This is a genomic window from Marinomonas fungiae (assembly GCF_001418205.1).
GTDB classification, from domain to species: domain Bacteria; phylum Pseudomonadota; class Gammaproteobacteria; order Pseudomonadales; family Marinomonadaceae; genus Marinomonas; species Marinomonas fungiae.
On sequence record NZ_LIQF01000008.1, the window covers coordinates 114,947 to 172,617 of the forward strand.

Annotated in this window: 55 protein-coding genes (2 of these 55 running past the window's edge); 33 read left to right on the forward strand and 22 right to left on the reverse strand. The window is 45.8% G+C overall.

Annotation, left to right across the window (positions count from 1 at the left end; genetic code table 11):
• The 3 genes in view from ASC49_RS13080 to ASC49_RS13090 are tightly spaced (at most 9 nt apart) and all read right to left on the reverse strand, a layout consistent with a single transcriptional unit that may run on beyond the window.
• Positions 1-50: the 5' portion of a cryptochrome/photolyase family protein gene (locus ASC49_RS13080; RefSeq protein WP_055463692.1), read on the reverse strand. 1,354 nt of this gene lie to the left of the window's left edge; 50 of the gene's 1,404 nt are visible here — the first part of the coding sequence; the start codon lies at positions 48-50; its stop codon lies beyond the left edge, outside the window.
• Between the two features lie 2 nt (positions 51-52).
• The gene (locus ASC49_RS13085; RefSeq protein ID WP_055463693.1) at positions 53-1,033 is read right to left on the reverse strand and encodes a YbgA family protein; all 981 of its coding nucleotides are present in this window, start codon (positions 1,031-1,033) and stop codon (positions 53-55) included.
• A 9-nt stretch (positions 1,034-1,042) separates the two neighbouring features.
• Positions 1,043-2,011 (reverse strand): NAD(P)/FAD-dependent oxidoreductase, encoded by a 969-nt coding sequence (locus tag ASC49_RS13090; protein ID WP_055463694.1) that lies wholly within the window; start codon positions 2,009-2,011, stop codon positions 1,043-1,045.
• 109 nt (positions 2,012-2,120) lie between these two features.
• On the opposite strand from ASC49_RS13090, the gene ASC49_RS13095 reads away from it, so the two are divergent.
• Positions 2,121-2,984 carry a MerR family transcriptional regulator gene (locus tag ASC49_RS13095; RefSeq protein ID WP_055463695.1) on the forward strand — a complete coding sequence of 288 codons (864 nt, stop codon included), beginning with the start codon at positions 2,121-2,123 and terminating at the stop codon, positions 2,982-2,984.
• Positions 2,985-3,086: 102 nt separating this feature from the next.
• Complete coding sequence (locus ASC49_RS13100; RefSeq protein WP_055463696.1) at positions 3,087-3,320, forward strand: DUF2061 domain-containing protein; 234 nt, start codon at positions 3,087-3,089, stop codon at positions 3,318-3,320.
• Between the two features lie 64 nt (positions 3,321-3,384).
• Here the strand turns inward: ASC49_RS13100 and ASC49_RS13105 are convergent, their stop codons facing one another.
• The gene (locus ASC49_RS13105) at positions 3,385-4,734 is read right to left on the reverse strand and encodes a sodium-dependent transporter (RefSeq protein WP_055463697.1); all 1,350 of its coding nucleotides are present in this window, start codon (positions 4,732-4,734) and stop codon (positions 3,385-3,387) included.
• 461 nt (positions 4,735-5,195) lie between these two features.
• Between ASC49_RS13105 and ectA the strand changes: the two genes are divergently transcribed.
• The 4 genes from ectA to ASC49_RS13125 all read left to right on the forward strand — a co-directional run bounded on the left by ectA (position 5,196) and on the right by ASC49_RS13125 (position 9,175).
• The gene (gene ectA, locus ASC49_RS13110; RefSeq protein ID WP_055463698.1) at positions 5,196-5,699 is read left to right on the forward strand and encodes a diaminobutyrate acetyltransferase; all 504 of its coding nucleotides are present in this window, start codon (positions 5,196-5,198) and stop codon (positions 5,697-5,699) included.
• A 63-nt stretch (positions 5,700-5,762) separates the two neighbouring features.
• A complete protein-coding gene (gene ectB / locus ASC49_RS13115) occupies positions 5,763-7,073 on the forward strand; it encodes a diaminobutyrate--2-oxoglutarate transaminase (RefSeq protein WP_055463699.1) in 1,311 nt (436 codons plus the stop codon).
• Between the two features lie 79 nt (positions 7,074-7,152).
• A complete protein-coding gene (locus ASC49_RS13120) occupies positions 7,153-7,542 on the forward strand; it encodes an ectoine synthase (protein ID WP_055463700.1) in 390 nt (129 codons plus the stop codon).
• A gap of 190 nt (positions 7,543-7,732) precedes the next feature.
• Complete coding sequence (locus tag ASC49_RS13125) at positions 7,733-9,175, forward strand: aspartate kinase (RefSeq protein ID WP_055463701.1); 1,443 nt, start codon at positions 7,733-7,735, stop codon at positions 9,173-9,175.
• Positions 9,176-9,232: 57 nt separating this feature from the next.
• Here ASC49_RS13125 and ASC49_RS13130 read toward each other — a convergent pair whose 3' ends face one another.
• Both ASC49_RS13130 and ASC49_RS13135 read right to left on the reverse strand, forming a co-directional pair.
• Positions 9,233-11,455: a bifunctional diguanylate cyclase/phosphodiesterase gene (locus tag ASC49_RS13130; RefSeq protein WP_055463702.1), complete on the reverse strand. Its 2,223-nt coding sequence runs from the start codon at positions 11,453-11,455 to the stop codon at positions 9,233-9,235.
• 192 nt (positions 11,456-11,647) lie between these two features.
• A complete protein-coding gene (locus ASC49_RS13135; protein ID WP_055463703.1) occupies positions 11,648-12,229 on the reverse strand; it encodes a HupE/UreJ family protein in 582 nt (193 codons plus the stop codon).
• Between the two features lie 535 nt (positions 12,230-12,764).
• Between ASC49_RS13135 and ASC49_RS13140 the strand changes: the two genes are divergently transcribed.
• Entirely contained in the window at positions 12,765-15,896 is a 3,132-nt protein-coding gene (locus ASC49_RS13140; RefSeq protein WP_055463704.1) for an EAL domain-containing protein, read from the forward strand.
• Positions 15,884-16,522 carry an HD domain-containing protein gene (locus ASC49_RS13145; protein ID WP_055463705.1) on the forward strand — a complete coding sequence of 213 codons (639 nt, stop codon included), beginning with the start codon at positions 15,884-15,886 and terminating at the stop codon, positions 16,520-16,522. The genes ASC49_RS13140 and ASC49_RS13145 overlap by 13 nt, the downstream gene beginning before the upstream one ends.
• Here ASC49_RS13145 and ASC49_RS13150 read toward each other — a convergent pair.
• Positions 16,515-16,961 carry a MarR family winged helix-turn-helix transcriptional regulator gene (locus tag ASC49_RS13150; protein ID WP_055463706.1) on the reverse strand — a complete coding sequence of 149 codons (447 nt, stop codon included), beginning with the start codon at positions 16,959-16,961 and terminating at the stop codon, positions 16,515-16,517. The two genes, ASC49_RS13145 and ASC49_RS13150, sit on opposite strands and share 8 nt — an antisense overlap.
• A gap of 77 nt (positions 16,962-17,038) precedes the next feature.
• The gene (locus tag ASC49_RS13155) at positions 17,039-17,374 is read right to left on the reverse strand and encodes a Rieske (2Fe-2S) protein (protein ID WP_055463707.1); all 336 of its coding nucleotides are present in this window, start codon (positions 17,372-17,374) and stop codon (positions 17,039-17,041) included.
• 202 nt (positions 17,375-17,576) lie between these two features.
• Here ASC49_RS13155 and mrcB point away from each other — a divergent pair, with 202 nt between their 5' ends.
• Together mrcB and ASC49_RS13165 are read left to right on the forward strand one after the other, a co-directional pair.
• Positions 17,577-19,793, forward strand: coding sequence for a penicillin-binding protein 1B (gene mrcB / locus ASC49_RS13160; protein WP_245624716.1), 2,217 nt, complete (start codon positions 17,577-17,579; stop codon positions 19,791-19,793).
• 179 nt (positions 19,794-19,972) lie between these two features.
• On the forward strand, positions 19,973-20,773 hold the full coding sequence (locus ASC49_RS13165) for a substrate-binding periplasmic protein (protein WP_055463709.1): 801 nt from the start codon (positions 19,973-19,975) through the stop codon (positions 20,771-20,773).
• Between the two features lie 57 nt (positions 20,774-20,830).
• Here the strand turns inward: ASC49_RS13165 and glgA are convergent, their stop codons facing one another.
• Positions 20,831-22,264, reverse strand: coding sequence for a glycogen synthase GlgA (gene glgA, locus ASC49_RS13170; RefSeq protein WP_055463710.1), 1,434 nt, complete (start codon positions 22,262-22,264; stop codon positions 20,831-20,833).
• Between the two features lie 96 nt (positions 22,265-22,360).
• On the opposite strand from glgA, the gene glgC reads away from it, so the two are divergent.
• A complete protein-coding gene (gene glgC, locus ASC49_RS13175; RefSeq protein WP_055463711.1) occupies positions 22,361-23,623 on the forward strand; it encodes a glucose-1-phosphate adenylyltransferase in 1,263 nt (420 codons plus the stop codon).
• A gap of 34 nt (positions 23,624-23,657) precedes the next feature.
• Here glgC and ASC49_RS13180 read toward each other — a convergent pair whose 3' ends face one another.
• Positions 23,658-24,596 (reverse strand): TraB/GumN family protein, encoded by a 939-nt coding sequence (locus ASC49_RS13180; protein WP_055463712.1) that lies wholly within the window; start codon positions 24,594-24,596, stop codon positions 23,658-23,660.
• 206 nt (positions 24,597-24,802) lie between these two features.
• Here ASC49_RS13180 and ASC49_RS13185 point away from each other — a divergent pair, with 206 nt between their 5' ends.
• The 7 genes from ASC49_RS13185 to acpS all read left to right on the forward strand — a co-directional run bounded on the left by ASC49_RS13185 (position 24,803) and on the right by acpS (position 31,085).
• On the forward strand, positions 24,803-25,438 hold the full coding sequence (locus ASC49_RS13185) for a riboflavin synthase (protein ID WP_055463713.1): 636 nt from the start codon (positions 24,803-24,805) through the stop codon (positions 25,436-25,438).
• A 213-nt stretch (positions 25,439-25,651) separates the two neighbouring features.
• Entirely contained in the window at positions 25,652-27,454 is a 1,803-nt protein-coding gene (gene lepA, locus ASC49_RS13190) for a translation elongation factor 4 (RefSeq protein ID WP_055463714.1), read from the forward strand.
• A gap of 53 nt (positions 27,455-27,507) precedes the next feature.
• Positions 27,508-28,332 (forward strand): signal peptidase I, encoded by an 825-nt coding sequence (gene lepB / locus ASC49_RS13195; protein ID WP_055463715.1) that lies wholly within the window; start codon positions 27,508-27,510, stop codon positions 28,330-28,332.
• Positions 28,333-28,349: 17 nt separating this feature from the next.
• Positions 28,350-29,027: a ribonuclease III gene (rnc, locus tag ASC49_RS13200; protein ID WP_055463716.1), complete on the forward strand. Its 678-nt coding sequence runs from the start codon at positions 28,350-28,352 to the stop codon at positions 29,025-29,027.
• Positions 29,028-29,942 (forward strand): GTPase Era, encoded by a 915-nt coding sequence (gene era, locus ASC49_RS13205; RefSeq protein WP_055463717.1) that lies wholly within the window; start codon positions 29,028-29,030, stop codon positions 29,940-29,942. It abuts the gene before it with no gap.
• Between the two features lie 3 nt (positions 29,943-29,945).
• Entirely contained in the window at positions 29,946-30,692 is a 747-nt protein-coding gene (recO, locus tag ASC49_RS13210) for a DNA repair protein RecO (RefSeq protein WP_055463718.1), read from the forward strand.
• Between the two features lie 9 nt (positions 30,693-30,701).
• Positions 30,702-31,085, forward strand: a complete 384-nt coding sequence (gene acpS, locus ASC49_RS13215; protein WP_055463719.1) for a holo-ACP synthase — start codon at positions 30,702-30,704, stop codon at positions 31,083-31,085.
• Here the strand turns inward: acpS and ASC49_RS13220 are convergent.
• Both ASC49_RS13220 and ASC49_RS13225 read right to left on the reverse strand, forming a co-directional pair.
• Entirely contained in the window at positions 31,024-33,879 is a 2,856-nt protein-coding gene (locus tag ASC49_RS13220) for an ATP-binding protein (protein ID WP_055463720.1), read from the reverse strand. The two genes, acpS and ASC49_RS13220, sit on opposite strands and share 62 nt — an antisense overlap.
• Before the next feature lie 29 nt (positions 33,880-33,908).
• Positions 33,909-34,133 carry a hypothetical protein gene (locus ASC49_RS13225; protein WP_055463721.1) on the reverse strand — a complete coding sequence of 75 codons (225 nt, stop codon included), beginning with the start codon at positions 34,131-34,133 and terminating at the stop codon, positions 33,909-33,911.
• A 142-nt stretch (positions 34,134-34,275) separates the two neighbouring features.
• Between ASC49_RS13225 and cysM the strand changes: the two genes are divergently transcribed.
• From cysM to ASC49_RS13275, 10 genes are all read left to right on the forward strand, one after another.
• Entirely contained in the window at positions 34,276-35,172 is an 897-nt protein-coding gene (gene cysM, locus ASC49_RS13230) for a cysteine synthase CysM (RefSeq protein ID WP_055463722.1), read from the forward strand.
• Positions 35,173-35,248: 76 nt separating this feature from the next.
• A complete protein-coding gene (rlmD, locus tag ASC49_RS13235) occupies positions 35,249-36,559 on the forward strand; it encodes a 23S rRNA (uracil(1939)-C(5))-methyltransferase RlmD (RefSeq protein WP_055463723.1) in 1,311 nt (436 codons plus the stop codon).
• A 23-nt stretch (positions 36,560-36,582) separates the two neighbouring features.
• The gene (gene relA, locus ASC49_RS13240) at positions 36,583-38,829 is read left to right on the forward strand and encodes a GTP diphosphokinase (RefSeq protein WP_055463724.1); all 2,247 of its coding nucleotides are present in this window, start codon (positions 36,583-36,585) and stop codon (positions 38,827-38,829) included.
• The gene (mazG, locus tag ASC49_RS13245; RefSeq protein ID WP_055463725.1) at positions 38,826-39,638 is read left to right on the forward strand and encodes a nucleoside triphosphate pyrophosphohydrolase; all 813 of its coding nucleotides are present in this window, start codon (positions 38,826-38,828) and stop codon (positions 39,636-39,638) included. The genes relA and mazG overlap by 4 nt, the downstream gene beginning before the upstream one ends.
• A 48-nt stretch (positions 39,639-39,686) precedes the next feature.
• Positions 39,687-42,317, forward strand: a complete 2,631-nt coding sequence (gene ppc / locus ASC49_RS13250) for a phosphoenolpyruvate carboxylase (RefSeq protein WP_055463726.1) — start codon at positions 39,687-39,689, stop codon at positions 42,315-42,317.
• Between the two features lie 226 nt (positions 42,318-42,543).
• Positions 42,544-43,200, forward strand: a complete 657-nt coding sequence (adk, locus tag ASC49_RS13255) for an adenylate kinase (protein WP_055463727.1) — start codon at positions 42,544-42,546, stop codon at positions 43,198-43,200.
• A gap of 7 nt (positions 43,201-43,207) precedes the next feature.
• Positions 43,208-43,915 (forward strand): tRNA (adenosine(37)-N6)-threonylcarbamoyltransferase complex dimerization subunit type 1 TsaB, encoded by a 708-nt coding sequence (gene tsaB / locus ASC49_RS13260; protein WP_055463728.1) that lies wholly within the window; start codon positions 43,208-43,210, stop codon positions 43,913-43,915.
• Between the two features lie 3 nt (positions 43,916-43,918).
• On the forward strand, positions 43,919-44,728 hold the full coding sequence (locus ASC49_RS13265; RefSeq protein ID WP_055463729.1) for an undecaprenyl-diphosphate phosphatase: 810 nt from the start codon (positions 43,919-43,921) through the stop codon (positions 44,726-44,728).
• Positions 44,729-44,731: 3 nt separating this feature from the next.
• Entirely contained in the window at positions 44,732-45,022 is a 291-nt protein-coding gene (locus tag ASC49_RS13270) for a hypothetical protein (RefSeq protein ID WP_055463730.1), read from the forward strand.
• Positions 45,009-45,812, forward strand: a complete 804-nt coding sequence (locus tag ASC49_RS13275) for a class I SAM-dependent methyltransferase (RefSeq protein ID WP_055463731.1) — start codon at positions 45,009-45,011, stop codon at positions 45,810-45,812. Before ASC49_RS13270 ends, ASC49_RS13275 begins: the two co-directional genes overlap by 14 nt.
• Here ASC49_RS13275 and ASC49_RS13280 read toward each other — a convergent pair.
• Complete coding sequence (locus tag ASC49_RS13280; protein ID WP_055463732.1) at positions 45,809-46,030, reverse strand: SlyX family protein; 222 nt, start codon at positions 46,028-46,030, stop codon at positions 45,809-45,811. The genes ASC49_RS13275 and ASC49_RS13280 overlap by 4 nt on opposite strands.
• Positions 46,031-46,323: 293 nt before the next feature.
• Here ASC49_RS13280 and ASC49_RS20200 point away from each other — a divergent pair, with 293 nt between their 5' ends.
• Together ASC49_RS20200 and tpx are read left to right on the forward strand one after the other, a co-directional pair.
• Complete coding sequence (locus ASC49_RS20200; protein WP_055463733.1) at positions 46,324-46,761, forward strand: cold-shock protein; 438 nt, start codon at positions 46,324-46,326, stop codon at positions 46,759-46,761.
• Between the two features lie 52 nt (positions 46,762-46,813).
• The gene (gene tpx / locus ASC49_RS13290) at positions 46,814-47,311 is read left to right on the forward strand and encodes a thiol peroxidase (RefSeq protein ID WP_055463734.1); all 498 of its coding nucleotides are present in this window, start codon (positions 46,814-46,816) and stop codon (positions 47,309-47,311) included.
• Positions 47,312-47,399: 88 nt separating this feature from the next.
• On the opposite strand, the gene panD is transcribed toward tpx, so the two are convergent.
• Genes panD through dapE form a run of 4 tightly spaced genes read right to left on the reverse strand, consistent with a single transcriptional unit; the run spans position 47,400 to position 49,629 of the window.
• Positions 47,400-47,780, reverse strand: a complete 381-nt coding sequence (gene panD / locus ASC49_RS13295; RefSeq protein ID WP_055463735.1) for an aspartate 1-decarboxylase — start codon at positions 47,778-47,780, stop codon at positions 47,400-47,402.
• A gap of 47 nt (positions 47,781-47,827) precedes the next feature.
• Positions 47,828-48,202, reverse strand: a complete 375-nt coding sequence (locus ASC49_RS13300; RefSeq protein ID WP_055463736.1) for a hypothetical protein — start codon at positions 48,200-48,202, stop codon at positions 47,828-47,830.
• Between the two features lie 4 nt (positions 48,203-48,206).
• Entirely contained in the window at positions 48,207-48,482 is a 276-nt protein-coding gene (locus tag ASC49_RS13305) for a hypothetical protein (RefSeq protein WP_055463737.1), read from the reverse strand.
• Positions 48,483-48,489: 7 nt separating this feature from the next.
• Positions 48,490-49,629, reverse strand: a complete 1,140-nt coding sequence (gene dapE, locus ASC49_RS13310) for a succinyl-diaminopimelate desuccinylase (protein WP_055463738.1) — start codon at positions 49,627-49,629, stop codon at positions 48,490-48,492.
• Between the two features lie 70 nt (positions 49,630-49,699).
• Here dapE and ASC49_RS13315 point away from each other — a divergent pair, with 70 nt between their 5' ends.
• Positions 49,700-49,912: a hypothetical protein gene (locus ASC49_RS13315; RefSeq protein ID WP_055463739.1), complete on the forward strand. Its 213-nt coding sequence runs from the start codon at positions 49,700-49,702 to the stop codon at positions 49,910-49,912.
• An 8-nt stretch (positions 49,913-49,920) separates the two neighbouring features.
• Here ASC49_RS13315 and ASC49_RS13320 read toward each other — a convergent pair whose 3' ends face one another.
• The 5 genes from ASC49_RS13320 to map all read right to left on the reverse strand — a co-directional run bounded on the left by ASC49_RS13320 (position 49,921) and on the right by map (position 56,214).
• A complete protein-coding gene (locus tag ASC49_RS13320) occupies positions 49,921-50,268 on the reverse strand; it encodes an ArsC family reductase (protein ID WP_055463740.1) in 348 nt (115 codons plus the stop codon).
• A gap of 88 nt (positions 50,269-50,356) precedes the next feature.
• Positions 50,357-51,394 (reverse strand): 2,3,4,5-tetrahydropyridine-2,6-dicarboxylate N-succinyltransferase, encoded by a 1,038-nt coding sequence (gene dapD, locus ASC49_RS13325; RefSeq protein WP_055463741.1) that lies wholly within the window; start codon positions 51,392-51,394, stop codon positions 50,357-50,359.
• Between the two features lie 28 nt (positions 51,395-51,422).
• A complete protein-coding gene (gene dapC / locus ASC49_RS13330; protein ID WP_055463742.1) occupies positions 51,423-52,616 on the reverse strand; it encodes a succinyldiaminopimelate transaminase in 1,194 nt (397 codons plus the stop codon).
• Between the two features lie 8 nt (positions 52,617-52,624).
• Positions 52,625-55,321, reverse strand: a complete 2,697-nt coding sequence (glnD, locus tag ASC49_RS13335; protein ID WP_055463743.1) for a [protein-PII] uridylyltransferase — start codon at positions 55,319-55,321, stop codon at positions 52,625-52,627.
• A gap of 35 nt (positions 55,322-55,356) precedes the next feature.
• Positions 55,357-56,214, reverse strand: coding sequence for a type I methionyl aminopeptidase (gene map, locus ASC49_RS13340; protein ID WP_082443840.1), 858 nt, complete (start codon positions 56,212-56,214; stop codon positions 55,357-55,359).
• 324 nt (positions 56,215-56,538) lie between these two features.
• Between map and rpsB the strand changes: the two genes are divergently transcribed.
• Positions 56,539-57,273, forward strand: coding sequence for a 30S ribosomal protein S2 (gene rpsB / locus ASC49_RS13345; protein ID WP_055463744.1), 735 nt, complete (start codon positions 56,539-56,541; stop codon positions 57,271-57,273).
• Positions 57,274-57,360: 87 nt separating this feature from the next.
• On the forward strand, positions 57,361-57,671 hold the beginning of the coding sequence (tsf, locus tag ASC49_RS13350) for a translation elongation factor Ts (RefSeq protein WP_055463745.1). It continues 550 nt past the right edge of the window; only the first 311 of its 861 coding nucleotides appear in the window; it begins with the start codon at positions 57,361-57,363; the stop codon falls past the right edge of the window.

Consider the following 57,671-nt stretch of genomic DNA (forward strand, 5'->3'; position numbering starts at 1 on the left):
TCTGTTAACCTTAGATCGTTGCGCAACCAAACTAATTGAGTAATGGCCATGATTAAACTGTGTTCCTAATGCCTAATGCTTGCGGATAAGGTGCGAAGTAACGCTGCTCTTTGACGTATTCACTGCCGTAGAGTTTCAAGTAGTGGTACAGCAAGGTGGTTGGTGTGGTGAGGTTCACTTCACCACGACGATATTGCTCTACAACATTCAAAATATCCTGACGAACATTGGAATCAACTTCGCGTTTTAAGTAACCAACAAGGTGCATTAACACATTACAATGATTTTTTCGCTTGGCAGGTTTGGCGAGTGCTTGCATAAACTGGCGGAAATATTCTTCCGCAAGCTCTGAGATTGGTAATTTCTCTTGACCCGATAACAAGCGCCCAAGTGATTTATAAGCAGGTTGAGAATGTGCCATGACGACGTACTTGTAGCGGCTGTGGTAGTCAATAAGATTCTTCATCGACAGCTCGTTGAGTACTGTGTTGCGAAACTCATGATGGGCGAACACTCGCAAAAGAAAATTCTCGCGTAGCAAAGGATCGTTTAGACGGCCATCTTCTTCAATAGGGAGTAATGGATAGCGTTCCTCCAAGGCTTGGGTAAACAGTCCTTTCACACGTCGCATATGTGGATGGCCGTTCTCTTGATAGACCTTAATTCGTTCAAAACCACAGGACGGTGAGTTCTTCATCACTATGTAACCATCAAGTTCTGGCAAATTATCCAGATAACGCTCATTAGAGGTGACCAGCTGCTCTGTAATGTCTACTTCTCGGTTATTGGAAAACACCATTTTAGGCTGGTCTGGATCGCCTTCTAAGCGCATGGTGGGGCGTGGTGTGCCAAAACCTGCTGCCATTTCAGGGCAAAATTTGCGGTATTCGAAGTATTCAGCAAGTGGGCCTAAGCAATATAGGGAGCGACTGTGGCCGCCATTAAAGCGTACGTTTTCTCCTAATAAGCAAGCACTGATACCTACCGGGATTTTATGAGTAATCTGGTTTGGGTAAGATTCATTTAGTGTCATGACAATCTCCTAAAGGTTGTTCATGTCAAAAGTAGGCCCTATTGCATCAAAGGCAAACTTGGCGCTTAACATCGCGCCTTCTGCGTCACCTTGACACAGCCAATCGCCAATCAGGCCAACGTTTAAAGTGCTGTCCCACATAAAAGGTTGCGGTGCCAATGCCATGACTTGGCGTCCCAGTAGCCAACGATGAGGTTCCCCAGCGTTAAGTACTTCAACCCCCGTGACGTCACTGAAGGCTTGGATCATTTCTGCGAGTACTTCGCTTTTGGGGGTGTCTAGGTGTTTTTTGCTCCATTGCGGCGAAGCTTGAATTACCCAAGTTTCTGTGGTGCTAGCAGGGCGTTGCGGTTTATCTGAGTCCTTAATAATGGATTCTAGAACTTCGTGCTGACAAGGCACTAACGGAGCATGCTCGGTGGCATGAGTGGTTACCCACATTGCCCATTGCGGCAGCGTTTGACTGCCCGCTTGATTAGCAAACTGCAGCAGGGCGCCGGAATTAGGTATGCTGGCCAATAGCATAGCGGATTGCAGTGCAGGAGTGGCCAGTATGACATTTTCAGCGTAACAAATTGGTTGATAGCTCTCATCTCGAATTAGCCAGCTTTTACCTTGACGCTCAATGTGATGAGCTTTATTCCCTGTTAATAGAGGGGTGTCTTGAAGTAAATAACGAGAGATAGCAGACATCTTTGGCACACCAACATAAGCACTTTGCCAGCGCTCGATGACATTTGCTTTGAGCAGCGTTTCTCTTAAATGCGCTAATTCCTCATCTCCAAAACTAATGATGCTGGCACCTAAGTCAACACTTCCTTGCTCTAGGCGTTTGCTACCTGCTCGACCCCCTGTTCCACGAGACTTTTCAATGACAAGGCATGGAATGTGCTGCTGTTGTGCGAAATAACTAAACGTAGCACCAGCTAAACCGGCGCCAATGATGGCTATTTGTGTATGGGGGATGTCGGTTTTCATGGTTTCATTCTCTGTGCAGGTGTTTGCTATAAAGTTATACAATAATTAATTTTGTAAAAGTTTATTTTTGTACATATTATGTATTTGTACAAGTTTTGGACCTGAATTGATGACTATTACGCCTGTAACCCCCGAGCTGGATTACTTTCCTATCCGTATTTTGTCTGAATTAACTGGAGTGAATTCGGTGACGCTACGCGCTTGGGAGAGGCGCTATGGTTTGCTTAAGCCCTTTCGGACTGAAAAAGGGCACCGGTTGTATTGTCGGGAAGATATTGGGCGGGTTAACAAGATTCTGTACTGGGTGAATCAAGGCGTATCAGTTGGCAAGGTTAAAGTCTTGTTAGATTCCAATCAGGAGCCAAGCCAGATGGTCATAAATGATGCTCAATGGCCGGATTGGCAAGCTATGTTTATTCACGCTGTTACGACATTAGATCAGGCGAAATGGGAACAGTTATTTCAAGATGCCAGTAGGCAATATCCTATACAGGTATTGTTGCAGAAAGGCTTGTTACCCGCGCTGGTGACGTTGGGAAATCAGCCAGATGCTGTAGTGTCGCGGCTGTGTCTGCAAAGCTCATTGACTGAGCTTATCTTATCTATCAAGTCTAGCTATCGTCATACTCGCTTTGCTCAAGATCAGAGTCTTATTTTTAGTGCCGACCATAGCTCCTTGATGGCTCGCTTATTGGCTTGGACGTTAAGTGAGGCAGAACATAGTTTTAAGGTGTTAGAAGGTGTGCGCACGGCTCAGGATGTTATTCAAGTGGCACAGCATTTTGCCCCGCAACAAGTCATACTGGTTGCAGAAAGTATTACCCAAGGGGAGGCAGAGAGGTGGTTGAATGTATTTGAGCAGTCTGGCTTGCCTCTGATGGTGATTGGCTCTGGCTTTTGGTTGGCGGGGAAGAGTATGACCCTAGGCAAACATATCGAACTCTATTCTGATTTGATGGATTATTTTTCTTAGTTGATAAAACTAATTGAATCTATTTTTTTAATTAATTTTTAGTATTTTTGTTTTTGGCTTAGTCTTAGTTTTATCGAATATGAATGGAACGAGGTGAAGCCAATGACTAAAACAATGACCTTTGCTGTGATGCATTTTTGTGTGGCGTTTGGTGTTGCTTACGTCATTACTGGTAGTTTTTTGGTAGGCGGCTTGGTGGCAATGATTGAGCCTGCTATTAATACCGTTGCTTATTACTTCCATGAAAAAGTGTGGCAACGTATTCAATCCAATAAAGAGTTAGCTTTGCCAAAGAGTGTTCAGCAATCTTTAGAAAGCTTTGCTTTACGCTCTTAATGTAAAAGAAAAAGCCCTGCGTAATGCAGGGCTTTTGTGACTTGAGAGTGGGCTGCTGCTTGTCTTAAAGGTTTAGGACAAATACAACGCCAACCGCTACTGGTGCGATGAATTTCACCACAAATAGCCAAAGCTTAAACAGCGCTTCAGATTTTAAGTTAATCTCATCGGTTGAGAATTTCTGTTTTACGACCCAACCAGCAAACACAGCAACCAAGATACCGCCAAGTGGTAGCATGATGTTGGCAGTAATGTAGTCAAGGAAGTCAAACACGTTCTTACCGAATAGGCTCACATCAGACATGAAGTTGAATGAACCTAGGCATAGGATACCCATCGCCCAAACCACGACACCTAAAGCGATAGTGGCAGAGGAACGCTTCATGCCAACACGCTCAACTAAGTAAGCAACGGTTGGCTCTAGTAGCGAAATCGCGGATGTCCAAGCCGCTACACCGATCAGAATGAAGAACAATGTACCGAAGAATTGGCCGCCTGCCATCTGACCAAAGGCTACTGGCAAGGAGATGAACATCAAGCCAGGGCCTGCTGCTGGATCCATACCGTTAGAAAAGATGATTGGGAAGATCGCAAGACCAGCAACCAGCGCCACTAAGGTGTCTAGGAAGCCGATCGCCAATACTGTTGAGCCAATTGAGGCACGTTTTGGCATGTACGAACCGTAGGCCATGATACTACCCATACCCAAAGAAAGGGTGAAGAAAGAGTGACCTACTGCAACCAGAACGGCATCCCAAGTTAGCTTGCCGAAGTCGAAGTCGAACATAAAGCTCCAACCCGCCGCAAAGCCATCTGTGCTCATACCATAGCCAAATAGAACAAATAGCAAGATGAACAGCGCTGGCATCATGATGCGTGTTGCACGTTCAAGACCTGCGTTCACACCGCCGATGACGACGACGACTACCATAATGGTAAAGATGGTGTGCCACATTAGTAGCGTAGTTGGATCGGCTAACAGTTCATTGAATAGGTTGCCTGCTTGTTCAGAGCTGACACCATTAAGTGCGCCTGTTGCCGTTGAATAGATGTACTGCAGCACCCAACCGGCAACCACAGAATAGAATGAGAAGATTAGTACACCAGACAACATTCCCATAAAGCCGATAGCGCCCCAGCGTTTGCTGCTGCCAGACTCCTCAGCTAGATCCATCAATGCATTAATGGGGCTTTGACGTGCTCGACGGCCGATAAATACTTCAGCAATCATGATTGGAATGCCAACCAGAGCGATACAGATGAGGTAGACCAGAACAAAAGCACCACCGCCATTTTCACCGGTAATGTATGGAAACTTCCAAATGTTACCAAGGCCAACAGCAGATCCTGTTGCGGCTAAGATAAAGATCCAGCGACTCGCCCAAGAGCCGTGGATGGATTTTTTCTCTTGCATAAGATTCTCTTTTTTTTAAACAACGAGCGTGCGCCTTTGTAAGGTCACGCTTGAGAGATCACTGATAAGTGATAGTCCGTACTGCTTAATCGGCTCTCTTGCTTACTGTTAATGGAAGAACTGCTTGTTAGGGCAATATGGCACACGAACCTTCCCACTGATGATCCGATGCCTGCTAACGCCATATAGGCATTGGCAAATTGCTCTAATTTGGCGGGCGATTTTGCAAACTTTGTTCACACTTTTCAAGTTAAATCTGTCGAACTGGTCAAAAAAACAACATAAATCATTGAATTTTATAAAGAAGTCATCGCATCGATAAATGCATGGATTAGGTAAAAAGTGATATTGGGGTTGATATAAAAGATTAGACATGTAACTATTTTTATCGTCTTTATTCGGTATTTAGCTAATATTTAAGCCGATTTAATATTGTTTTTTATTAGAGGTGTAATTTCTAGATGGATGATAATTTGATTGAGTTGCGTAAGCCTGTCCCGAAAGACGGAATGGATCTATTTGAGTTAGTGAAGCGATGTCCGCCTCTTGATACGAATTCATCCTACTGCAACTTGCTGCAGTGTGATCACTTTTCCGACACTGGGGTAGCGGCTACGCAGGGCGATCAATTAGTCGGCTTTGTTTCAGGGTATTTAAAACCAAGTGACTGCCAAGTGTGGTTTGTCTGGCAAGTGGCTGTTGGCGAAGAAGCGCGTGGTTGTGGCTTGGCAAAGCGTATGCTGCGATCTGTGCTAAAACGAGCCGAGTTTAATCAGGTGCGATACTTAGAAACCTCCATTACGCCGGATAATGAAGCGTCATGGGGACTGTTTACGAGCATGGCGCGAGAGTTACAGGCCCCCATCGAAAAAACGGTTCTATTCGATGAGCAGCAACATTTCAAAGGGCGTCATAAAACCGAATATCTAGTACGAATTGGCCCATTTAATTCAGTCTCAGAGTAACCCATTGCTCTGAGGCCATCGATAACGAGTTATAAATAATTTCAAATCTATAGAGGATAAAGCATGAAAATTTTTGAGGAAATTGAATCGGAAGTACAATCTTACGCACGCTCGTTTCCACGTATATTCAACAAAGCGCAAGGCTGCTACTTATTTGATGAAGAAGGTAATAAGTACCTCGATTTTCTGGCAGGAGCCGGTACGCTCAACTACGGCCATAACCATCCTGTGTTAAAGAAAGCTTTAGTCGAATACATTATGGATGACGGTATTACCCATGGTCTGGATCTGCATACTAAAGCAAAAGGTGAGTTTCTTGAGTCTTTTAAACACAACATCTTAGAGCCTCGTGACTTAGAGTATGTGATGCAGTTCACTGGTCCGACCGGCACCAATGCCATAGAAGCCGCTATGAAACTGGCGCGTAATGTTACCGGGCGAGAAAATATCATCACATTTACCAATGGTTTTCACGGCTGTAGCTTAGGAGCGTTGGCTGCAACGGGTAATGCTCATCATCGAGGTGTAGCAGGAACGTCTCTGGGGGGAATCAGTCGTGTGCCATTTGATGGCTACTTAGGCGATGGCATCGAAACAACAGAGTATCTGGATAAGGTGTTGTCCGACTCGTCTAGCGGCATTGACCACCCTGCTGCCGTGTTGGTGGAGACCGTTCAAGGAGAGGGGGGGATTAACGCAGCATCGCTAGATTGGTTGAAAAATCTTGAAGCAGTATGTCGCAAACACGATGTGCTGTTAATCGTCGATGATATTCAAGCAGGCTGTGGCCGAACCGGAACCTTCTTTAGCTTTGAGCCAGCGGGTATTAAACCAGATATAGTCACCTTGTCTAAGTCCATCAGCGGCTATGGTCTGCCATTTGCGATTGTGCTGTTCAAGCCTGAGTTGGATCAATGGAAGCCAGGCGAACATAACGGCACTTTTCGTGGTAACAACCTTGCCTTTGTTACAGCGAAGCACGCTTTAGACACCTTTTGGAAAGACGACAGCTTCGCTAAAGAAGTTCGTCGTAAAGGCCAATACATAGAAGATCGTCTCAATACAATTGTTGCGGAAGTGGGAGAGGGCAACTTCACCGTTCGTGGTCGCGGTATGATGCGCGGCATCAATTGTGTTAGCGGGGAGCTGGCGAGCAAAATCACCAAAGCTTGTTTCAAACAGAATTTGATTATAGAGACATCCGGAGCTGACGATCAGGTGGTGAAGTTTTTATGTCCACTGATCATTAGCGATGAAGAGCTTAAACAAGGTATTGATATTGTGGAACGAGCTATTCGCGAGGTCTGCGCAAAAACCGATGAAATGCCTGAAGAAAGAAGCTACTTCGATGAAAACTACGACATTGCTGTCTAGACATTTCTAATTCGAGGAGCACTTCGGTGCTCCGCCTTCAATTTATTTTTAGTCAAGTTTAAGCAAAAGGAGTCTCGTTATGATCGTGCGTGATTTAAATGAATGTGAGCAAACAGAGCGCAAGGTAGTTTCCCCTGATGGTAAATGGCAAAGCGTACGTATGTTGCTAAAAGGCGACAATATGGGGTACTCGTTCCATATCACAACGATTTTTGCTGGTCAGGAATGCCAATTTCATTACCAAAACCATTTTGAATCGGTTTTCTGTATGGAGGGGGAAGGCGAAATTGAGAGCCGTGAAGATGGCAAAGTTTACCCGATCAAACCTGGTACTTTGTACAACCTCAACGAGCATGATCGTCATACGTTACGTGCCTTCAGTGAGCTGAAGTTAGCGTGTGTGTTTAATCCTCCTGTCACGGGTCAAGAAGTTCATAACGCTGAGGGGGCTTATGAGTTACTGGACTAAACAATATCTCTACTAATCTAAGAGAACCTCGATGCCTGTTTGAGTGCTCTAAAAGCGACCAAAAGAGGCATTATTCATTAAGATTTGTGTAATTCATGCTTAATATTTAAGCGCCCTTATGACACACTACGCACCGGCGCTCACAATATAGGTTGAGGTTCCCTTAGCCCTACAGAAATTCGGAAATAAAATGGGACAACATACAGTTGATAAGATCGGCGGAACGTCCATGAGCGACTACCGCTCGGTCCGCGATAACATTATTTTTAAACCAGCAGGCACAGAAGACCTGTATCAACGTATTTTCGTGGTATCGGCATATGGCGGTATTACCGACAAGCTGCTGGAACATAAGAAAACGGGTGATGCTGGTATTTATGCGCACTTCGCAAAAGACCGCAATCAAAGTGGCTGGCGTGATGCCTTTGCCGACGTTCGTGAAACCATGTTGGGTATCAACCGTGATTTGTTTGGTGAGAGTGAGCTTCTAACCGAAGCTGATGACTTTTTGGTGGCTCGCTTAGACCAGGCTCAAGAAGCATTAGAAGATTTAAGCCGCCTTTGTTCTCATGGCCATTTTTCTATCGATGAGCATCTGTCTACAGTTCGCGAAATGTTGGCAAGTCTTGGTGAAGCCCACAGTGCATTCAACATGGCGCACTTGCTGAAGCGCGATGGTGTTAATGCTGTATTTGTCGACCTTACCGGTTGGAACGCAAGCGTACATATGTCTTTGGACGAACGCATCGTTGAGTCATTTAAAGATGTAGATCTAGCCACTCAGTTGCCGATTGCAACGGGCTATGCCCACAGTGAAACGGGTCTGATGACCACGTTTGACCGTGGTTACTCGGAAATGACCTTCAGCCGTATTGCGGTATTGACGCAAGCGCGTGAAGCCATCATTCACAAAGAGTTCCACCTAAGCAGTGCGGACCCTCGTCTAGTGGGCGAAGACAAAGCCGTGCCAATCGGTCGTACCAACTATGACGTAGCGGATCAGTTAGCCAACTTGGGTATGGAAGCGATCCACCCGAAAGCAGCAAAAGGCTTGCGTCAAAGCAAGATTGCTTTGCGTGTGAAGAATACTTTCGAGCCAGATCACAGTGGTACGTTAATTACAGGTGACTACGTTTCTGATGCTCCTTGTGTAGAGATCATTGCAGGTAGCCGCGGTGTCTATGCGGTTGAGCTATTCGACCAAGAAATGGCAGGTGAAATTGATAGCTTCGATATGGGCATTTTGAATGTGTTGAACCAGCTGGGGGCACACATCATCGCCAAAGATATCAATGCCAACAGTATTACGCACTATTTAGCCGCTAACCTAAAAACACTAAAGCGTGTGATTCGTATGCTAGGTGAAGAGTTCCCTGAAGCAGAAATCACTCAGCGTAAAGTGGCAATCGTATCGGCCATCGGTTCGGATATGAAAACAACTGGTATGCTGGCGAGCGCGGTGAAGGCAATCTCTGAGCAAAACATCAATGTCATTGCAATGCACCAATCTATGCGCCAAGTTGATATGCAGTTCGTAGTGGATGAAGAAGACTACGAAGTGGCTATCCGTAGCCTGCACAAAGAGCTCGTTGAATCTCACAACCACGGTCGTGCGATCTGTCTAGCATCTTAAGAATCGTGTTTGCTCAATAGCAAGTAAAAACCCAGCCAAGGCTGGGTTTTTTTATAGCTAGACGGAACTCGCTGTGAAAGACTCGACGATAATGGTCTCTGGAAAATCATCAAACTTATCTTCTGCAATGGGGCGACTAATGTAGTAGCCTTGGCCAAGGTCACAATTGAAGGATCGCAGCATATTAAGCTGCTCTATGGTTTCTACGCCTTCGGCGATGACCATGATGTCGAGCTTATGCGCCATGGCTATGATCGCTTCAACCATCATGCGATCATCTTTATCGGTCTCCAAGTCTCGAACAAAGCTTCGATCAATCTTTAGTAGATCCACTGGTAGGTTTTTCAGTTGGCCTAAAGAAGAAAAGCCTGTGCCGAAGTCATCGATGGCAACGCAAATCCCCAGCATTTTTAATTGCTCCAGAGTTTTCTTGGCATGAGCGATGTCTGTTAATAGGGTGGTTTCAGTGATCTCAAAACCGATGTAATGACCGGGTATTTTGAACTGCTGAATCATCTGTTTGACATACGGCACTAGGTTTGGATCGTTCAACTGCAATGATGACAGGTTGATGTGTAACAGAATCGGGTAAAGCCCCAGTTGTTCACGATGTGCAAGATACTCAAAGCTTTTACGAATTACGTAATTGCCAAGTTCTAAAATTTGCCCTGATTGCTCAGCTAGTGGAATAAAGTTGTCTGGATAGACTAGGCCTTTTTCAGGATGTTCCCAACGAACCAAGGCCTCTGCTCCAATGATTTTATTTAATTCTAAATCGAATTGCGGTTGAAAATGTAGGATAAGCTGCTCTTCTTCGATGGCTTTTGCTAAAGCCAGCTCCTCATTATGCATATTGATGGTGTTTTGACGCATACTCTCATCGAAGATGACAAACTGATTTTTACCACGGCGTTTGGCTTCATATAAGGCCACATCGGCACACTGCATTAGTGTTAAGAGTTGGGAGCCATGATTTGGGATAAGAGTAATGCCTAACGAAGTACTTTGCTTAAATTCACGATAATCAATGCTAATGATTTTCTGCGTGCAATTTAAGATGTTTTGAGCTTTAGAACGAACCTCTTCAACACTACCGGCTTCGGTTAATACGATAACAAATTCATCTCCGCCTAAACGCACCACGACATCATTGTCAGAGGTCTGCATTGATAAGCGTTCTGCTATTTTTATTAGGACCTTATCGCCGACGTCATGTCCAATGGTGTCGTTGATGGATTTAAAATTATCAAGGTCGAAATAAATGAAGGCGCCAAATGAATGGTGCTTGGTAATATGCTGGATGATGTCAGTCATCCGATCGTTTAAAAAACGACGATTTGGTAGGCCTGTTAATGGATCTTTGAAGGCTAGCTCTTTCAGTTCTAGAGTTTTCTTATCGACCTCTTTCTGCAATTCAAGAGGTCGTATCAAAATGTTGTAAAGGCTCCAGGCGCAGATAGAGGCGAGCAGCAAAGAAATCGCCATCATGTTGATGGTGCGAGTCTCGAGGTTATTGCTTATGTCATGGGAAAGGGAAAGTGTCCAAGAACCTGATGGTAGCGTAATTTCTGCCTGAACCAGTGCGCTGGAATCTAGTGCGCGTTCAGAGCGATAGAATTCAAAGACTTCATTGGAATCATTGTGCCGGCGCTCTAATGAAATGGCATACCCTTCCGATTCCAATTTATGAATGCCGCTGCTTTCTAATAGAGGTGTGAGATAGATTAATGCAGAGGCAAAGCCCCAAAATTCGTTGGCACCAGGGCCAGACGTTTCTTTAAAAATGGGGGTTCGGCTAATGACTGCTATACCCCCTTGTACCAATTTAACTGGCCCCACAGCGATCATGCGTTTTTCTTTGATGGCTAGCTGAGCAGCTTCTCGATAGGAGGGATGGTTTAGTACATCTAATCCTAAAGCAGCTTCGTTGCCTGCAAGCGGGTAGATGTATTCAATAATGCCATTGGGCGCCAGCTGTATGCTATCGATGCCTGGTATGGACTGCATGATATTACTCGCATAGCTATTAAAATAAGCAACCTTATCTTGGTCCAAAGCAATTTGATGCGCCAATATCTGTGTCGAGGTAAAGGAGAGGGATAAGCTGCGTTCTATTTCAGCGGCTTGGGAGCGGGCAATGCCGCTTAGTAAAAGGCGCTGGTTTTGACTGAAGTTGGTATTAGATAGATGTATAAAATACAGACAGATGGAAAAGATGGCGACAAAAATACTCGTAGCAATGAGTAACGCTCGACGGTCTTTAATCCTATTTCTGAGCATTCTAAGCAAACTCCTAGTCTTAGAGGCTGATCGCGAGGCCGCCAATTATCTATGGTTGTCCGAAAAAATATAAAGCATAAAAAAATGCTGAGTTATCCATCATCATAAACACTAAATAGATCAAGTTGTGCAGGAATTCCTGCACAATTTGATCTATGTCTTAAAAGATAAGATTAGCTTATAGTTGCTTAGTTACGCTAGCGTTAAAACGAGGCCGGCAAGGCCGATAGCTGCGCCACTGATACGACCAATGATCGTTAGCTGTAAGGAACGCAGAAGCTGGCCCGCACCTACGCCCACTAGATGAAGAGCGATGGTGGCTAGACTGAAACCAAGACCGTATTCAAGTCCACTGCCTGACAGTGGCATTTCCATACCATGTGCCACGCCGTGAAAGAGGGCAAAGGCACCAGCGAGACTGGCAGCGAGAGCGGTTGGGAGATGTTTGCCAATCAGAAGTAAGACGCCTAGAAGCATCACTGATAATAGAATCCCCGATTCAACAAAAGGCACTGAAATGCCATACGTGGCAGCCACGGCTCCTAAAATCATAGTCACTACAAACATTGCTGGCACAACGAACAGTGCGCGGCCACCAAGGCTTGCGGCCCAAAGGCCAATGGCAAACATTGCGAGAAGGTGGTCAAGGCCAGTAAGAGGGTGTGTTAAACCGGATAAAAAGCTTGAGGTATGTTCGTGGCCTGGATGAGCTAGTGCCAAACTAGGGGTTAATAAAAGTGCTAAAAATCCTATTTTTATAGTGCTCAATCGCATCACTATTTTCCTATAAATAAAGTTAATAAAGGTGACGTTAACAAGGCTGATGATAATAACAGGTTATGACTACTATGTCGGTGAATCCTATACATACTATCTTGGAAGGCTTTCAACTTTCCTTTACAAATCAATATCGTTTAGGCGGTGTGTGACCTGAGGCAGCGGCTCAGGTTTGGTGATGAATTGGATGCCTTTAAATATATTGATGCATATCAAGGGTGGGCGTATTGCACTAGAAGGAAATGCAGTGAGTAATATTGTACTGTATAAGGTTTTGATTGAGACTGGAGTGTCCGCGCATAACGCCATATCCCAATGTGTTGGGATCTAACGTATGAGAAAGCTGTGTGGGGACTTAACGTATGCTATTTTTGGTATCTACTTTAAGAAACGTGAATTGAGTGGCCTACGTACGCAGTTTTTGATGCAATCAAACAGGATCGTAATATGCATGGAATTACCTTAACAGAAGCTGAGTTTTATTCGATGATTCAGCCTGCCTATTTATGCCGGATTCACTAGGTTGTTTGACATGATTAAGTGGATTGCATGGTTACTGCTCAGCTGTATTGCGCTGGCTGCGTCTGCTCAAGAACAACGTTCGTTGAACTTTTTGGTCTTGTCTTATAGCCCTGATGTGACAACTGTATTGCGTTATCACAATCTAGTGAATGAGCTGGCAGAAAAGCTTCCGAATTATCAGTTGAATCTAAAGGTTGTGGGATCGGACTCCCTTGAAGAGCAAGTGGATCATGATCAATACGACTTAATGCTCCTCGATCCTGTTCATTATCTAAGGTTGCGCAGCTCTGGCAGCCTTAGTGGCGCGCTGTTGTCCTTACGCCGCAGTAACGATGGGCAAACCACAAGCCTGATGGGTGGAGTGATCTTCACCCGTAAACAAAACCAACATATTCGACTTGATAATCTCTATCAGTATCCAGTGGCCGCATCAGCGCCAGAATTTCTTGAAAACTACCTCGCACAAATCTATGAGTTGAAGAGCCTAGGACTTCATATTCCATCAGAAGCGGCACTTGTGCAGTACGATGATGCTGAACAAGTGGTGCGCTCTGTCTTGGAGGGGGAGCAAGAGACAGGGTTTGTGCGCACCGGTGTGCTTGAGCGTATGGCTCGAGAGGGGAAAATAAGCCTTGAAAATGTGCGTATCCTTAACCAACAGTATTTAGCAGGGTACCCATTTCTGATCTCAACACGTATTTATCCAGAATGGGCACTTGTTGCTCAAGCGCAAGTGGATTCGGAGATTGCTAGGGAAATTGCCGCTACTCTATTGGGGGTATCGTTGACAGGCGAGGAGGCTCTAAATTACGGCATCTACGGTTTTATGCCTGCTTTGGACTATTTGCCCGTAGAAAATACCCTCAAAGAGTTATCAATAGCGCCCTATGAGGCTCGCACACTTGGCTGGATTGATTTTCTAAAAAGCTATGCGGTGTATTTCATCTTGGCAAATATTATTGCCGTGTCGTTGATTTTCTTGTCATGGAATACCTATCGACAAAACCAACATCTGGCGCGTTTAGTGAGAAAAGAAAAGCAAGCGCAGGTAATGCTGGCTCGCAGCAATCAACAGCTAGATGCTTTGCTCAGCAGCAGTCCAACGGTGATTTACTCGCTCGATTCAGAGCATTTTAATCTCAAATTTATCAGTAGCAACTGTTTTAACTTGTATCATAAAGCGGCAGATGAAATTAAAAAGACTCGTAATTGGTGGCAGAAATCGATTCATGACGACGATATAACCCGAGTGCTAGCAAACTTTAGGCAGTGGCGCGTTGATGGTTTTGTCGGTACCTTGATTATGACCTATCGACTGTTGCGGGATAATGATTGGATTTGGATTGAAGATCGTTTACAGGCATTACGTAATGATGAAGGTGAAGTGACCTTACTGGTTGGCGCTCATTCTGATGTTAGTGATCGGCACTTGAATGAAGAGCAGTTGGAATTATGGGCCAGCGTTTTTGCTAATGCTCGTGAAGGTATTGCTATTACCAACCCCGCAGGAGACATTCTGGATGTGAACTCAGCCTTTTCACGTATAACGGGTTACAGTCGCTATGAAATCATTGGGCAAAATCCGCGCATTTTGAACTCAGGTCGTCAGAGTAAAGAGTTTTACCGAGAAATGTGGCGTCAAATTGTGGGGGCAGGATTCTGGGAAGGTGAGATCTGGAATAAGCGTAAGGACGAAAGTATTTATGCTCTAAATCTTACAGTTGTTGCAGTCAAAGATACGGAAGGCAGAGTCAGTCATTATATTTCTTTGTTTTCAGATATCACTCGCCAGAAACGTAACGAAGAGCAATTGGAGCACATCGCCTATTTTGATGCTTTGACCGGGTTACCCAACCGTACCAACCTAACTAATTCACTGGCCATTCAAATCAGCTACTCGGCTCAATACGGTAGTAAGTTTGCATTGGCGTTCCTTGATTTAGATGGTTTTAAAGAAGTGAACGATACTTTTGGGCATGATACAGGTGATTTGTTGTTGGTCGATGTGGCACAGCGTATGCGTGATACTTTAGGACAAGGAAGTACCGTTGCGCGTTTTGGAGGCGATGAGTTTGTGCTGTTGCTGCCGATTATTGAAAACATGATTGAGGTAGAACAGAAATTAGAGCGTTTGTTGGTAGCGCTGGCGGAGCCATTCCGTGTGTCAGGGGCGACCTTGCATATTAGTGCTAGCATAGGTGTGACTTACTATCCTCAAAACCGAGTCATTGAGGCTGACCAGCTGATTCGCCAAGCAGATCAGGCCATGTATCAAGCCAAGATTAGTGGTCGTAACCGTCTCAAATCCTTTGACCTTAGCCAAGAAGACAGCCTGATAGAGCAGCATCGCTTCTATGAGGAGTTGCAGCATGCTTATGCTAGCCAGCAGTTCAGTTTGTATTATCAACCTAAAGTTAATATGCGTACGCGCGAGGTAATTGGCTACGAAGCATTGATTCGCTGGCTTCATCCAACACGTGGGGTATTGGCGCCTGCGGCGTTTCTACCTGCGATGACGAACCAGCCGCTGGAATTAGAGGTCGGTCATTGGGTAATAAAAACCGCGCTAGAGCAAATTGAAGCATGGCAAAAACAAGGAAGCTTGCAAGCCATTAGTGTGAATCTGGCGGGATATCAGCTGCAACAGCCGAACTTTATGTCTGAGCTACAAGAGATTATCCTCGGCTTTTCTCCAGAGGTGGTACATTCTCTAGAGTTAGAGATTTTAGAAACCAGTGCGATAGAGGATTTAGCCATCGTCTCAGGAGTGATTGATGCCTGTAAGGATATGGGCATTAAGGTTTCTTTAGATGATTTTGGTACGGGTTATTCCACGTTAAGTCATCTTAAAGAGTTGTCTGTCGATATGCTCAAAATTGATCATGGTTTTGTTCGCGATATGCTGGATGACCAAAACAACTTGGCTATCATTAAAGGTGTGGTGGGATTTGCGGATGCGTTTTCCTTAGAGGTCATTGCTGAGGGTGTGGAAACTCACGAGCACGCTAAACGACTACTAGAGCTTGGTTGTGAATTAGGGCAGGGTTACTTTATATCTCGTCCAATGCCTGCACATCGAGTATTGGAGTGGTACGATGAATGGACCCAAGACTCAGATGAGAGAAAAGAATGCGCGAATTAAAACAATTAGAGCAACGCTGTAAAGAATTTGTGCTGGAATCCATGACAGCGGATAGTGCTCATGATTTGGCCCATATTGAGCGGGTTGTAGCATTAGCGAAAGGGCTAGCAGCAACGGAACAAGCCAATCAAGTGATCGTCGTGGCGGCGGCGTGGTTGCACGATCTGGTGAATTATCCGAAAGATGATCCGAAACGAGCTCAGGCTTCGTTTGATTCGGCAACCAAGGCTGAAGCGTTCTTAAAAAGCCTTGGTTTAAATGGGACAGAAATTAGTGCTATTCAGCATGCCATTGTAACCCACAGCTTTAGTGCTCAAGTCACACCTCGTACTTTAGAAGCAAAGGTGGTTCAGGATGCCGACCGTCTTGACGCTCTTGGTGCCATTGGAATTGCGCGTTGCATGATGGTGGGTGGTCGATTAGATCGTGCTCTGTATGATTCTTTTGATCCCTTCTGTGAAGAACGCGAGCCGAATGATTTGCTCTATACGCTAGACCATTTTTTTCAAAAATTATTGTGCTTGGAAAACACCTTTCAAACAGATAGTGGGCAACTTGAGGCTGCTCGTCGTACAGCATTTATGCGAGAGTACCTAGCGCAGCTTAAGGCTGAGATTTTTAATTAGCGCGTTCGAAACGTTCTAGGTTTTGGCTCATTTGGGTGGCTGTTGCTAAAAAGTCTTCTAACTGTTGCTCTGATAAGCCATGTGTCATGGCTTCTAGAGCCTGCATATCCAGCTCTTCTAGTAATTCAAAGCAGTGTAAACCTTTGTCTGAGAGTTCAATGAAAAAGCTGCGTTTATCTGCGGGGTTTTGTTGTCGAATGAGTAGCTCATGCTGATCTAATTCTTTAAGTAAGCGAGTGATTTGCCCTTTATCTCGGCCTGATCGATCGGCGATCAGCATGGGCGTGCAATGCGGAGTCTCATGAATAAGCTTCATGATTAAAAAATACAGGGGTGAAAGAGGTATTTTGTGTTCCTGCATTGCAAGTCGCATGGCATGCTTTAAACCAGAAATGATGCCGATTAAGGCGTGCTGAATGTCTCGCTCAAGTTTAGCCATAAATGCTCATATGAAAGGAGTTAAGATCTTACGTTAGACTAACAGATCAAGCTTGTGGTGAAAGTCTTTACTCGTACTTATGTCGCAAGCAGATAAAATTGCCCCTCCTGCTCAGTCAATTGGTATCGTTTTAACGATTGTCCTAGACATGGCCCAGACACACAGGCTCCAGAGGTTGGGTGAAATTGAGCACTGTGAAATTGACATTCGATCAGTGTGAATGTCTCATCAAAGCAATGGATACTGTCATTCGCCAGCCGTTTATTCAGATGAGGGCAATGATTCTCATAGATATGATACTGACCATTGAATTTTAACGCTAAAATATGAGTTCCATTGAGTGTTAAAGTAAGGTTTTGTTCGTTAGATAATGTCTGAATTTTCTCGACTTCATCGCGGGTTAACTGCAGCACAGAAATTTCATCCTTTGCGTATTTGTGAGCGTAAAGTGTATCGACTTAGCAAAGATACGCCTATTGTTTTATCCCTTGATTGCCGTCCTTAAGTTGGGCCTTTATACTGCGCCCCATGACTAAAAAAACCACCTCCGCCAAGAAAAAAACTTCCACCAATCGTCGCTCTGGATCTCAGAAGCGATCGCCTAAGCGTTCTTCTTTGTTTCGTAAGCTATTAAAATGGCTCATTTTACTGGCCCTGTTAGCGAGTATTCCATTTTCTGTTTGGATTTGGTGGTTGGATAAGCAGGTTGTCGCTCGCTTTGAAGGGAAAAAGTGGCAAGTTCCGTCTGAAGTATTCAGTGCTCCATTGGTGTTGCAGGATGGTGCTCCTTGGCGTAAACAAGATTTGGAAGCTGTGCTGTCTGATTATGGCTACCGCTTTGGTAAAAACAGTCAGAAAGAGGGGTGGGCTGCGCGCAGTCAAACTAAAGTCAGCGCACACCTTCGTGATTATACCGATCATACTGGCTACCATCCGGCGTCTCGACGGGTGTTCTCATTTGATAATGGATTACTACAAATTCAGGATGTGTCTGGTAAGCGCTACCGTACTGCGGTGCTAGAGCCGCAAAAAATAGGTTATTTGTATGGCGGTAATACGGAGAACCGTGACATCTTAGTCTATGAACAAATCCCGAAAAGCTTGATTAATATTCTAACGGCAACCGAAGACCGTGACTTCTTCGAGCATTTTGGCATTTCATTAACCGGTATTGCTCGTGCGGCATTCGTTAATTTAAGTTCTGGGAGTCGCCGTCAAGGAGGCTCCACGCTGACGCAACAGTTGGTTAAGAATATGTTCTTAACCTCTGAGCGAACTTATAGCCGAAAAGTGACAGAAGTTTTTATGGCGCTTTTGTTGGAGTATCGCTACAGCAAAGAGCAAATCATTACGGCATATGTTAATGAAGTCTATCTTGCTCAAGAAGGCGACAGCGCATTGCATGGCTTTGCTGCCGCAAGTGAGTATTTTTACGGCCGACCATTGAATGAGTTAAACCTAGATGAGCAGGCTTTGCTGGTGGGCATGGTCAAAGGGCCATCTTTATACAATCCAAGACGCAATCCTGAGCGTGCTAAACAGCGTCGAAATGTCGTGTTGGATTTGTTATTTGAGCAAGGTCGATTGACTCAACCTCAAGTCGCTGCATTGAAAAAACAGCCGTTGCGCATTGCTACCGAGGGTAAGCGCCGCTCTGCTTTTGGGGATTATTTAGATCTTGTGTCTATGCAACTTGAGCGTGACTTCGATCAGGCTGCTTTGGCAACAAAAAACCTTAAAATCTATACCGCGTTGGACATCCGAGCGCAAAAAGCTGCCCTGGATGCTATGCACGACCGCGTAGCCCTTTTAGTCAAGCAGCGCAGCGGACTAAAAGGACTTCAAGGGGCGATGGTTGTGACGGATCGGCACTCAGGTCAGGTGCGAGCAGTGGTTGGATCTTCAGATAAATTATACAGTGGTTTTAATCGAGCATTAGGAGCGGTTCGCCCGATAGGATCACTGGCTAAACCGCCTATTTATTTGACCGCGATTGCATCAGGACGATACACCTGGTGGGATAAACTTAAAGATGAACCAAGGCGCTTTAAAGTAGGCAACTCGGTTTGGGAACCGCAAAATTACAGTCGGACGGCCCATGGCGAGGTTCATATGTATGAAGCTCTTGCTAAGTCCTACAATTTAGCGACCATTGATTTAGCCAGCTCTCTTGGTTTTGATCGTGTGGCGCAGACTTTGCGCGATTTGGGGGTGAAGCGTTCATTTACTATGTATCCGTCCGTTGCGCTTGGATCATTAGAGTTATCGCCATTTGAAGTGGCTCGTTTGTATCAGCCTTTGGCTTCGACCGGTGATAGTGCGGAATTAGGGGTAGTGCTTTCGGTTATGGATCAAAATGGTAAAGTGCTTAAACGGTTCGATCAAAGCACCGATGTACCTTTTACGAAGCAGGCCTTGTCTGTCACCTTAGCTGGTATGACTAAGTCACCGGAAATCGGGACTGCTCAAGCGGCCCAAGCGCAGCTACCTTGGTTACGTTTTGCTGCGAAGACAGGCACAACGAATGATCAACGGGACAGTTGGTTTGTCGGAATCACGGATGATTTTTTAAGTACGATTTGGCTCGGACAGGACGATAATTCGCCAATGAATATCACTGGCAGCTCTGGAGCACAATGGGTGTGGATTGATTTTGCGAAAGCGTTACCGCAACGCTCTTTACCTAAAACGCTGCCTGAGGGAGCGGGCTATTATCAAGTGACGCTAGATGATTTTGAAATAGCTGCAGATCGTTGCCGAGATAAAATCGAATTACCTTTTATTGAAGGCACGCAGCCTAGGTCATCGACCTCTTGTATCTGGCCATTTTAGTGAGATTGAATCCGTGAGTTAAGCACAGATTTGTATTCTTATAACAGATATAATTTCCTTTGAAAAATGTGTAAGTTGTTGTATTTTTTGTAAAGTTTTTGCTTCTTATGGTCTTGCGAAGTGGTCAGGTGCTGATGATAAAAAAAATAAATTCTAGAATGATAGGCGCAATTAAGGCAATGACGACTCCGTTGGTGCTGGTAAGTGTACTTTCTAGCCCCTTAACCAATGCCTACGCAGATCAAGAACAGCGTACCTGTTCCTCCATTGTTGCAACGGGCAACCCAGAATATCCGCCATTTCTGTGGCACGCTGAGCAAGGTAACGAGCTGCATGGTGCGTTAGCTAATTTAATGGGTGAGATTAGTGAAAGAATTAATATCCCGATTGAGACGGTTTATGTAGGTCCTTGGTCTCGCTCGCAGCAAGAAGTGCGCAGTGGCCGAGTTGATCTGATGGCGGGAGCGTTTTATACCTCAGAGCGTGCTGACTATATGGAATACTTTTCGCCCGCGATGATGTTTACGAAGAGTGTTGTTTGGCAATCAAATGCTGCTCCCTTTGAGTATCAAGGCTGGAATGATTTGGTTGGGCGTTGGGGCGTTACGGTCATCAATAACAGTTTTGGACAAGAGTTTGATACCTTTGCAAAGCAGCATTTAAATGTTTTGACCGTTGCTAGCTTGGAGCAGGCACTATCTATGCTTGGGGCTGGGCGTGCTGACTATGTGCTGTATGAGCGTAATCCTGGTGTCGCTTATGTCCAAAAATTAGGACTTGAAGGGGTGCGTTACGTTGAGCCTGCTATTAGTGGTGAAGGTCTCTTTCTAACTATTTCAAAAATGTCGCCTTGTAACTCACCTGAAATTAAAGGCAAGATTGCAGACGCATTACGAGACTTAGTCGCTGAAGGAGAGCCGCAAGTGGTTTTAATTAACGCATTAGAAGAGTGGCGCAGTAACACCTTTCCATCCCCTTAAAGCGTCTTTGAACAAAAATGCCGAAGTAAACGGCTTCGGCATTTTTGTTCATGCAACTTAATGATTAAGCAGCGAATGGTACAGTTGAAGCCACTGCTCAGTGGCACGCTCCCAGCTATGATCTTGGGTCATGGCTTGAATTTGTAGAGTTCGCCAAGTGGTAGCATTACTGAAAGCCTCCATAGAGCGCTCCAACGCCGCTTGTAAATCCTCAACGCTAGCATGATAAAAGACAAAACCATTAGCCTGATGCCCCTCCTCGAAAACAGTGTCCGCCAAGCCACCAGTATGACGAACAATTGGTAAGGTGCCGTATTTCAGCGCGTAGAGCTGCGTTAATCCGCAAGGCTCGAAACGTGACGGAATGAGTAGGGCATCGACACCAGCTTGTAAGCGGTGGGAGTAGGCTTCATCGTAACCGATGCGAATTGCCACCTGCTCTGGATAGCGCTCTTGTAGTGCAAGGTACTGATTTTCTAAAGACTTATCCCCTGAGCCAAGCAGTATTAACATGGCGCCGCGTTGCAGTGCGGGCTCAATGGCCGCTGGAATCAAATCCAGTCCTTTTTGTTCTGTTAAACGGCTGACGACGCCAAACACGAGGGCTTGAGCGTTCTCTGGTAAATTGTTTTCTCGTTGTAGAGCGAGCTTGTTTTGTAGCTTCAAATCAATGCTGTGCAGGTCATATTGACTATGAATATAGGGGTCAATACTAGGCGACCATTCATTGTAATCCACTCCATTTAGAATGCCTGACAGCTTATAGCTTGCTGAGCGCAGTGTGCCATCCAAGCCATCACCATATTCTGCTGTTAAGATTTCCCTAGCATAAGTAGGGCTCACGGTAGTGATGGCGTCGGCATAGACCAAGCCTGCCTTTAAAGCAGAATAACGACCATAAAACTCCACCCCATGAATGGACAGCAGATCATGGGGTAGACGGACTTCATCAAATCGCTCTAACGGGAAGCTACCGTTGTAGCGCAGGTTGTGAACCGTTGTGACAACAGGTGGGTGATTTAAACGCCATGCCGCGAGGTATGCCGCGGCAAGCCCTGTCTGCCAATCATTTAAATGTAAAATATCTGGTTGCCAGCCAATTAATCTGCCATGTTGGGTAATCATGGCGCATACCCAAGAGAAAGCCGCAAAGCGCACATCGTTGTCACTAAAATCATGGCCTTGCTGATCGAGATAAGGGCCTGCTTCTCGTTCAAATAGACTTTGGCATTGCACTAAATAAATAGGCGTCTGAGATTCTGGGAAGTGTGTTTCTAGCAGAATCAAATCGCCGCAACCAAAAGGGTTGCCTAAATTTATTGAACTTTTGACCGGGGCCAACTTTTCGAGGATACCTCGGTAGGCGGGCATGATAAGTTTAACGTCAACGTCTTTTTTACGTAGTGCAATAGGTAGCGCGCCTGCAACATCTGCAAGACCGCCGGTTTTAATTAGAGGATGAATTTCAGATGCTGCAAACAGGACTTTCATAATTTTGTTTTCGTATTGATTTAGTAATATGACCAGAGTATACCTAATAAAAGCCTAATGTAGTCTGGGACTTAGATAAAAAATTAAGGGTGATATATGGATTTAAATGCTGCACGTATGAAGACTCTCTCGCTTATTTTGGCGGGGGGAAGAGGGTCTAGACTGAAACACCTGACAGATCATCGATCCAAACCAGCTGTGCCTATTGCTGGTAAGTACAAGATTATCGACTTTCCTTTGTCAAACTGTATCAATTCAGGGATGAGAAAAATTGCAGTACTCACCCAATACCGCTCTCACACCCTAAATCAACATGTACAACGTGGCTGGAACTTTTTGCGTTCCGATTTCAACGAGTTTATTGAGCTGTGGCCTGCACAGCAACAAACCGGTGAAGATTGGTATCGTGGCACTGCAGATGCGGTCTACCAAAACTTCAAAATGATTGACGAGCTGAATAGTGAATACATCTTAATTTTGGCGGGTGACCATGTTTATCGTCAAGATTACAGCGTTATGTTGCAAGAGCACATTGAGAATAATGCCGATGTCACGGTTGCCTGTATTGAGGTGCCAGTAAAAGAAGCAGATCAATTTGGCATTATGCACGTCGATGAGAACGACAATATTATTGCCTTTGAAGAGAAACCTTCTAACCCACCTACGATGCCAGGCAATCCAAATGTCTCGTTGGCAAGTATGGGGATCTATATTTTTAGCACGCAATTCTTACGTGATAACTTGATGAACGATGCAAAAGATTGCGAGTCCAGTCACGATTTCGGTAAAGATTTGATCCCATTGTTTGTTGGGCGTTCTAAGATCAAAGCGCATCATTTTGCAAACAGCTGTATTCCTAATGAAAGCTATCCAGATAAGCCATATTGGCGTGATGTGGGGACGCTAACAGCCTATTGGGAATCCAATATGGATTTGACCAAGTTAGTGCCCGAGTTGGATTTGTATGATGAATCTTGGCCAATTCGTACGACGCATTACCAGCGCCCGGCTGCTAAGTTTAATTACAATTATGAAGAGCGTATTGGTACGGCTTTGAATTCTGTTGTCTCAGCTGGCTGCATCGTCTCGGGATCGACAGTGGAACAGTCGATTCTGTTTAATAACGTGCGAGTAAACTCTTACTCTTATGTGAAAAAGTCTGTTATTTTGCCACGCTGCGATATCGGTCGTTACTGCCAATTAACCAATGTTGTGGTGGATTCTGATACGAATATCCCACCAAATACCATCATTGGTGAGGACCCGGTTGCGGATGCTGAACGCTTCTATCGTAATGAGGATGGTATTGTTTTGGTGACGCAAGAGATGATTGATGCATTACCAAAAGTTGACGCCTAGTTGCTCGCAGAGTTAAGAACTTTTGTTGAAAGCCCTACTTGTTAGGGCTTTTTTCGTTATTTAGGGAAGTGAAAAGTGGCTGTACACGGTAGCCTTTTTGTTCCAGTTCATACACGACACTTTTAGGACCGCTTAAGTGTAACGCGCCAATCACCACGAATGTGGTGCTTGAGGAGTTTGGTGACTGTCCCAAATAAATGCTGATGACATCGGCCATGCGTTGGTTGCGATGGTCTAGCAAAGCTTCCATCATCGGCTTTAGTTGTGGTGTGTCGAGCACATCTTGATAGACAAATTGATAAAGCCCATCAGGGTCCGCTTGACGCCAGTACTCCGTCATTTGGGCCATATAATCTTTGTCTTCCATCTGCTCTAGGCTGGTTGTTAGCATGGCGAGCTGAGCCCGAAATGGAGCATCGGCGATGGCGCTGATTTGTTGTGTTAAGCTTTCAATCTCCAAAATGGGTAAGCCTTTTTCTTTGGCTTGTTTGAGAAAGTGAAGATCAATGCCGTAATCTGCTTGATACTCGGAGTCTTTCAATTGGGCTTGCGTGAGCTGCTCGACGAGCATCCAGGGGCGAATATGAAGCAGGCGTTGGTAATCGGAGCCATTTTCCTCAGCAAAGTCTTTAAGCTTTTGCTGTTGGGGTTGAGTTAAATATTGATCGAGAGTGATCCCCTTTGGTAACCACATTTTTGATTGTACTAAGCGCGAGGACTGATAGGGGTCGAGGTTTTCAGGGTCTAATTCCACTGCTAAACGATCTGCGCTGGCAAAGGCTTCTTGGTACGCTTCGGGTAACGGATAGAAGTCGGGAGTCAGGGCATGGATCGAGCCCACTAGATAGACAGTTGCGCCTTGGTTTTGCACTTTCCACATGAAAGGTTGGTAAGAAGATGCGATAGCCGACGCATGGGCTATGACAAGCAACGCGATAAAGATAAACTTTGAGAATAAGGTGTGAAGGCGCATAGGATCTATCTACCTAATGTCACAAAAGAGTGCAGGCTTATCCCCGAAGCTTGTGGATAACCCATGTAGAGACTATGTGATAACTCTCTCAAAGCCTTGTTTTATCTGCTTTGAGTCGGTTTAGTATATTAATTCTTCAGTCACATAAAAATCCATGCTCCAAAATGAGTTGATGGAGTCAAAATGATCAAACAGAGGATCGAGTTATGTTTACTGGTATTGTCCAAGGTATGGCGGAAGTGGTTTCCTGTCAAGAGAATGGCCGCAACCTTATCCTTGAAGTGAAGTTTCCTCAGGGCATAATGTTGCAGCAACAACTGGGAGCCAGCGTGGCAATCAATGGTGTTTGTTTAACCGTTGCTAAGATTGAAGGTGATGTGCTGACCTTTGATGTGATCGATACCACCTTGAACTTAACCAATATTGGCACGTTGCAGCCAGGAACGCAGGTGAACTTCGAGCGTGCTGCGCGCATGGGTGATGAAGTGGGGGGACACGTAATGTCAGGACACATCATGACCACTGTCACGGTTGCTAAAGTTGAGCGTATCGATGAAAGCTTCCACATCCGCTTTGCGGTAGATCTAAATAATCCTGAAGTAGATGCTCGCCGTTACTTATTTGATAAAGGGTATGTTGGATTGAACGGCGCCAGCTTAACGATTAGTGCCATTGGCGATGATTGGATTGAGGTGTCATTGATTCCTGAAACATTACGTTTAACCACGTTTGGTCTATTACAGACAGGCGATTGGGTGAATCTGGAGATTGATGCACATACGCAAGCCACGGTTGATACGGTAGAGCGCGTACTAAAACAACGCGGCATTGTTCTACCCTAATGTAAATAACAGGGATATGGCGTGAAAACACTGAAATAAATGGAGTCTATGACTGAATTTCGTTAGAATGCGCGCCATATTTTACCTTGAGAACCTGTTTATAAGTCATTTATTACAAATTTGGCGCCCCCGCCAAATTCTTTGGCTGTGTCTAGCATGTAGTGGACTTATCAACAGTTGCTCTTATAAATCGCTTTTTAGTGTGAGTTTAAAGTGTCGAACAATCTAAAGCACATCCGAAATTTCAGTATCATCGCGCACATCGACCATGGTAAGTCTACTTTGGCTGACCGTTTTATTCAGAAATGTGAAGGTCTATCCGAGCGTGAAATGGCCAACCAAGTGTTGGATTCAATGGACATTGAGCGTGAGCGTGGTATTACCATCAAAGCACAAAGTGTAACGCTTGATTACCATGCTCAAGACGGCAACACTTACCAACTTAACTTTATCGATACCCCTGGACACGTTGATTTCTCATACGAAGTATCACGTTCACTAGCTGCCTGTGAAGGGGCTTTGTTAGTGGTTGATGCTGCACAAGGTGTGGAAGCGCAATCCGTTGCCAACTGTTACACCGCGATTGAGCAAGGTCTAGAAGTAATGCCGGTTTTGAATAAAATCGACTTGCCTCAAGCTGAGCCTATTCGAGTATCGGCTGAAATCGAAGAAATCATCGGTATTGATGCGACCGATGCAGTCACCTGTTCTGCCAAGACTGGTTTGGGTGTAGATGACGTGCTTGAGCGCTTAGTAGCTACTATTCCGCCGCCAGAGGGAGACACTGAGGCACCGCTGCAAGCTCTGATTATTGACTCTTGGTTCGATAACTATTTGGGCGTGGTGTCTTTGGTACGTATCAAGCAGGGTACGCTGCGTAAGAAAGACAAGATTTACATCAAATCTAACAAGCAAACTCATCCAGTCGACAGTGTCGGTATCTTTACCCCAAAACGTAAAGAAACGGGTGTTCTGAAAGCCGGTGAAGTGGGTTACGTGGTCGCGGGCATTAAAGACATTCACGGTGCGCCAGTGGGGGATACCATCACTCATGTTGCTACACCTGATGTGCCACAACTTGCGGGTTTCCAGAAGGTTAAGCCGCAAGTTTACGCAGGTTTGTTCCCAGTAAGTTCGGATGACTACGAAGACTTCCGTGAAGCGTTAGACAAGCTAACGCTAAACGATGCGTCGTTATTCTTCGAGCCTGAGACTTCTGATGCGTTGGGTTTTGGTTTCCGTTGTGGCTTCCTAGGTATGCTGCATATGGAGATTATCCAAGAGCGTCTAGAGCGCGAATACGATCTTGATCTGATCACCACAGCACCGACGGTAGTGTATGAAGTGGAACTAAACAATGGTGAAGTGATCAATGTAGACAGCCCGTCGAAGATGCCAGATCCAGGTTCGATTCGTAATATGCGCGAACCGATTGTGGAAGCTAACATCCTTGTACCGCAGGACTATCTTGGTAACGTGATTTCACTGTGTGTGGAAAAGCGTGGTATCCAAAAAGATATGCAATACGTGGGTAGCCAAGTTCAGCTGCGTTACCACTTGCCGATGAATGAAGTGGTGCTCGACTTCTTCGACCGTCTGAAATCTTGTAGCCGTGGTTTTGCGTCGTTGGATTACTCGTTCCATCACTTTGAAGAGGCGCCATTGGTGCGTTTAGACATCTTGATTAACGGTGAGCGAGTTGATGCTTTAGCATTGATCATGCACCGTGACAACGTACAGACCAAAGGTCGTGCATTGTGTGAAAAGATGAAAGATCTGATTCCTCGCCAGATGTTCGATGTAGCGATTCAAGGTGCGGTGGGTGCCAAAGTCATCGCTCGTACAACGGTAAAAGCACTGCGTAAAAACGTAACTGCGAAGTGTTACGGTGGTGACGTGAGCCGTAAGAAGAAACTGCTACAGAAGCAGAAAGAAGGTAAGAAACGTATGAAGCAGGTCGGTAACGTTGAGGTACCGCAAAGCGCGTTCTTAGCGGTTCTGAAAGTAGACAGCTAAGACGGAAATATGAGAGCCGCATGCAGTGCGGCTCTTTTACTTGGAGAGGTAGTATGGATTTTGATTTCGAGTTGATCTTGGCTGTGGCTTTTGTGGTGACTTTTGCAGCGTGGTTATATGATCGCCTTGTGTTCGCCCCAAAACGCAAACAAATCCTTCAGCAGATGGCGCCTGAAGCGGCATCACAATTGGATAATAATGCAAAGCTAAGGTTAGCGGATACGCCTAAATGGTTGCTGGAAGTCAAATCTTACTTTGTCATCATTACGGTAATCTTTGGTCTGCGTTCGTTTGTCGCTGAACCGTTCCAGATCCCATCAGGATCCATGTTGCCAACATTAGAAATTGGTGACTTTATTCTGGTTAATAAAATGGACTACGGTTTACGTCTGCCAGTATTGAATACCACTTTGATTGAGACTACTGAGCCTAAGCGAGGTGATGTGGTGGTGTTCAAATACCCAGAAAACCCAAGCTTGAACTATATTAAGCGCATGATTGGTTTGCCTGGCGATGTCGTGAGCTACCACAATAAGCGTTTAATGGTAAATGGCAAGCTGATGGATGAAGAGTTGCTGGCGGAATTACCAGTATCGAAGAATCCAAGTCGTGAACCAGTGGCTGTCTTTAAGGAAAACTTAGACGGTGTTTCGCATCAGGTTTACAAGAGCTACCGCCGCAATCCACTCGAAGGGGATTGGGTCGTGCCAGAAGGGCATTACTTTGTGATGGGGGATAACCGAGATAACAGTGCAGACAGCCGTGTTTGGGGCTTTGTGCCTGAGGAAAACTTAAAAGGTCGTGCCTTTTATGTTTGGTTGCACTGGGATGAGTTTTTCAGTCTCCCAAGTTTTAAGAATAACGGTTTAATTGAATAATATTTTTTGGAGAAATTTTGAGCTCTCTTTATGAAAAACTGTGTCGGCGCATAGGTTACTTTTTTGCCGACCTTGGGCTTCTTGAGTTGGCGTTGACTCACCGTAGTTATGGTGGGAAAAACAACGAACGATTGGAATTTTTAGGTGACTCGATCTTAAATTATGTGATCGCAGAGGACCTATTCCATCGTTTCCCAAAAGCCAAAGAAGGCGAGTTAAGCCGACTGCGTGCGTCCCTAGTGAAAGGGGACACCTTGGCCGAGTTAGCTCGTGAGTTCCAATTAGGGGACTTTTTGAAGCTGGGTGCGGGCGAATTAAAGAGTGGCGGTTTCCGTCGCGATTCAATTCTAGCCGACGCAGTGGAAGGCATTATCGGCGCTATTTACCTAGATGCCGGTATGGATGTATGTCGTCAGCACATTTTGGAGTGGTACAAAGAGCGTCTTGATGCAACATCACTAAAAGTGGTTACCAAAGACGCTAAAACACGTTTGCAAGAGTTCCTACAAGCGCGCAAGCATTCACTTCCTCAATACGAAGTAGTGGATATTGTTGGTGAACCGCATGCACAAACGTTTTTTGTCCACTGCCAAATTGAGTTGTTCGATACGCCAATTGAAGGTAAAGGCAGTAGTCGACGAATCGCTGAGCAGAATGCTGCAGCCAAAGCGCTTAAAGAGCTGGAAAAGAATTAAATGCATCACGAAGAAGAGTATCAAGAGATTACGCACTGTGGTTTTGTGGCGATTGTAGGTCGCCCAAATGTGGGCAAATCCACCCTAATGAATCATATTCTAGGCCAAAAGCTGTCGATTACGTCGCGTAAACCGCAAACCACTCGTGACCAGATTTTGGGGGTGCAGACCAAAGGGCACATCCAAACCATCTATGTAGACACGCCTGGGCTTCACAAGGGGCAGGACAAAGCGATCAACCGCTATATGAACCGTACCGCGAACCAAGCATTGAAAGATGTGGATGTGGTTCTGTTCGTGATTGATGCGGAGCGCTGGACTGATGAAGACGATAACGTGTTGGCGAAAGTTCGTCATGCGGATTGTCCAGTGGTCTTGGTGGTCAATAAAGTAGATAAACTGGAAGAGAAAGACGAGCTATTGCCTCGTATGATGGATCTTTCAGAGAAAATGGACTTCGCGCAAATTGTTCCGATTTCGGCATTGCGCAATAAGAATCTTGATCGTCTTGAAAACCTTGTGGAAAGCTATATTCCAGAAGGGGTTCAGTACTACCCTGAGGATCAAATTACTAACCGTAGTTCGCGTTTCCTTGCGGCTGAAATTGTGCGTGAAAAGATTACCCGTCAATTGGGGCAAGAAGTGCCTTACGAGGTGGCGGTGCAGATCGAGGAATTCGTCTATGAAGGCGCTACTATTCATATTAGCGCTTTGATCTTGGTGGAGCGTGATGGTCAGAAGCGCATCATCATTGGTGATAAGGGCTCCAAGATCAAGCTGATAGGTAAAGAAGCACGTATCGATATGGAAAACCTGTTTCAGCAGAAAGTGATGCTGAATCTATGGGTGAAAGTGCGCTCCGGCTGGTCTGATGATGAGCGAGCGTTGGCAAGTTTAGGTTATCAAGACGATTAATCTGTGCGCGTCCAAGGATACGTAATTCACACTCGCCCATTTCAGGATGACAAGGTCTTAGTGGACTTGTTGACCCAAGAAGCGGGTTTGGTGCGCGGTATTTGGCGTAAGAAATCCAAAGAGGCTCGGGTATCCCCCGGGTCTTTTTTATTGCTGGAGTTTGAGCTTTCAGGCCGTTCAGAGCTTAAGAGCATCCGCTCGGCGGAGGCTTTGGAAGCGCCAGTGTTGCTTCAAGGGGTAGCGCTTTACAGTGCTTTTTATGTGCATGAGTTGATTGAGCGGCTTTTGCCTATTGGCTTGCCGTTTGAGCCATTGTTTATTTTGTATCGTTGGCTAATCAGTCATCTGGGTGGTGATGTACCGGTGGCTCCTTTGCTGCGCCGCTTTGAGCTCGGCTTGTTTGAAGAGTTAGGGATTCAGGTGAATATGGGGGCAACCAGTCGCGGCGATGCACTACAGCCTGAGCAGCTATATCAGTTGCATCAAAAATTTGGTTTGCGCCCTTATTATGGTGAGCAGCCCAAGGTCAAACCGATTGTCTATCTCGATGGTGCGGCGGCTTTAGCTTATGCCGAGGGGAATTGGAATAATCGGCATGTTTTGGCGCTGGCAAAAGAGCTGCATCGGGCTTGGCTTGATCAAGCTTTGGGGGCTAAGCCTTTAAAATCACGCTCGTTATTGCCAGCTAAACCCTATGAAGGCGAGCGCTTATGGCATGTACCATTGTTCAAATTATCTGACAAACTATAAGAGTGCTTTATGATTTTAGGTGTTGGTACTGATATTGTGGAAATTGAGCGCATTGCCGCTTCAATTGAGCGTTTGGGTGAACGTTTTGTTAAGCGTATTTTGACGGAGCCAGAGCGCGAGCAATTTGCCCAGTTGAATCCGCAGCGAGCGGCGTCTTTTTTAGCGAAACGTTTTGCCGCCAAGGAAGCTGCTGTCAAAGCCTTAGGCACAGGGATTGGCTCCGGGGTCAGCTTTCAGCACTTTACTGTCGTCAATTTGCCATCAGGCAAACCAATCCTAGAAGTCGATGAAAGTATTCAGATCATGCTTGAGCGCCCAGTCAAATGGCATCTTAGTTTGTCGGATGAGATGCAGTTTGCGTTGGCATTTGTGACCCTTGAGGCCACGGAATAAGCGTTTGAGCATTTTCTAAACGTTCTAGGCTTGCTAGAAAGTCGGCAAATACTTCTTCTACTTCCTCAAATCCCAGCTCCTTTAGATGGGTCTCCAAGAAATTAGCATGCTTCGTCAGTTCGATGGTGCCAGAGTATTTGCTGGCACCGTGTATACGATGTACGGTTGCGATCAGCTTATCAAGGTCACGGCTTTCAAAGTGATGAATCAGTAAACGCCGGTCCTCGGTGAGAGATTGCATCAGCATTTCAAACAAGTCTCGTGCCGCTTGAGCTCGGTTACCTGCCATCGAAAGGGCTTTGTTTAGGTCAAATACCTCGGATAACTCTTCTTCCACCTGGCTGGTGAGGTTTTTGTTGGTGGTGCACCATTCACTTAATGTACTTAAGAGTGTCTCTTCATTGATCGGTTTTGTGAGGTAAGCGTTCATCCCACTGGCTAAGATAGATTGTTGTTCTTGAGCTAAAGCGTGGGCGGTCAGAGCGATAATAGGGGTATCTTGATAACCATGGATTTGACGCAGATGCTTCGTTGCTTCCATGCCATCCATTTGTGGCATTTGAATGTCCATTAGAATCAAATCGAAATGCTGTTGGTTGGCCATATCAATTGCTTGCTGACCAGAATGTGCCAAGCTTAGGTTGATATGATGAGGTTCTAACCAGTGGCCTAACAGCTGTAAGTTGATTGCGGTGTCATCCACGGCCAGCAAATGTAGCCCCGCTAAATGCTGCCAAACCTTGTTGTCTTCTGTAATGCTCGGCAATGGCTCTAATACAGGCGTGCTAGATTGAGTTTGGTTGTGTAGTGCGCTGTAAAGCCGCTTTAGCGAGATAGGTTTCTGCACCAAGTGTGATGCGAGTTGATACTGTTGGGCATGCAAAGCCAGATGGCTGGATGGCTTGGCCAGTACGATTGAAGGCAGTTGATAGCGTTTTGATAAGTAATAAGTCAGCTCGGCGGCTTCTTCCGCGTCGGTTTGCTGAAGGCCGGTGCAAATTAGTGCTGCGTGATAGTCTCTCTCTGTGTTAAGTAGAGATGACATAAATTGTTCGACTGAGCTGGTAAAGTCAAAGGTTGCAGACAATTGTGATAAGCAATTGCTTAGGTATTCACGATAGTTACAACTAGGTTCATAGATAATGATGTGTTTATTAAGGGACGGTAGCGCTTCACTGGTTTTGCTAGAGCTTTGTAGGCGAATATTGAAGTAGAAATTTGAGCCCCTTCCCAATTCGCTGTTGACGCCAATATTGCCTCCCATTTGTTCAATCAATTTTTTAGTAATCACCAGCCCTAGTCCTGTGCCGGCATAACTGCGTGTGTGGCTTGAGTCCACTTGGGAAAAGGGTTTAAACAGTTGACTAAGTTTCTCGTTTGGGATGCCGCATCCGGTGTCGACCACTTCTACATAAATATCCAGATCATTAGGCGATATTTGTGTGCAACTTGCGAAGATTCGTATGGAACCAGTTGAAGTGAATTTAATGGCATTTCCGACTAAGTTGTTCAGAATCTGTCGCAATCGTGTTTTATCGCCTTTTACCCAGTCGGGCATGTTGCTATGGAAATTTGGAATAAGATCTATGTCTTTGGTTTCACTGAAAGGGGTTGAGGCCAAAGAGTGCAGGACATCATCAATGGTGTCTTTTATATTAAAGTCTTCGCAGTCTAGTACGACCATTTTGCCGGCTTCAATTTTTGAGAAGTCGAGAATGTTGCCAATAGTGGTTAGCAGGTCATTGGTCGATTGTGCGATAGTATCGACATACACTTGTTGCTGTGGGCTCAGTATATCTTTCTGTAATAGGTTACTGTACCCCAAAATGGCATTTAGCGGAGTGCGTACTTCATGGGAAATATTAGCGAGAAACTGAGTTTTTAATCGGTTGGACTCCATTGCTTCTTTATTAGCAATGTGTAGTTGTGCGCTTTTTTCCTCCAACAGAATGGCGTTTTCCCTTGTTTCTTTAGTAATTTGATTGATCTCGTTTTCTAGCTCCGTGCGATAGTTTTTAAGTCGTTCTGAAATGTAGTCCAATGCTTCTTGCGTTTTTTGCAGGTAATTAGGGAGCTTAATGGAGCGGGCCTTGTCGTAATCGCCACTAATAATCAGTGCTAGGCTGTGAGTAATATTTGTCCATGGCGATGCCGTTCGTAAGGCGTAGCGCCAACAGATAAAAGCACAAAACAGCGCAGCAAAGATAAAGTATCCCATTACAGTCAGAGCGATGGATATGTTCTCCAATTGTACACGTTGAGTGCTCGAGTTGACCTGTATCCAGCCAAGTAGCTCTTGTTGTGGGGCCTTTGAAAGGCCAATAGCATCTTCCAGAATAGTACCGTTAGGCTCTAAAAAAGGGGTGTCTGATAAGCTAGTTCGACTGATATTAGCGTAGTAGATAGGTGCTATCGTGATGTATTGATCTGCTTCATCGAGATAGTAACTGTGTGGTTTGCTAGGTAGTGGGGCTTGAGGTTCATTGGTTTGCCCCACGCCATCAATTAAGTTTCCTTGGCTATTGAAATAGCTGGCACCCACGATATCCTGCTGTCGCAATAAACTTTGAATGTTGCTATTGATTAGATTGCGATCGTTAAAAAGCAGGGCGTACTCGCTGGCGTTGGCGGCTTGCTCCGCTTGATAGCGATTAATGTACTCAAATTGTGCTTTGCCATCAAAAACCTCTACGAGGTAAATTATGACGGAAGCGCTAAGCAAAATGCCGAAAACAGGAAGAAAAATGGCTTTCCATAGTTTTAATTGTAGAGCTGAGCTACTGGATGGGAGCATTTTTCATTTCCTATTTCTCTACAAGAAGTTTAGTAACAAGCTATGTTACCTTTGCTCTTACGGCGATCGCACTCTCGTTCGTAGTTTTCACAAGCAAGCACCTTGGTACGTGAAGGGTTGCTAATCGTTTTACATTCACGCCATTTTTGACGGAGTTCAGCATCGGGGATATCCGCTGAAGGTCCCCCAAACATATCGCAACCAGATAGTGTAAGGGTTGCAAGCAAAGCACTGATCAAAAGAGGTTTTTGCATAGTCTGTCACTCCTAGTGCAACATTATGGACCTAAATTTATAACAAGTTCGTATTTTAATCTGTGATGGATGTGCATTCTAATACCTTCTGGTAAAAAAGCGTAAACCATTAATTTATATAATATCTCAAGTGTCTGAGTTTATGATCGAATATCCTACTATTGAATCTATTATAGGTAATACGCCGGTAGTTAAGCTACAACGGCTGAATCCTAACCCTAGCAATACCATCTTATTGAAGCTTGAAGGGCAAAACCCAGCAGGCTCGGTGAAAGATCGTCCTGCACTAAATATGATCGCTCAGGCCGAGTTGCGTGGTGATATTCAGCCAGGCGATAGCCTTATCGAAGCGACCAGTGGTAACACGGGGATTGCTTTGGCCATGGCGGCGGCGATTAAAGGCTACGAAATGCATCTGATTATGCCGGATAACATGAGCCAAGAGCGCAAGTCAGCTATGACGGCGTACGGCGCTATCCTGCATTTGGTAAGCAAAGAAGAAGGCATGGAGCGTGCTCGTGACCTGGCGCTTGAGATGCAAGCCGAAGGCAAGGGTAAGGTGTTGAACCAATTTGGTAATCAAGACAATCCTAGCGCGCATTATGTCTCTACTGGACCAGAGATTTGGCAACAAACTCAGGGACAAGTGACTCACTTTGTTAGCTCTATGGGCACGACTGGCACTATTATGGGGATCTCACGTTACTTGAAAGAGCAGAATGCGGAGATTCAAATTATCGGTCTGCAACCATCTGAAGGGAGTAGTATTCCGGGGATTCGTCGTTGGCCAAAAGAATATCTGCCAACCATTTTTGATGAAAAGCGTGTTGACCGCGTGATGGATGTGGATCAAGAAGATGCCGAAGTGATCATGCGCCGCTTAGCGAAAGAAGAAGGAATTTTTTGTGGCGTGTCATCTGGTGGAGCTGTCAGTGCCGCATTAGAGCTGTCAGGGCAAGTAAATAACGCCACCATTGTGGTGATCATTTGTGACCGCGGTGATCGTTACCTATCTACCGGTGTGTTTAACGCTGAGTAAAATCCGAGGCTTACCCTAGGTCGTCGAGTTCGAATAAGGTATCATCTGCAATTATTTATTTGTCAGAGACGTTGCCTTGAAACACCGATCAAATCGTCGAACTCGACCTTCTCAGGATAAGCCTATTTCCTCTCCTATCCGTACTTTTACCATCGAGAACACCACCCATGAAGGGCATGGAGTCGCTCGAGAAAACGGTAAAGTGACTTTCGTTGACGGCGCGCTCGCTGGAGAGAAGGTGGAAGCTCGCGTCATTAAGGAGGGGCGCCAATTTAACCAAGCCATCACGCTAAAGCGCTTACAGGACAGTCCTGTTCGAGTGGCTCCGCCTTGCCCTCATTTCGAGCAATGTGGCGGTTGTCAGCTACAGCATATGAGTGTGGCAGCACAGCGTGATTTGAAAGTTGATTGGCTTGCTGGGCAATTCCGTAGGTTAGCACTGCCCGATGAAATGAGTCGATTAGAGGGAAAGGATTTTGGTTATCGCCGTCGTGCTCGCATTTCGGTATTTGTAAAAAATAACCAAGCGCAAATTGGTTTTCGTGCGAAAGCGTCTAATACCATTATCGACATCGAGCAGTGCCAGGTATTAGAGCCAATGCTACAAAGCGTTTATCAGAGCTTACGTGCACAACTATTAGGTTCTAATTTGGTCGCTAAGCTTGGACACATCGAATTGTTATTCGATGATCAAGGCGTATGTGTCGTGTTGCGCCAGTCTCGTGAGCTGATCGAATTGGATAAACAGATGCTTAATCAATGGGCAGATGCGCAGCACGTAACCTTGCTATGGCAGGCTCCTGAGCAGAAAAAGGTTGCAATCGACGCTCCACGGCACTACACCATAGATAATTTTACAGTGAACTTTCACCCACAAGACTTTATCCAAGTAAATGCTGAAATCAATCGACTAATGGTTGATCAGGCGATGGCTTGGCTATCTCTTAGCAAAGAAGATGTGGTGTTGGATTTGTTTTGCGGTGCTGGCAACTTCTCTTTGCCGTTGGCGAAACAAGCAGGACGAGTGTTAGCTGTCGAAGCAATTGAGTCCATGGTGGAAATGGGGCAAAGTAACGCTGCACAGGCTCAATTGGATAATTTGGAGTTTTTGGCGGCAGACTTAACTCAGCCGCCGCCGAATCAATTAAAGAAGGCTAAAATTACCAAGGCATTGCTAGACCCTCCTAGGTCTGGTGCATTTGAATTTTTACCAACGTTGGTGCGCTTGAAACCGCAACAAATTTTGTATGTTTCTTGCAATGCATCCACCTTGGCGAGGGATGCCGAGTTCTTAGTTGAAAATGGATTTCGGGTGGTTAAAGTGTGCATGATGGATATGTTTCCGCACACTTCGCACGTTGAAACAATGATGTTATTGCAGAAATAAGTTGTTACCAGAAGGGTAGTTATATGGTTACGGTAAGAAAGGATCATCCGGTTTTAGCAGACGGTAGTGTCGACATCGATTCTTGGATGGCGCAATTTGCGGACAAAGTAGATGACGCAAGTCGTGTGCCCCTCAGAATGGCTTGCGAATTAGCGAGGCAGGCGGAAGCCGCATCCGGGAGATCCTCTTATTGGGGGCCGCAGGCCAGTACCTTTCGTGCCGGACTGGAAATGGTCGAAATCTTAGCCGGTTTTCGTGCAGACCAAGATTCTCTCATCGCAGCCGCTTTGTATCGTGTGGTGCGTGAAGACCAACTGGTATTGTCAAAAGTAAGTGACATGTTTGGTCGCAAAGTGGCCTCTTTAATTGAGGGTGTTATTCGAATGGGAGAGGTGTCAAAGAACCTCTCTAAAGACACGACGGCTGAGGTTCTTGGTAGCCATGAAAATCAGCTGGAGTCACTGCGCAAAATGCTGGTGTCGATCATTGACGATGTGCGAGTTGTCTTGATCAAACTGGCTGAGCGTGCCTGTGCTATCAAGGAAGCCAAGCATCAAAGTGATGCACGCAAAGAGTCGGTCGCTTTGGAAGTACAAAGCGTGTATGCCCCTTTAGCACATCGTTTGGGGATTGGTCATATCAAGTGGGAGCTTGAGGACTTATCGTTCCGCTATCTATATCCTGGGGAATACAAGCGCATTGCCAAACTGTTGGATGAAAAGCGTCTCGATCGCCAGCAATTTATTGAGGATGTGATCACTGTACTCAAAGAGCGTATGGAGGCCATCAACATTCATGCGGATGTGAATGGTCGAGCGAAACACATTTACAGTATTTGGCGCAAAATGCGCCGTAAAAATATTCCATTTGATGAAGTTTACGATGTGCGCGCAGTGCGGATTCTAGTGGATGAGCCGATGCAGTGCTATGGCGTCCTAGGCATTGTGCATAATCTATGGAAACCGATCCCGCAAGAGTTTGACGACTACATTAGTAACCCAAAATCAAATGGCTATCAGTCGTTGCATACTGCCGTTGTTGGTCCACAAGGGCGTGCATTGGAAATCCAAATTCGTACTCATAAAATGCACGAGGACGCAGAACTAGGTGTTTGCGCACATTGGAAGTACAAGGGCACAGACCTAAGCTCTAATAGCTCAAGTTATGAAGAGAAGCTGCAGTGGCTACGTACGATTTTGGATTTTCATGAAGTTCAAGGTGACTTGGAGTCTCTGAGCGAGCAAGTCATGAACGATATTGAGCAGGATCGTATCTACGTATTTACGCCAGATGGCCACGTCGTCGATTTACCTATCAATGCAACGCCTGTCGACTTTGCTTACCGTGTCCACACAGAAATCGGTCACCGTTGTCGTGGTGCTAAAGTCAATGGGCGAATTATCTCCTTGGTGACGCACCTTAAAACTGGTGACAAAGTGGAAATTCTAACCACCAAAGATGGTGGTCCCAGCCGTGATTGGTTGCATCCAACTCTGGGCTACGTCAATACCAACCGTGCCCGTGCGAAAATTCAAAGCTGGTTTAGACGCGAAGACCGTGAGAAAAACCTTGAAGCGGGTCGCAATGTACTTGATAAACAATTGAAACGCCTAGGGATAGAAGAGAACAAACTGGACTACGATGCCATCGCTGAGCGCTTTAATTTTAGCAGTGGTGAAGATGTGTATGTCTCACTTGGGGCTGGTGATATTCAGTTATCGAGAGTATTACGTGTCATTGACGATATTCACGGGCTGGATGGCGAGCCAGCGCCGCGCCCCATTCGTCTGAAGAAAAGCCGACATAAAACGTCTGATAATGACATTCATATTCAGGGCGTGGGCAAGTTATTGACGCAAATGGCAAAGTGCTGCTCACCTATTCCGGGTGATGATATCGTCGGTTACATCACCCAGGGTCGTGGCGTATCAATTCACCGTCAAGACTGCATCAATGCGGCGCAACTGCAATTAGAAGAGCCTGAACGTATGGTACAGGTAAGCTGGGGTGAGGAAGTTGATAATCTCTATCCGGTGAATGTTCGTGTGCAGGCTTATGACCGAACCGGGCTGCTCAATGATATTACCTCATTGTTAGCCAACGAAAAGGTTAACTTGCTATCGATGAACACGCTGTCGGCTAGAGAAGACCACACCGCTGCGATTCGTTTTACGATAGAAGTCAGTGAGATCAGTGCATTATCGCGTTTGTTGCATCGTATTAATCAATTGCCAAACGTTCTGGATGTATTCCGGGAGCGCGACAGTTGAAATACAGTCTAAATGACCTATTGGCGTTGATGACCATGTTGCGGGATAAGCAATATGGTTGTCCTTGGGATCAGAAGCAAAACTTCTCCACGATCGCTCCTTATACTATCGAAGAAGCTTATGAAGTGATGGATGCGATTGTTCGTGGTGACCGTAGTGATTTGAAAGATGAACTTGGTGATTTGCTTTTTCAGGTGGTGTTCCATGCGCAAATGGCCAGCGAAGAAAATGTGTTTAACTTCTCTGATGTCGTGCACACCATTGTAGAAAAAATGTTGCGTCGACATCCGCATGTGTTTCCTGATGGAAGTTTTGACAGCTATGCCAGTCCTAATCCACTTTCGGAACAAGAAATTGGCGAACAGTGGCAACAAATTAAAACGCAGGAAAAACAAGCTAAAGGAAAGCTAGAAGCAGGCCTCTTGGACGCAGTGCCAAGTAGTATGTCGGTACTAAGCCAAGCAGTAAAACTGCAAAAGCAAGCTGGCAAAGTCGGTTTTGATTGGCTGGATGTGAAGCCTGTTTTCGCCAAAATTCGGGAAGAATTAGACGAATTAGAAGAAGCCATTGAGCAGTTATCTCATACCGAGGCAGAGGCTGAGTTAGGAGATATTTTGTTTGCGGTGGCGAATTTAGCCAGGCATTTGTCGATTTCGCCGGAACAGGCATTGATGCAAACCAATGTGAAATTTCGAAGGCGCTTTGCGTACATTGAAAACGCCTTAACTGAGCAGCAAAAGCCCCTAACTGATTGCTCGTTGGATGAATTAGATCAGTTGTGGGAACAAGCTAAAGCCAACGGCTTATAAAGTCAGACTCGCATAGCGGGCTTATATAGAGAACTAAGGAGACGTATTGTGACCGATCGTCAAGCCTCGTTACGAGAAAACGTACGGTTGTTAGGGGATTGCTTGGGGGAAACCATGAGCAATCATTTGGGCGAACGCTTCCTTGAAACGGTTGAAAACATCCGCCGTTTATCAAAAGAAGGTCGTCAGAGCGGCGACTCAAGTGCCTTGATTGAAGCGTTAGAAGCGTTGGATGATCAAGATATAGTGTCGGTTGCTCGCGCGTTTAACCAGTTCCTAAACCTTTCTAACATCGCTGAACAGTACCATCGTGTACACCGTCGTCGTTCAAACGAAAGTAAGGGTATTTATAAAAACCCTATTGGTGATCTATTAGGGCGCCTAAAAGAACAAAACTTCACCACTGAGCAAATGGTTGATGCACTGCGTAATCAAGCGATTGACTTAGTGCTGACGGCACACCCAACAGAAGTGGTACGTCGTTCATTGATTCGTAAATACGACAATATTTCCAATGAGCTAGAGGCGTTAGACAAAGACAATATTCTGCCGCTTGAACATCAAAAGCATGTGCGTCGCTTGAACGAGATCATTACCCAAGCATGGCACACTGACGAAATCCGTGCCGAGCGCCCAACGCCAGTTGACGAAGCGAAATGGGGCTTTGCCGTGATTGAACAGTCACTATGGCAAGCCGTACCTCAGTTCTTCCGCCAGCTTGATAAACAATTCAAACAATACACTGGCGAAGAGCGTTTACCGCTCGATTTAGCGCCAATTCGGTTTGCTACGTGGATGGGCGGCGACCGTGACGGTAACCCGAACGTGACTCATAAAGTGACGGAAGAGGTCGTTATTTTAGCCCGTTGGATGGCTGCGGATCTGTACCTGAAAGATTTGGTTGAGCTGCGCTCAGAATTCTCCATGACCCAATGTAACGAAGCACTGCGTGAGCGTGTTGGTGATAGCCCTCAGCCTTACCGCGAAGTGATCCGCAACCTTGAACGTAACATTGAGAAAACCAAAACTTGGGCCAAAGCAAAGTTAGATGGCCAAGCTGTTAGTGATGCAGGCATCATGCTCGACAGCAAAGAGTTAATGGACGATTTGACGTTGTGTTACCAGTCGCTTTTAGACTGTGGCATGAAAGTGATTGCCAACGGTTCGGTGTTGGATTTGATTCGCCGCGTGGCAACTTTTGGAATGACTTTGGTGCGTCTAGACGTACGTCAAGATTCTTCGAAACACATTGAAGCTCTGTCAGCGATCACCCGTTTTTATGGTCTAGGTGATTACGCAGAATGGGATGAAGCATCTCGCCAAGCGTTTTTGCTAGCGGAATTGAATTCAAAACGTCCTTTGATTCCGAATCAATGGCAACCAGAGCCAATGGTTGCTGAGGTTTTGAGTACCTTTAAAACGATTGCAAATGGCTATCAAAACTCGTTTGGTTCCTATGTTATCTCTATGGCAAGTTCGCCATCGGATGTACTGGCAGTGGCTCTATTGCTAAAAGAGTCTGGCGTAAACTTCAACATGCGCATCGTGCCCTTGTTTGAAACCTTGGCAGACTTAGATAATGCCAAGCCGACCATTGAACAACTGTTCTCATTGCCTTGGTACAAGTCCTACATTAACGGGCACCAAGAAGTGATGATCGGCTACTCAGACTCGGCCAAAGATGCAGGTCAAATTGCAGCCACTTGGGGGCAATATCGTGCCCAAGAAGCCTTAACTAAATTATGTGATAAATACGGCGTGCACCTGACTTTGTTCCATGGGCGTGGGGGCACCGTCGGTCGCGGTGGCGGCCCTGCGCACGTCGCAATCTTGTCGCAACCGCCTGGTTCCGTACAAGGCTCTATCCGTGTTACGGAGCAGGGTGAAATGATCCGCTTTAAGTTTGGTATCCCTGACATCGCGGTACGCTCTCTTGAGCTTTATTGCTCAGCAGTATTGGAGTCGTCATTGATTCCGGCTGAAGGCCCGCAAGCTGATTGGCGTGCGTTGATGGATGAAATGGCCGAAGAGGGTATGAACCAATATCGCTCTATCGTTCGAGGTCACGAGGACTTTGTACCTTACTTCCGTACCATTACGCCTGAGCAAGAGTTGGCGAAGCTGCCACTGGGGTCACGCCCAGCACGTCGCCGATCAGACGGTGGGGTAGAGAGCTTACGCGCTATTCCATGGATTTTTGCTTGGATGCAGATTCGTATGATGTTGCCGGCTTGGTTGGGGTCAGAAAGTGCGCTTCAGCAAAGTATTGACTCAGGCAACCTTGAGAAATTGCGTGAGATGCATAAAAACTGGCCATTCTTTAGTGCTTATCTAGACATGCTAGACATGGTGTTAGCGAAGGCTGAGCCAGAAATTGCAGAATACTATGAAAAGCGTCTGGTGCCAGCTGAACTTAAGGGTTTGGGTCACTTACTGCGTCGCAAACTGGACCAAGTGCGCGAGCTCGTAAAAGAAATTAAGCAACAGGAACGCCTGATCGAAGACAATAAGACTATTCGTCAGTCTATCGATGTGCGTAATCCTTACATCGACCCATTACACTACTTGCAAGCTGAGTTGCTGCATCGCAGTCGTCTAGACGGTGAAAATGCAGCGGTTAATAAGGCTTTGATGATTACTATGGCGGGTATTGCTAGCGGGATGCAAAATACAGGCTAAACAAGGAACGAACGCCAGATATACCTGACATAGCCTGCTCAAATGTAACAAAACAACAAGTTTGTTTGCAAAGTTTGGGCAGGCTTCGGTATTCTAGCGGCCTCAAAAATTATAATTAGCGGGTGAAGCGATAAAAATTCGCTCTGTGTTGTGCACGTTTTAATCTATTTCTACGGGCGTGCTTCACTCGTATTGCCGTTTTTACGCAGACTATTGGAGATAAATTATGCGAGTTATTTTGTTAGGAGCGCCAGGCGCAGGTAAGGGCACTCAAGCTCAATTCATTACGGAAGAGTTTGGTATTCCACAAATTTCAACTGGCGACATGCTTCGTGCAGCGGTTAAAGCGGGCACAGAGCTTGGCTTAAAAGCAAAAGCTGTGATGGATGCAGGACAACTGGTTTCTGATGACATCATTATTGGTCTGGTAAAAGAGCGTCTTCAAGAAGCAGATTGTGCAAACGGCGCATTATTCGATGGTTTCCCACGCACGTTGCCACAAGCGGATGCATTGAAAGACGCGGGTGTTGCAATTGATTACGTTGTAGAAATCGATGTAGCTGACGAAGAAATCGTAAAACGTATGAGCGGTCGTCGTGTGCACGAAGCTTCAGGCCGTACTTACCATGTGATCTACAACCCACCTAAAGTCGAAGGCAAAGACGATGAAACTGGCGAAGAGCTAATTCAACGTGCCGACGATACTGAAGAGACAGTCCGTAAACGTCTAGCGATTTACCACGATCAGACAGCACCACTGATTGGTTACTACCAAGCTTGGCAACAAGAAGACGCAGCGACTGCACCTAAGTTCGTGAAAGTGAACGGTGTTGGCGATCTAAATGAAATCAAACAAGGCTTGCTAGCAGCGCTTAAGGCTTAATGTCGCAATGACCGCTATTCTTGCTTTGGATACTTCAACGCCAGCTTGTTCGGTGGCGTTGATTCAAGACGGTGTGGTGCTGGAAGATTTCCGCATTGCACCACGTCAGCATAACGATCTGATCTTACCGATGGTGGATCAGATTTTGTCCCAAGCTGGCTTAACGCTAGCGCAGTTGGATGCCATCGCTTTTGGTCGTGGTCCGGGGTCTTTTACTGGATTGCGCATCAGCGCAGGTGTGGTACAAGGTTTGGCCTACGGTGCTGATTTGCCTGTTGTGCCTATTTCAACTTTGGCAGCGATGGCTCTTGAAGCGCATCAAGCGACTTACCATGATGATTGGCTCGCTGCACTGGACGCCCGTATGGGAGAAATCTACGTCGGTGGTTATCATATTGCGAAACAAGACGAGTTTTGGGTTGCAACGGAAACCTATGCGGAGCGTGTGATTGTCCCGGATAACCTCACTCAAATAGAGCAGGCTTATCAAGGCGTTGGGTCTGGTTGGATCTATCAAGAGCGCCTTAATGACGTCTTGCCAGCGCCAGCGATACAGGTGCTGTCAGAGATTGCTCCTCGTGCAGCGTGTATTGCTCAGTTAGCCGCGTATGAGTTTTCCCTGAACAATGTGGTGAGTGCGGATCAGGCGTTGCCAGTGTATCTGCGTGATGAAATCACTTGGGAAAAGCAGCCTGCCCGAATAGGTAAGCGATAATTAATGTTGTGGTATCACATCGTTTTTTTGGCGCTGATCCAAGGTCTAACTGAATTTTTGCCCATCTCAAGCTCGGCTCATTTGATCCTGCCTTCACAAATAGTAAGTTGGCCGGATCAGGGCTTGGCTTTCGATGTGGCTGTTCATGTAGGGACCTTGATTGCCGTTGTTAGCTACTTCTGGCGTGATGTCTACTTCATTTTAAAAGATTGGAGTGCCTCTCTGCTTGGTGCTCGGGCGACATCAAACAGCCGTCTGGGCTGGTGGGTGATATTAGCTACGATACCTGCTGTGCTAGTGGGGTTGTGCTTCAATCATTTTATAGAGGCAAACTTTCGCTCAATCGAAGTGATTGCTTATAGCACTATTGGTTTTGGGGTCTTGCTTTGGGTGTCTGATCGCTTTTTTGCTCATGCTAAAGATATCCAACAATTAAGGCTGCCCAGCGTATTAGTGATTGGTGTTGCTCAGGCACTTGCCTTAATCCCAGGGACATCTCGTTCAGGCGTGACCATGACCGCTGCTCGCTTTATGGGATTTAGTCGTGATGCTGCAGCCCGTTTTTCATTTCTTTTATCAATCCCGATCATAGTGGCTGCAGGAAGCCTAAAGTCACTTGAGCTGCTTTCAGGCCAACATTTATTGGTGGTAGATTGGCATTCGATCATTTGGGGCGTTGTGCTTTCGGCATTAAGTGCTTATCTTTGTATTCATCTATTTTTAAAATGGTTGAGTCAAATTGGCTTTTTACCGTTTATGATATACAGATTGGCGCTGGGCGCGCTTTTGCTATGGTTGGTGAAGGTGAGTTAACGAATGAAGATTGGTGGTAGTTTTCCAGTTATTCCGCAAGGTGGATCTGATTACAGCAGCCGCTCAAAGGTGCCTGCGGTTACCAATCAAGATCGACAGCAAGGCTCTAGCATACCTTTACCCAGCACTGTGCAAAGTTTTGAACAAGCTTCCAGTGCTCAATCTGCGCGCTTTTTTAAAGTTGATGGTTTAAGTGCTTTGGCACAGCAAGCCATAGAAGCTTATCAGTCTACAGAATCTTTATCCCCAAATAACCCTCGTCATCAATTAATAGGTATCGATGTTTACGCCTAATTCTCTTGCGGTGGCTTACCGCAACTCTGACACTCATGTAGTTGAGTTGGCTGAGCGTTTAGCGCTGCCGAAATTTCGCTTAACAACAGAACTAAAGTTTGCCACTCAGTACGATTATCTTTTAATGCATCAAGATGATGCTTTAGTGATTGCGAAGACGGGGAAGGGGGCGCCTAAACCCGTCTGTGTTGAGCTGGCAAGTGGTGCAGCGGATCATCGACGTAAATTTGGTGGCGGAAAAGGGCAGGATATAGCTAAGGCCTGCGGCTTAAATAAACGCGCTGATTTAAGTGTTTACGATGCTACGGCAGGTCTTGGGCGTGATAGCTTTGTGCTGGCAAGTTTGGGCTGTGATGTTACTTTATTTGAGCGTGTTGGCTTTGTCCGCGAATTATTATTTGACGGTCTTGAGCGGGCGCGTATGGTAGCAGATATCGAAGATATTATGGCGCACATGACGCTTGCTAAAGGTACCATTTTTGATATTAGCGATGAAGAGTGTGTTGACGTAGTGTACTTAGACCCTATGTTTCCGCACAATGATAAGTCCTCTGCTGCAGTGAAAAAGGAAATGGCGTTTTTCCGTGATTTGGTGGGGCATGATGAGGATGCGGACGCATTATTGCCGCAAGCTATGGGCTTAGCTCGTTATCGTGTGGTAGTAAAACGTCCAAAAGGCGCCCCATATTTAGATAACCAAGAGCCGAGTTATCGACTTGATGGTAAATCGGGGCGCTTTGATGTGTATGTTAAGCGTTCTTTAGATCATGGCGCAGAGCCGTCTATTTAGTAATGTGGCGGTTTTTCAATAGCACTGTTGATGCCTGAATCTGAGTTTTGGTCTTGATCTTTCAATCGTTTTGCGAGCAACTTGATTTGTTCTTTAAGTAACAAGATATCTTGTTGTTGATAAGTTAATGCGCTGTTTAGCGCATCGATGGTTTCTTCTTGAAACTGGCTACGGATCTCCAGTTCGTCGATACGGTTTAATAGGTCTGAGGTATTCATAGATGGCTGCTATATGGTAGTCTTCAAGAGTGCTAAGTACTTAATTTCGCGTATCAATTAAACAGCGACTACACTACTTATGATGTTTAGCTGGCGCGATTTTTGCTGACATTATGTACGTTCTATTCAGTTCTTTAATAGTGGTTAGCGCTACTATTTTCAATGGTTGGACTTTTTCTTTTTGAACATTGATCTAACGGTTGGAAGTTTTGAGGCACACACTACTAAACTAATAGGCGTGTATATTGGGAACAAATAACAAGAAAATCTTTAAACATATTCAAGGAACTCCAATGTTTTTATCAGTACGTGCATTTTTAGTTAGTCTTATTTTTGCTTTGGTGACGCCTCTAATTATTGCTCCTTTAGTGCAAGTTGAAATTGGTGAGCACTACCTAGTCTACTTTGTTGTTACTTTGGTAACGGTTTATCTTGGTGCTGTATTATCGCGCTCAGATAGTGCTTCTATTGAGTCATCTTCTGCCGATTCAGATGATGCAGAAATCGAGGAAGAAAATGATGATCGTGAAGTTGGCACGGTTAAGTGGTTTAATTCTTCTAAAGGTTTTGGTTTCCTAACTATGGAGAACGGTGATGATGTGTTCGTACATTACCGTGCCATTCGTGGACGTGGCCGCCGCTTCTTAATTGAAGGTCAAAAAGTTCGTTTTACGGTAACGGAAGGCGAGAAGGGTAAGCAGGCGGAAAACGTCTCTATTGTCAAAGGTTAAAACAACGGGGGCGGAATCAAATTAAGCCCCCATATTATATTGAGAGGACATTATGGCTACAGTAACTTTGCAAGGTAATCCTATAGAGACCGTTGGTGAGCTACCACGAGTTGGTGTACACGCGCCTAATTTTGAATTGGTAAAAACGGATCTATCGACAACCTCTTTGTCAGATTACTCAGGCAAAAAGCTAGTACTTAATATTTTTCCATCGGTTGATACGGGTGTGTGTGCAGCGTCAGTTCGTAAGTTTAACGAGGCGTTGTCTAGCCTAGAAAATACAGTAGTGCTTTGCGTCTCAGCGGATTTGCCATTTGCTTTGGCGCGTTTCTGCGGTGCCGAAGGTCTTGAAAACGTAGTCACTGGTTCAAGTTTCCGTGCAAACTTTGGCAAAGACTACGGTGTTGAGTTTGTAACAGGTCCACTTACAGGCCTATTGTCTCGTTCTGTAGTTGTTATCAATGAGCAAGGCGAAGTTGTTTACACTGAGCAAGTGTCTGAAACAGCGGAAGAGCCTAACTACGATGCAGCCCTAGCAGCAACGAAATAAGCTTAGAGCTCGCTTTTGCGTGCTGCGTAAGCCCACAAAAAAAGGTCGCCTAGGCGACCTTTTTCTATCCAATTTCGAACGTCAAGTATCAGTCGATTTGAACTGGGATGGTGTTTGCCGTGCGCTCAACCGTGTTGTCTTTGTTGCAGTAGACCAGCTTTGGTTCGAAGTTATTGGCTTCGGCTTCATCCATTTGCGCGTACGCAGCGATGATCACGCGGTCACCGACTTGAACTTTACGAGCAGCCGCGCCGTTCATTGAGATGGTGCCAGAGCCAGCCTCTGCAAGGATAACATAGGTATGGAAGCGCTCACCGTTGTCGACATTGTAAATGTCGATTTTTTCGAATTCACGCAGGCCAGCAAGCTTCACTAGGTCGCTGTCGATCGCACATGAACCGTCATACCAAAGCTCGGCTTGAGTGACTGATGCCATGTGAAGTTTGCCTTTCAGCATAGTAATTTGCATAGTATTTCTCTTACATCTCGATGTTTAGCAAAGAGTTAGCATTAGTGTTAGCGCCAGATATAGGGGCCTTCGCCGTCAGCGTTGATACGCCACCAAAGATCGGGGTCTTCCTGCCCGTCTTCTTGCCACCCTTGATAATTACAACGAACTTCGCACTGTAACGCTTCGAACGCGCGCTTGGCGCATTCCCTGTCGCTGTCCCAAGGGGTTTGCTCAGCGTCAAACCAAATGGAAGTGAAGCGTTTTCCTGCCGCTTGTTCAAGAATGGTGACGGGGATGTCACGTCCGTTCCAATCTAAATGCAGTTTGGTGGCGATGTCGCTAGGTTTACGCATATCTAGAACAGAGAAGTCTTGCTCCAGCCAACTAATGATACGCTCCGTCGGACACGACAAGAGATAGATTTCGATATCGGGCTGCATCGGATTAATCCTTCTTATTTAACATGTGGTAGATACGCAATACGCTCATGGATAAATAGCCAATCAGCGACCAAATCACGCCAAGGGCTGCAATAACGAGCCCGATGAGAGCAATGATTTCACGCTGAATAGAGTCAATGACTAAGTTGTTTGCAACAAAAATCATGAGTACACCAAAGGCAAACAGAAGTCCGCCTTGAATCAGCTTCATCAAGGCCAGCCTTGGATTTTGGCCCAGTTTTAATGCCAGTTTATGAAGCAAAGAAAGTGGTTTACTCACAGCGCGCCTATTTTGCCATCAAGTTAGTCAAAATGCGCTGATAAATTAGGGAAAGTTGATTCAAACTTTCGGCATCAATGCATTCGTTAATTTGGTGAATCGTGGCATTGATTGGGCCTAATTCCACTACTTGTGTACCCATCTTAGCAATGAATCTGCCATCTGATGTGCCGCCAGATGTCGATAGCTCAGGTGTGATATTGACTGTGGTTTGCACTGCATCAACAATCGCATCTACGAGCTCACCCGGTTTTGTTAGGAAAGGTAAGCCGTTGTAGGTCCACTCGATATCGTATTGCAGCTCATGCTTATCCAAAATGTGCAGTACTTTTTCCTTCAGGTCATCAAATGTTAACTCAGAAGAGAAGCGGAAGTTAAACTGTGCATGCAGCTTGCCTGGTACCACGTTGGTTGCGCCAGTACCTGAGTTAAGGTTTGAAACTTGGAAGCTGGTTGGTGGGAAGAACTCGTTGCCGTTATCCCAATGGGTGCTGGCCAGTTCTGCTAGAGCAGGCGCAGCTAAGTGAATCGGGTTGATGGCCAAATGCGGGTAGGCCACGTGGCCTTGTTTGCCATATACAGTTAGGTCACCACTGAATGAACCACGGCGACCATTTTTAATGATATCGCCTAGAGTCTTGGTGCTGGAAGGCTCGCCAACGATACACCAGTCGATTTTTTCATTGCGCTCCATCAGTGTGTCGACTACACGAGTCGTGCCATCGACAAATGGCCCTTCTTCATCGCTGGTGATCAGAAATGAGATTTGCCCATTGTGATCAGGATGTTCTGCAACAAAATTTTCTACCGCGGTTACCATTGCCGCTAAACTGCCCTTCATGTCAGCTGCGCCTCGGCCAAACAAGACACCATCAATGATTTCAGGCTCAAATGGCGGTACTTTCCACTCGCTCTCAGGGCCTGCTGGGACGACATCAGTGTGTCCAGCAAAGCATAGATTAGGACCTTTGTTACCGCGTTTGGCATAGAAGTTTTTAACATGTCCAAATGGCATGCGTTCGATCTCAAACCCTATTTTTTCCAAGCGTTCGATCATCAGGTCTTGGCAACCTTCGTCCTCAGGCGTGACAGATGGGCGGGAAATAAGGTCTAGAGCCAGTGCTAGAGTGGGCGTAAGTTGCGTCATTCTTTACCTTTGCGTTGTGTTTGGTTACCTTAACTTTTGTCGAGCAGACTTCTCTTTAATAGGTGACATAATGAAATTAGGCTTACTTAGCATAGCGGCTATTTTACTCTCTGGATGTACGATACTAGGTGGCTCGAAGTCGCAAATACAAGAAGCTTACTATGTTCCTGTTATTACGCCAGATCGCCCTGCTAATAGCGCTCCTAAAGTGCATGTTGTCCATCGATCAGATGAGCCTAATAGTGCTGATAAGATGTATTATGTTCCAGTTATTGCTGAGTAGTTTGATGATTACTGCTGAAAAATAGCTTGGTACTGTTCTGGTTTGAAGCCAAGTGTAAGGGATTGCTGGTGATCCAACAATGGGCGCTTAATCATTGCAGGCTGCTCTAGCAATACTTCAACGGCGGTTTCATTGTTCATGGCGGCTTGGATCTCGGGTTCAAGCTTACGCCATGTTGTGCCGCGTTTGTTGACAACTGCTTCCCAGCCTAATTGTTCTATCCAACTTGCCAATAGGTCTCGCTCTAGGCCGTCTTTGCGGTAATCATGGAAGGCATATTCTACGTTGTTTTCTTCTAGCCAGCGAAACGCCTTTTTCATGGTGTCGCAGTTCTTGATGCCGTAAATAGTTGTCACCGTGTTTTCCTATTTTCTAGTCGAGCTATCTTGTAGTCGAAAAAATGCCGAAGCCCCAAAGGGGATTCGGCATTGTCATAGCTACTGGTTAGTTGTGCGCGTGCAGCGCTTCGTTCAGAGCGATCGCCGTTTTGTTGGTCTTACATTCAATCGCACCGGTTTCAGAGTTGCGACGGAATAGAAGGTCTGACTGGCCAGACAAATCGCGCGCTTTCACAACAGAAACCACGTCGTTGTTTTCGTCCAATACGGCTACTTTAGAGCCTGCTGTGATGTATAGACCAGACTCTACCGTACAACGATCACCAAGACCGATACCGATACCAGCGTTGGCACCGATTAGACACTCTTCGCCGACAGCAATAACGATGTTACCACCACCAGAAAGTGTACCCATAGTCGAACAGCCACCGCCTAGGTCTGATGCGTTACCCACTACCACACCGGCAGAGATACGACCTTCCACCATGCTCGTACCTAGGGTACCAGCGTTGAAGTTGACGAAACCTTCGTGCATTACAGTGGTTCCTTCCGCTAGGTGGGCACCTAGACGGATACGCGCTGCATCACCGATACGTACGCCGGTTGGTACCACGAAGTTCACCATTTTAGGGAACTTATCCACGCTGAAGACTTCGATAGTGCGGCCTTGCATGCGTGCGTCTAGCTGACGGTCAGCCAGTTCACGAACATCGATTGGGCCTTCGCTCGTCCAAGCCGTATTGACTAGTAGACCAAACATGCCGTCTAGTTTGGTGCCATGTGGCTTCACTTGACGGTGCGAGATCAATTGCAGTTTCAAGTACACTTCTGCTGGGTTTGCTGGCGCTTCGTCGCTTTCTAGTACGCACAGTACCACTGGCTGAGAAGACGCTTTAAGACGTGATGCACGCTCACCTAGTTCAATGTGGCCTGCTTTTAGTAGCGCAAGGTGTAGGCGGTTTAGATCGCTTTCGTCCAACACAAGTGTTGCGTTGCCGCCTTCGTAGTTCGTGCTTTCCATTACCGCATCAATGATGCTTTTTTCTGGAGAAACGATTGGTGAAGGGTAGAAAACTTCTAACCAAGTACCTTCAGCGTTTTTTGTGCCAATGCCTAGGCCAATTGCAAAAGTAGAGTCGCTCATTAGAGTAAGTGCTCCTGAAAATTTAATGTTAAAGGTTTTGGTGTTTTTTCATAAAACGGGCAATGCGTTGAGCGGCCTCAACACATTCAGATTCTTCTGCGACAAGCGCCATGCGCACATGGTTTTGTCCAGGATTATGGTCGTTTACTTCACGACCTAGGTAGCTGCCAGGAAGAACTAAAACCGATTCTTCTTGGTACAGCTTGATACAGAATTCTTCATCGTTCATTGGCAGTTTCGGCCATAGGTAGAAACCAGCCTCTGGTTTTTCAACTGTCATCACTGGGGATAGGATTTCTAGCACTTGATCAAACTTACGACCGTAGATTTCGCGGTTATTGGCGACGTGCTCTTCATCGTTCCAAGCGGTGATTGATGCTAGTTGATGGTGCAACGGCATAGCACAGCCATGATAAGTACGGTACTGCAAAAATGGGGTTAGCAGTTTAGCATCACCAGCAACAAAACCTGAGCGCAGACCAGGTAGGTTGGAGCGCTTTGACAGGGATTGGAAAATCAAACAGTGATCGTAGTCGTCATTGCCTAGTTGCACACACGCGTCCAAGAGGCCTAGTGGCTTCTCTTCAAAGTAAATCTCGGAGTAGCACTCATCGGCAATGATGGCGAAGTCATACTGCTTGGCTTTCTCTAACAAAAAACGATATTCGTCTAGTGTGGTGACGGAGCCAGCCGGATTGTTTGGCGAACAGACAAACAGCATTTCACAGCGCTTCCATACCTCTTCAGGTACGGCTTGGTAATCAATTTTGTATTGGTTGTTGGCATCACACGGTAGGTAATGCAACTCAGCACCAGCCAGAATACCGGCGCCTTCATAGATCTGGTAGAACGGATTTGGGCTTACGACAAGTGGGTTCGACTTTTCGCCGACCAATGCCTGGGTGATGGCAAATAATGCTTCGCGGGTGCCAGTCACAGGCAAAATCTGTGTCTCTGCGCTCAGTGATTTGAGGTTAAAGCGCTTTACAGCCCAGTCGGAAATGGCTTCACGTAGGCTACTTTCCCCTTTCGTCAAAGGGTATTTTGACACGCCATCCAAAGCGTTTTTTAGTGTTTCCAGAACGATGCTTGGAGCATCGTGTTGCGGTTCGCCGATGGTCAGTTTTATAAGTGGTAAATCCGCATTTGGTGTCACTGACGCCAAAAGATCAGCCAACTTTTGGAATGGGTAAGGGTGTAAGGAATGAATCAGAGGGTTCATGTGGTTATTTATTCCATAGCTTGTGAAAAGCGATCAATACTGTGTTTTAGAGCGTCGCAGATATGTTCCATTCGGTCACTGTCAGTAATGAGGTCGCCATTTGCCTCAGTGATGTAGAAGGTGTCTTCTACACGTTCGCCTAGTGTAGCGATTTTTGCTTTATGAAGCATGATATTGTGCTCCATAAAAAACTGGCCAATTAATGCTAGCAAACCAGGGCGGTCTGGAGCGGTGACTTCCAGTGCAGACCAAACTTCTTCTGGCTGGCTGACGAAGTGAACGGTTGATGGCGCGTTAAAAATCTTAAGGTGTCGCGGCGTGAATCGCTTTACGACACTCTCATACAAAGAAGGGGAATCTAGCTGCTCTATAAGGGTCTTTTTCACCAATTCAATGCGCTCGCGATCTAAGTGCAGCGTGGTGTCGCAATTTTCGCCGCTCTCCATTACTACAAAGGTATCCAAACTATAGTGGTTGGAAGTGTTATTGATCTTGGCATCCAGAATGGTTAAACCCATTTGTTCAAACAGTGCAGCGGTTACTGCAAACAGATGGCTTGCGATGGGTGTATAAATAAAGACTTTACTTGCGCCTGAAAAGTTACGTCCACCAAGAGGACTGATGGCAACCAAGGGCTTGGTGCTTGGGCGATGATTTAGAATGGCTTCAGTGTTCCAAGCAATTTCTTCTCCGCTGGAGCGAATAAAGTATTCGTCTTCGATTTCTGACCAAATGTTTTCCGCTTCAATAATGTCAGCATTGCGTTCAATTAGAATCTCGAGAGCGCGCTGTTTGTGTTCATCGCTTTGCATGTCTGCATCAATAGGGAAGTCCAAACCGCGGCGAAGTGCGCGCTTGGTCTCAAGGTACAGCTGGCGCATTAACGAAGCGCGCCAGCTATTCCACATGCTTGGGTTGGTAGCATTGATGTCAGCAACAGTCAGTAGGAACAAGTAATCTAAGTGCTCTTGGTCTCTGACAATGCTGGCAAATTCCCAAATCACTTCAGGGTCAGAGATGTCTTTGCGTTGCGCGGTAACAGACATTAATAAATGGTGGCGCACCAGCCATTCGATTAAATCCGTTTCGTGTTTATTGAGACCGTGGCGTTCACAGAATAGTCGAGCATCAACACAACCAAGCTCTGAGTGATCTCCGCCTCGACCTTTGGCTATGTCGTGATAGAGACCGGCAATGTAAATTAGCTCAACTTTAGCGATGTGGCGAATAGCTTGAGACGAAATAGGAAACAGCGAACGACTTTCTGGCAATAGGAAGCGACGCAGGTTTTCAACCAGCTGAAGTGTGTGCGCATCGACAGTGTAAATATGGAATAGATCGTGCTGCATCTGACCAATGATGGCGCCAAACTCTGGCAAATAACGACCGAGTAAACCAATGTGCTTCATTGAACGCAAAATGGTCGTCATCCGATAACGGCTAGCGATGATATCGAGAAATAAATTGGTGTTGACTGGATTATTTCGGTAGGTCTCATCGACCAGCTCTAAGTTGTCGCGCAGGGCGCGCATGGTATTAGCACGAATGCCTTTGAACTCACTGCGATCCCCCATGATCTTGTAGATTTCGAGCATTGCTGAAGGGGACTCTGAGAAAACCTCTGGATGGCGAATCTCAAGCTGGCCATTGTTGATCTGAAAGCGCTCGTTGATGACTTCAATGTCTGGATTTTCGTCAATATGGAGGAAGGATTCTTCAAAGTGCTGCAGTAATAGATCATTTAGCTGCTGGATTGCCGCTACGCTTTGATAGTAGCCTTGCATAAAACGCTCAACATTGCGTTTCAGGTCTTCGTCATCGAAGCCAAACTCTTTAGCCAGAGTGCGTTGATGGTCAAACAGTAAGCGATCTTCTTTACGACCGACAATGGTGTGTAGGGCCCAGCGAATACGCCAAAGGTGTGAAACGGCACCTTTGATTTGCATGTACTCGTCTTCAGATAAAAACTGTTTCTCGATTAAAGCGCTGAGACGGTGGGTGTGGAGGTGGCGTTTAGCCACCCAGTCGATGACTTGCATGTCGCGCAGACCACCAGGGCACTCTTTCAAGTTGGGCTCTAGGTTGTAAGCCGTATTTTGATACTTTGCGTGACGTTGTTGCTGCTCTAATAGTTTTGCACGGTAAAACGTATGACCATCCCACATATGGCTAACATCAATTTTTAGCTTGAGGTTAGCGAGCAAATCTGAGTTGCCGTACAGAGTGCGAGACTCAATGAGGTTGGTAATAACGGTGATGTCAACTTCGGCTAACGCGGCGCAGTCACTAATGGTGCGTACCGCATGGCCAACATCGAGCTTTAGGTCCCATAAAAAGGTAATAAACGCTTCGATTTTTTCGGCATTTGGCTCGCAGCCATCTTTTAATAGAATTAGCAGATCAATGTCTGACTTTGGGTGTAACTCACTGCGTCCATAGCCGCCGACGGCAACCATCGCGGTATCATTTTCTTCATGTAGACCAGCGCGAATCCAAGCGGCATGCATGACTTCGTCATACAATCCAGAGAGACCTTTTACGAGCTTTTCAATCGGGTACAAATCATGGAATAAGTCATTATACGCCCTTGTTTTTTCGCTCAACATCTCGCGGAAACGTTTGGCACCAGTGCTAGGTGATGCCAATTCAACCTTTTCCGCTTGGCTAAACAAAGGTGGAGCATCAGGAAATGCAGGGAAATCCATATAAGGCCTCTTTGGTTGTACGGCAGGGCAACAAATTAGAGAGTAATGGTATCGTCTGGACGCAAAGTTAAAATCTCAACGCCGTCAGCAGTCACTAATAATGTGTGCTCATACTGTGCCGATAGGCGGCCATCTTTGGTTTTCGCAATCCAGTTGTCGGGACCTGTATGCTTGACCTGTTTTTTACCCGCATTGATCATGGGCTCAATTGTAAAAGTCATGCCTTCTTCTAAAATCACACCAGTGCCAGGGCGTCCGTAGTGGGCCACTTGTGGCTCGCCATGGAAGGTTGTGCCAATGCCATGGCCACAGTACTCCTCGACCACTGAGTAGTGGTTTTTATGTGCAAAATCAGCAATCGCGGCACCGATATCACCTAGGCGAACACCTGGTTTTACCATTTTGATGGCAAGGTATAGGCTTTCTTGAGTGATGGCACACAGACGTTCTACGTGCGCAGGAACTTGGCCAACACAGAACATCTTGCTTGTATCGCCATAGTAGCCATCTTTAATGATAGTAATATCAATATTAACGACATCGCCTTTCTTGAGCGCTTTGTCATTTGGGATGCCGTGACAGATGACGTCATTTACAGAGGTGCAGCACGATTTCGGAAAGCCGTGATAGTTAAGTGGGGCAGGGATGGCGCCTTGCTCGTTAACAATGTAGTTGTGCACGATGATGTCTAGTTCATCTGTGGTGACACCAGGAACCACATATGGCTCAAGCATAGTCAGTACTTCACCGGCTAATTTGCCTGCAACACGCATGCCTTCAATATCGCCAACATCAGTAAAACGCGTTGCGCTAGGGCGTGGAGTCCAGCTTGGGACCTCCGCACGGCCATCCTTAGTTAGTTCTTTTACTTTTTGCAGAATTTCGTTGCTCATAATAAAACTGTCTTAAAACTTCACTAGTCTGAGAATTCAAATATTCTACATGACTTATTGATATTAATCGTCCCGAGATAAGAAAAAAACTTGAAGATTGGGCGCTTGTAAAGGGAATAACTGCTTTTGTAAGTGTGTCATTTGTGGTATAAAACGCCGGCTTATTTTTGATGACAAAATTAAGCTGTACACTAAACAATCTAACGACCTTGTTGCCTAGTTAAAAATAGACGCTCTGGGGTGCCTGAAATTGCTTTAAATTTCAAAAGGCTGAGCGGCTAGGGCTAACAAGTTAACGTAACCCAAAATTTGAAGGATAGTAAAATGCCTACAGTTTCTATGCGCGACCTACTACAGGTTGGTTCACACTTCGGTCACCAAACTCGTTACTGGAACCCAAAAATGAAGCCATTCATTTTCGGCGCTCGTAACAAGATTCATATCATCAACCTTGAGCACACTGTGCCAGCTATGAACGAAGCTCTAGAGCTAGTTAAGAAAATGGCTGAGAACAAAAACAAAGTTTTGTTCGTAGGTACTAAACGTGCTGCATCTAAATCAGTTGCTGAACAAGCTTCACGCGCTGGTATGCCATACGTTAACCACCGTTGGTTAGGTGGTATGTTGACTAACTACAAAACAATCCGTACGTCTATCAAGCGTCTACGTGATCTAGAAGGTCAACAAGCTGACGGTACTTTCGAAAAGCTAACTAAGAAAGAAGCGCTAATGCGTACTCGTGAACTTGAGAAACTAGAGCGCTCTCTAGGCGGTATCAAGGATATGGGTGGTCTTCCTGACGTTCTTTTCGTAATCGACGTTGATCACGAGCGTATCGCAATCAAAGAAGCTAATAAGCTAGGTATCCCTGTTATTGGTATCGTTGATACTAACAGTGATCCAGATGGTGTTGATTACGTAATTCCTGCAAACGACGACGCAATCCGCGCAGTTCAGTTGTACGTTTCTGCATTTGCTGACGCATCTCTAGAAGGTCGTGCGGCAGCTGCTGGTAGCGCTGACGAGTTTGTTGAAGTAAACGAAGCTTCTGAAGCGTAATTTACGGCTCTCACGGGTCTGTTTATAAAAGGGGAGAGTGTGCTCTCTCCTTTTTTTAAATTTTGTTATCGTACAAGGGGAATTGACATGGCCGCAGTATCTGCAGCAATGGTAAAAGAACTACGTGAACGCACTGGTCTAGGCATGATGGAGTGTAAAAAAGCTCTAACTGCTGCTGGTGGCGACATTGAAGTAGCAATCGAAGAGCTACGTAAATCAAGTGGTATGAAAGCAGCTAAGAAAGCTGGTCGTACTGCTGCCGAAGGTACTATCATCATGAAAGTTGCTGATGATAACTCTTACGGTGTATTGGTTGAAATCAACTCTGAAACTGACTTCGCTTCGCGCGACGAAGGTTTCCTAGCATTCGCGAACAAAGTTGCTGACGTAGTTTTTGC

Excerpts from the sequence above, each read along its gene's own strand:
- ASC49_RS13185 (WP_055463713.1), top strand. The coding sequence starts at position 24,803 with ATGTTTACTGGTATTGTCCAAGGTATGGCGGAAGTGGTTTCCTGTCAA.
- ASC49_RS13120 (WP_055463700.1), top strand. The coding sequence starts at position 7,153 with ATGATCGTGCGTGATTTAAATGAATGTGAGCAAACAGAGCGCAAGGTA.
- rpsB (WP_055463744.1), top strand. The coding sequence starts at position 56,539 with ATGCCTACAGTTTCTATGCGCGACCTACTACAGGTTGGTTCACACTTC.
- ASC49_RS13140 (WP_055463704.1), top strand. The coding sequence starts at position 12,765 with ATGATTAAGTGGATTGCATGGTTACTGCTCAGCTGTATTGCGCTGGCT.
- tsaB (WP_055463728.1), top strand. The coding sequence starts at position 43,208 with ATGACCGCTATTCTTGCTTTGGATACTTCAACGCCAGCTTGTTCGGTG.
- ASC49_RS13085 (WP_055463693.1), bottom strand. The coding sequence starts at position 1,033 with ATGACACTAAATGAATCTTACCCAAACCAGATTACTCATAAAATCCCG.
- ASC49_RS13275 (WP_055463731.1), top strand. The coding sequence starts at position 45,009 with ATGTTTACGCCTAATTCTCTTGCGGTGGCTTACCGCAACTCTGACACT.
- glgC (WP_055463711.1), top strand. The coding sequence starts at position 22,361 with ATGGATTTAAATGCTGCACGTATGAAGACTCTCTCGCTTATTTTGGCG.
- era (WP_055463717.1), top strand. The coding sequence starts at position 29,028 with ATGCATCACGAAGAAGAGTATCAAGAGATTACGCACTGTGGTTTTGTG.
- relA (WP_055463724.1), top strand. The coding sequence starts at position 36,583 with ATGGTTACGGTAAGAAAGGATCATCCGGTTTTAGCAGACGGTAGTGTC.
- ASC49_RS20200 (WP_055463733.1), top strand. The coding sequence starts at position 46,324 with ATGTTTTTATCAGTACGTGCATTTTTAGTTAGTCTTATTTTTGCTTTG.
- ASC49_RS13135 (WP_055463703.1), bottom strand. The coding sequence starts at position 12,229 with ATGCGATTGAGCACTATAAAAATAGGATTTTTAGCACTTTTATTAACC.
- ASC49_RS13220 (WP_055463720.1), bottom strand. The coding sequence starts at position 33,879 with ATGCTCCCATCCAGTAGCTCAGCTCTACAATTAAAACTATGGAAAGCC.
- dapD (WP_055463741.1), bottom strand. The coding sequence starts at position 51,394 with ATGAGCGACTCTACTTTTGCAATTGGCCTAGGCATTGGCACAAAAAAC.
- ASC49_RS13090 (WP_055463694.1), bottom strand. The coding sequence starts at position 2,011 with ATGAAAACCGACATCCCCCATACACAAATAGCCATCATTGGCGCCGGT.
- ASC49_RS13095 (WP_055463695.1), top strand. The coding sequence starts at position 2,121 with ATGACTATTACGCCTGTAACCCCCGAGCTGGATTACTTTCCTATCCGT.
- ectA (WP_055463698.1), top strand. The coding sequence starts at position 5,196 with ATGGATGATAATTTGATTGAGTTGCGTAAGCCTGTCCCGAAAGACGGA.
- ASC49_RS13105 (WP_055463697.1), bottom strand. The coding sequence starts at position 4,734 with ATGCAAGAGAAAAAATCCATCCACGGCTCTTGGGCGAGTCGCTGGATC.
- dapE (WP_055463738.1), bottom strand. The coding sequence starts at position 49,629 with ATGACGCAACTTACGCCCACTCTAGCACTGGCTCTAGACCTTATTTCC.
- dapC (WP_055463742.1), bottom strand. The coding sequence starts at position 52,616 with ATGAACCCTCTGATTCATTCCTTACACCCTTACCCATTCCAAAAGTTG.
- ASC49_RS13165 (WP_055463709.1), top strand. The coding sequence starts at position 19,973 with ATGACGACTCCGTTGGTGCTGGTAAGTGTACTTTCTAGCCCCTTAACC.
- ASC49_RS13300 (WP_055463736.1), bottom strand. The coding sequence starts at position 48,202 with ATGCAGCCCGATATCGAAATCTATCTCTTGTCGTGTCCGACGGAGCGT.
- ASC49_RS13180 (WP_055463712.1), bottom strand. The coding sequence starts at position 24,596 with ATGCGCCTTCACACCTTATTCTCAAAGTTTATCTTTATCGCGTTGCTT.
- glnD (WP_055463743.1), bottom strand. The coding sequence starts at position 55,321 with ATGGATTTCCCTGCATTTCCTGATGCTCCACCTTTGTTTAGCCAAGCG.
- ASC49_RS13130 (WP_055463702.1), bottom strand. The coding sequence starts at position 11,455 with ATGCTCAGAAATAGGATTAAAGACCGTCGAGCGTTACTCATTGCTACG.
- adk (WP_055463727.1), top strand. The coding sequence starts at position 42,544 with ATGCGAGTTATTTTGTTAGGAGCGCCAGGCGCAGGTAAGGGCACTCAA.
- ASC49_RS13100 (WP_055463696.1), top strand. The coding sequence starts at position 3,087 with ATGACTAAAACAATGACCTTTGCTGTGATGCATTTTTGTGTGGCGTTT.
- ASC49_RS13265 (WP_055463729.1), top strand. The coding sequence starts at position 43,919 with ATGTTGTGGTATCACATCGTTTTTTTGGCGCTGATCCAAGGTCTAACT.
- ASC49_RS13315 (WP_055463739.1), top strand. The coding sequence starts at position 49,700 with ATGAAATTAGGCTTACTTAGCATAGCGGCTATTTTACTCTCTGGATGT.
- glgA (WP_055463710.1), bottom strand. The coding sequence starts at position 22,264 with ATGAAAGTCCTGTTTGCAGCATCTGAAATTCATCCTCTAATTAAAACC.
- tpx (WP_055463734.1), top strand. The coding sequence starts at position 46,814 with ATGGCTACAGTAACTTTGCAAGGTAATCCTATAGAGACCGTTGGTGAG.
- ASC49_RS13280 (WP_055463732.1), bottom strand. The coding sequence starts at position 46,030 with ATGAATACCTCAGACCTATTAAACCGTATCGACGAACTGGAGATCCGT.
- ASC49_RS13125 (WP_055463701.1), top strand. The coding sequence starts at position 7,733 with ATGGGACAACATACAGTTGATAAGATCGGCGGAACGTCCATGAGCGAC.
- ASC49_RS13270 (WP_055463730.1), top strand. The coding sequence starts at position 44,732 with ATGAAGATTGGTGGTAGTTTTCCAGTTATTCCGCAAGGTGGATCTGAT.
- panD (WP_055463735.1), bottom strand. The coding sequence starts at position 47,780 with ATGCAAATTACTATGCTGAAAGGCAAACTTCACATGGCATCAGTCACT.
- cysM (WP_055463722.1), top strand. The coding sequence starts at position 34,276 with ATGATCGAATATCCTACTATTGAATCTATTATAGGTAATACGCCGGTA.
- ectB (WP_055463699.1), top strand. The coding sequence starts at position 5,763 with ATGAAAATTTTTGAGGAAATTGAATCGGAAGTACAATCTTACGCACGC.
- ASC49_RS13225 (WP_055463721.1), bottom strand. The coding sequence starts at position 34,133 with ATGCAAAAACCTCTTTTGATCAGTGCTTTGCTTGCAACCCTTACACTA.
- lepB (WP_055463715.1), top strand. The coding sequence starts at position 27,508 with ATGGATTTTGATTTCGAGTTGATCTTGGCTGTGGCTTTTGTGGTGACT.
- ASC49_RS13145 (WP_055463705.1), top strand. The coding sequence starts at position 15,884 with ATGCGCGAATTAAAACAATTAGAGCAACGCTGTAAAGAATTTGTGCTG.
- map (WP_082443840.1), bottom strand. The coding sequence starts at position 56,214 with ATGAGCAACGAAATTCTGCAAAAAGTAAAAGAACTAACTAAGGATGGC.
- acpS (WP_055463719.1), top strand. The coding sequence starts at position 30,702 with ATGATTTTAGGTGTTGGTACTGATATTGTGGAAATTGAGCGCATTGCC.
- ASC49_RS13150 (WP_055463706.1), bottom strand. The coding sequence starts at position 16,961 with ATGGCTAAACTTGAGCGAGACATTCAGCACGCCTTAATCGGCATCATT.